The organism is Streptomyces sp. NPDC048275 (assembly GCF_040652275.1).
Taxonomy (GTDB): Bacteria; Actinomycetota; Actinomycetes; order Streptomycetales; family Streptomycetaceae; genus Streptomyces.
This window is the reverse complement of the sequence record NZ_JBEZLR010000077.1, coordinates 1-46,092: the sequence shown is the minus strand read 5'-3', so window position 1 is coordinate 46,092 and position 46,092 is coordinate 1. Positions and strand designations below refer to the sequence as shown.

Genomic DNA, 46,092 nt, shown 5'->3' with positions numbered 1-46,092 from the left:
GGCGTGGTCGGCACCGTCGGCCGCATCTTCGGCGAGGCGGGCATCAACATCGCCGGCATGCAGGTCGCCCGCGCGGCCGTGGGCGGCGAAGCCCTAGCGGTCCTCACCGTCGACGACACCGTCCCGCAGGGCGTCCTCACCGAGGTGTCCGAGGAGATCGGCGCGACCTCGGCGCGCTCGGTGAACCTCGTCTGACGTTCACTGTCCTACCTTCACGGCTGAGGGCCGGGTCACCTTCGGGTGGTCCGGCCCTCAGCCGTAGGGCGACGCGGTCGTCTCCGGCTCGATCAGGCCCTCGCGATAGGCGATGGCCACGGCTTCCGTGCGGCCGGCCGCGCCCAGCTTGGCGAGGATGTTGGACACGTGGACACTCGCCGTCTTGCCGCTGATGAACAGCTCCTCGCCGATCTGCCGGTTGGTGCGGCCCCGGGCCAGCAGCCGCAGGACGTCGCTCTCGCGGGCGGTCAGGGCCGCGATGCGGTCCGAGGTGGAGGGTGAGTCGGCGAGACGGCCGCGGCGGACGACCGCGTCCACCGCCTCGCGCAGCGGTACGGCACCCAGCCGGTCGGCGGTGTCGCGGGCAGCGCGGGCCTGCTCGGCGGCCTCCTCGCGGCGGCCCGCCGCCAACAGGGCCTCGGCGAGCCGCCGTCGGCAGCGCGCCAGTTCGTACGGATCGCCGTAGTCGAACGCGGCGGCGGCCTTTTCCCACGAGGCGACACACGTGGTGGCGTCGGGCCCGGGGTGGGCGCGCAGCCACTCCGCCTCGGCGCGGGCCAGCCAGGCCAGGCTCTCCGGTCCCGGGCGGGCACCGGCCTCGCCCGATGCGGCTGTGTCCCGGGCCAGCCGCACCAGCTCGGTGGCGGTGTCCGTCCAGCGGCCGGCCCCCGGTTCGTCGCCGGTCAGGCGGAGCTCCACAGCGGCGTCCGCGACCGCCGGCAGTGCGAGCGCGGCGAGCCGCACCCCGATGTCCGGCTGCTCGGTACCCGCGCCCTCCTTGAGCGCCGCGAGGATCGTGTGCACGAAACCGACGGCGGCGTCGGGGTCACCGCGCAGCGCCGCGGCGTCGGTCAGCACGATGCCCGCGACGAGTGTGGCCATCCAGTCGAACGGCCCGTCGAGCAGGGCGCGGGCACGCTCGGCGGCCGTCCGCTCGCCGCGGGCCAGGGCGACATACAGCGCGGGAGCGGTCGCGAAACCGCCCGCCGACGGCAGCCGCTCGGCGTCCTCGGCGGCCGCCCGCGCGCACTCGTCCCAGCGGCCCAGGGTGTAGAGGACCAGCGACTGGATGTAGCGCAGCTCCAGGGCGTACGGCGAGGAGAACAGCCCGGACCGGTTCGCGCGCTCCAGGCCCTCGGAGAGCCAGGTGAGGCACTCGTCCAGGTCGCCGGATTCGTAGCAGCCGATGGCGAGGCTGAAGAGCGCGCGCATTTCGACGGAGAAGTTGCCCGCGCGCCGGGCCAGGTCGCGGGCCTGCCGCAGCCGCTCCCGGCCCTGTGGCGTACGCCGGTTGTGGCTTTCCAGTCCGACGAGGGAAATTATCAAGTCGGCCTGGGCGTCGGGAAGTTCAAGCTCCTCGGCGGTGCGCAATGCCCGTCGGGCGACGCGCTGGGCGTCTTCGTCGTGGCCCATGAACCGTGCGGCCATGACATGGGTGGCCGCGGCCCACACCCAGGTGTGCGACGGGGGCTCGGCCGGGATCATGGCCAGCGCCTCGCTGCTGTAGGTGTAGGCGGCCTCCAGATTGTCGACGCGCATCAGATTGCCCGCGAGGGTGTAGCGGACCCGGGCGGCGAGCTCGGAGTCGGCGCCCGAGCCGGCCCTGGCGAGCGCGGAGCGGCTGAGGGAGACCGCCCGGTGGCTCTCGCCGGCGTGCGCGGCGGCAGCGGAGGCGCGCAGGGTGAGCGTCACCGGGTCGCCGTCCTGGGGATGGGCGGTGGGTTCCACCGTGGGCCACAACTCGAGCGCGGTCTCCAGGTGACGCAGCTCTTCGGCGGGCGCGCCGACCCGCTGGGCGTGGTCGGCCGCTTCGAGGGAGGCCGCGAGCGCGTCCGGCAGGTCGTGGCTCTCGCGTGAGTGGTGGGCGCGCTCGGCCGCGCTCTTGGCCGGGTGGCCGTGCCCCGCGAGGAGTTTGGCGAACGTGCGGTGCAGCCGGACCCGCTCCCCGGGCAGCAGATCGGCGTAGACGGCTTCGCGGGTGAGGGCGTGTCGGAAGGAATAGGTGGCGTCCGCGCCGGGGACGAGCAACTGCCGTCCGACGGCCTCGCGCAGCGCCGACTCCAGCTCGTCCTGAGGCAGCTGTACGGCGTCCCGCAGCAGGTCGTGCTCGACGCGGCGTCCGGCGACCGCGGCCGTGCGCAGCATCTGCTGGGCGGTGTCGGACAACTGCTCGATCCGGATGAGGAGTACGTCGGCCAGACCGCTCGGCAGCGCGGGCGCCGCCGCGGCGATGTCACCGGGCAGGGCGGCGAGCAACTCCTCCGCGTAGAAGGCGTTGCCCTCGGCGCGGTCGACGATGCGGCGGACCGTGGTGTCGGAGAGGGCGGCGGAGAGGGCGTCGGCCCGCAGGGCGCGCACCAGGAGTGCGACCTCGGCGTCCGCCATGGGGCGCAGCTCGAGACGGTCCACCGAGGGCAGCCGGACCAGCTCGGCCAGCAACGGGCGCAGGGGGTGGCGGCGGTGCAGGTCGTCCGTGCGGTACGAGGCGAAGATCGCCAGGCGGTGCGCGGGGGCGCCGCCGGCGGGACTTTGCAGGACGCCACGGCTGAGGAGGAAGCGCAGGAGGTCGCGGGAGGACTGGTCCGCCCAGTGGAGGTCTTCGAGGACCAGGAGGAGCGGGGTGATGGCGGCGACGTCGGTCAGCAGGCCGGCCACGCCCTCGAAGAGCCGCAGACGGCTGCCCGTGTCCGCCGTGCCGGTGCCGGTGCCGGTGCCGAGCAGTCGGTCGACCGCCGGGTGCGCCGCGAGCGCGGCCGTGAACCGCTCGTCAGCGGCGAGCGCGCCGAGGATCTCCGTGAACGGCAGGTAGGGCAGGCCCACGTCGCCGAGGTCCACGCAGTGGCCCGCGAGCACCGTCATGCCGGTGCGGGTGGCGTGGGCCGCGGCCTCCGACAGGACGCGGGTCTTGCCGACCCCGGCGTCTCCTGAGATCACCACGGCGCGGGGGGCGCCCTCGCGGGCGCGGTTCAACACGCCGGTGAGCCGGGAGAGTTCGTCGTCCCGGCCGATGAACGGCGTACCGAAGGTCTGTGACACGGAACCATCCTGGCACGCGGCAGTGACAGCGTGCCGTGGCGTTGTGCGTACCGCGGGATGGCCGCCCATCCCCAGGGGGCTCCGCCCCAGCCCCCGTTCGGACTGAACGGCCTCGTCCTCAATCGCCGGACGGGCTGAGATGCCCAGGGGTGCGGGGCTGTGACATTGTGCGGCTCCGCCGCGTGGGCGCGCCCGGCCCCCACCGTCCCGCAGCCAAAGAACCACCTGCCGGGGGTCCGGGGGCGGAGCCCCCGGGGACGATGGGGGTCCCCCTGCTCGAGCGAAGTCGAGAGCTTGGGGGAGGGTAGGGGCGGCGGCGGCGAGAAACCCCACCCCGAGTTCAGGACCCACCCTCGAGCTCACGCCCCGCAGGGATCCGCGTCGCCCAAGCCAGCACCGCCGCCCCCAGCAACAGCACCGCCCCCGCGATCGCCGCCGCGTGCATCCCGCTGGTGAAGGCCTCACGAGCCGCCCGCACCAGCGCCGCGCCCGCGTCGCCCGGCAGTTGGTGAGCCACCGCAAGCGCACCCCCCAGGGTCTCGTGGGCCGCGGCCGGGGCACCGGACGGAATCTCGTGGCGGTAGACCGCGGTGCCGATGGAGCCGAGGACCGCCATACCGAGGGCGCCGCCGAACTCCGCGCCGGTCTCCAACAGCGAGGAGGCGGCGCCCGCGTTGCCCACGGGGACGGTGCTCAGCGCCAGATCCATCATCAGGGACATCACGGTGACGATTCCGGCGGCCAGGACACCGGCACCGGCGAGCGACAGCCACAGCGAGTCCGTGCCGGTGAGGGTGAGCAGACCGTAGCCGCAGGCGGCGAGGACGAAACCGCCGGAGACGACGTGGGAACGGTGCACGCCCTTCTGCACCAACTGCGCGGCGACCGGCGCGGCGACGCCGACCAGGACCGTCGGGAGCAGCGCCCACAGTGCGGCCTGCATGGAGCTCTTGCCGAGCACCGACTGCAGGTACTGGGTGGTGAAGTACGCCGAACCCATCATCCCGAACGAGGAGATGAGGTTGAGCGCGACGGCGGGCGCGAAGCCGCGGCCCTGGAACAACCTGGGGGAGATCAAGGGTGACTCGGCGGTGCGCTGGCGGTGGATGAAGAGGGCGGTGAAGACGAGGCCGACGACGACCGAGGCGACGTACTCGAACTTCCAGCCCTCGGACGGGATCTCCTTCACGCCGTAGATGAGGGGCAGCACGGCGGCCATGGACAGCGGCACGCTCAGCAGGTCGAAACGGCCCGGCTCCGGGTTCTTGGACTCGGGGAGCAGGATCGGGCCGAGGGCCAGGAGCAGCACCATCGCGGGCAGGTTGACCAGGAAGACCGAGCCCCACCAGAAGTACTCGACCAGGACACCGCTCATCACCGAGCCGAGTGCGATGCCGCCGGTCATGACGCCCGACCACATGCCGATCGCCTTCGCGCGCTGTCCGGGGTCCGTGAACATCGTGCGGATGATCGCCATCGTCGACGGCATCAGCGTCGCGCCGCCGACGCCGAGGAGCGCGCGGGCCGCGATCAGGGTTTCGGCGCTGTCGGCGTACGCGGCGATGAGGGACGCCGCGCCGAAGGCGGCGGCGCCGGACAGGAGGAGCTTGCGGCGGCCGATGCGGTCGCCGAGCGAGCCCATCGTCATCAGCAGGCCGGCGAGCACGAACGCGTAGATGTCGAAGATCCACAGTTGCTGGGTGCCGCTCGGCTCCAGGTCCGCGCTGATCGAGGGGATCGCGAAGTAGAGGACCGAGACGTCCATCGAGACCAGGAGCAGCGGAAGCATCAGGACGCCAAGGGCGGTCCATTCCCGGCGGCCGGCGAGGGCGCCGGGTGCGGGAGTGGTGCTCGGCGTGTTCGTCGAGTTCGTCATGCCGGGGACTGTACACACGTATTAAACGAGCGTCTAGAACGCTTGTATAGAACGCACGTATGTGACGCTCGTATGGGACGGTTGTCTGCCCCGGAGGTACGCTGGCCCGCATGGGACACCGTGAGGATCTGCTCGAAGGCGCCAAGCGTTGCCTGCTGGAAAAGGGGTTCGTGCGCACGACCGCGCGCGACATCGTGAAGGAGTCCGGGACGAACCTGGCGTCCATCGGCTACCACTACGGATCGAAGGACGCGCTGCTCACGCAGGCCTTCGTGGCGCTGATGCAGGAGTGGGGGGAGAAGTTCGACTCCCAGGCGGCGTACGAGGACACGCCCGGCGGTTCCGTGGAGCGGTTCCACAGCGTGTGGGCGCGGATGCTGGAGTCCTTCGAGGACTTCCGGCCCGTGTGGGCGGCCAGCATGGAGGTCGTCACGCAGGGGGACCGGGTGCCCGAGCTGCGGGAGCTGATGGCGAAGGCGCAGATCGAGGGGCGGTCCGGGCTTGTCGCGATGCTCACGGGCCTGGACGAGGAGACGCTCGACGAGCGGACCGTCCAGTCGCTCGGCGGCTTCTATCAGGCGTTGTTGAACGGTCTGATGGTGCAGTGGCTCTTCGACCCGGCGAGCGCGTCCACGGCGGACGACCTCACGGAGGGGCTGCGACGGGTGATCGACGCGGCCGCGAAGACGAAGGCGACGACGAAAGCGAAGGCGACGACGAAGACCAAGCCGAAGGACTGAGGCGTCACGCGGGTACGAGTACGCCGTCCCGCATCTCCATCGCGCGAACGGCGAAACGCCGTACCACCGCGCGCTCGTGACAGATGAACAGACTGGGCGAGCCCAAGTTTCTCCTGGAGGCCGACCGGCTGGCCGACCGTACGCGGGGGGCCGCCGCTTCACGAAGTGCTTGTCCGTCCAGAGCGGACGGGAGAGGGAAAGAGGAGTACCCACTCCTTTCCACTCTTAACTTATAGCGCACTGGGGGGCTTGCGGCAAGGCCCGGGTCGTACCGCAGAATCGCCGACCGAAGCCAGAATCTGCGGGAGTGGGAGTCGCGAAATGCGGGTGTTGTTGTCGACGTACGGGTCGCGCGGGGATGTCCAACCGATGGCGGGACTCGCGGTGCAATTGCGGGCGCTCGGCGCGGAGGTGCGAGTGTGCGCGCCGGCGGACGAGGAGTTCGCGAAGCTGCTGGCCGGTGTCGGCGTGGAGCTGGTGCCGGCCGCCGAGCCGGTGCGCACGCTGGTGACCGGGTCGGCTCCGAAGACGCCGGAGGGACTGCCCCAGCGTGCTGCCGCGCTGGTCGTCGCGCAGTACGAGGCGGTCGCCGCCGCGGCCGAGGGATGTGACGCGGTGGTGGCGACCGGCCTGGTCCCGGCGGTGGCCGGGGCGCAGTCGGTGGCCGAGGAACTGGGCATCCCCTTCGTGTACGTGGCCTACTTCCCGACCATGCTGCCGTCGCCGCACCACGCGCCGCACGCGCTGCCGGGCCGGCCGTTCCCGCCGGACATGACGGACAACCGGGAGCGGTGGGACTGGAACGCCGAGAGCTTCAACGTGCTGTACGGCCCGGGGCTCAACGCTCACCGGGCGTCGATCGGCCGGCCACCGGTGGACGACGTCCGCAGCCATGTCTTCACCGACCGGCCGTGGCTGGCGGCGGACCCGATCCTGGGGCCGTGGCAGGAGCCGGCGGATCTCGACGTCGTACAGACCGGCGCGTGGCTCCTGCCGGACGAACGCCCGCTGTCGGCCGAGTTGGAGGCGTTCCTGGAGGGCGGCGCACCGCCGGTGTACGTGGGCTTCGGCAGCATGCCCATGAGCGGCTCGAAGGATGTCGCCCAGGTGGCCATCGAGGCGGTGCGCGCGCAGGGCCGTCGCGCAGTTGTCGGGCGTGGCTGGGCCGATCTGGGCCTGATCGACGACCGGGGCGACTGCTTCGTCGTCGACGAGGTCAACCAGCAGGCGCTGTTCGGCCGGGTGGCCGCCGTCGTGCACCACGGCGGCGCGGGCACGACGACGACGGCCGCCCGGGCCGGCGCGCCTCAGGTGGTGGTACCCCAGATCGTGGATCAGCCGTACTGGGCCGACCGGGTGGCCGAGTTGGGTATCGGCGCCGCACACGACGGTCCGACTCCGACCTTCGAGTCCCTGTCGGCCGCGCTCAAAACGGCCCTGACCCCCGAGACCCGCGCACGCGCGAGGGCCGTGGCCGACGCGATCCGCACCGACGGGGCGGCGGTGGCCGCGAAGCTGCTGCTCGACGCGGTCAGCCGGAAAAGGCCGCCCGTGCCCGCGTGAACCACGCGGGATCGTCGAGCCAGGAACCCAGAACACGAGAACCTGCACACGCCGGTCCAGACGCCTTGCCGCGCGCAATGGCCGCGAGCGACCTCAGATCGGAGCCAGTGACGTGAATCCCCTGACCACCAGGGCGTTTGACCTTCCCGACCACCTTTCCCCCAAGGCCGACCCGACGCTGATCGCCGGCGATGAACAGCACTTCGCGGCCATCGCGGAGTGCCTCGAGCAGTCGATCGCCGAGGTGTCCGACCGACTCGATGCCGAGCGCAGGGCGCCCGGCGGCATGGGCCGGCAGGCGATGGACCGGGACACGGAGGTCCACCGGCTGACCGCTCGCCTGCGCGCACTGCGTCGCTTCGGTCTGGACCTGTGCCTCGGACACATGGTCGGCGCGGACAACCCAGAACCCGTGTACGTCGGACGACTTGGCCTGACGGACAGCACGGGTCGTCGGCTGCTGCTCGACTGGCGCTCCCCAGCGGCCGAGCCCTTCTTCGGAGCCACCCACGCCAACCCGATGGGTCTGGCAAGCCGCCGCAGGTACCGCTGGACCCGCGGCCGGATCAGCGACTACTGGGACGAGGTGTTCACCTCGGACGGATTCGCCGGGCACGCCGCGCTCGACGACCAGTCCGCCTTCATCGCCAGCCTGGGCAGCAACCGGTCGCCCCGGATGCGAGACGTGCTCGGCACCATCCAGGCCGACCAGGACGCCATCATCCGCGCGGGATCCCGTGGCGCTCTCGTCGTCGACGGCGGTCCGGGTACGGGCAAGACCGTCGTCGCTCTGCACCGCTCCGCCTACCTCCTCTACTCCGACCCTCGCCTCGGTCACCGCCGGGGCGGCGTGCTGTTCGTCGGTCCGCACCGGCCCTACCTGGCCTATGTCGCCGACGTCCTCCCCAGCCTCGGAGAGGAGGGCGTGCAGACCTGCACGCTGCGGGACCTCGTCGCCGAGGGAGCCGCGGCAGCGATCGAGGCCGACCCGGACGTGGCCCTCCTGAAATCGTCCGCGAACCTGGTGAAGGCCATCGAGAAGGCCGTCAGGTTCTACGAGGAGCCGCCCAGCAAGGGGATGACGGTCACGACCCACTGGTCCGACATCTGGCTGAGCGCCGACGACTGGGCCGTGGCGTTCGAAGCGGCACCCGGAGTTCCGCACAACGAGGCGCGCGACCAGATCTGGGAGGAACTGCTCACCATCCTGGTCGACAAGCACGACGGCGACGTCTCGCCCGACCTGCTCCGGAGGTCGCTGTCGCAGGACAGGGAGCTGCTCACGGCCTTCAACCGCGCGTGGCCGCTGCTCGAAGCGGCCGACCTCGTCTCAGACCTGTGGTCGGTGCCCGCCTACCTGCGGATGTCCGCTCCTTGGCTCAGCCCCGACGACGTACGAAAGCTGCAGCGCGCGGACACCCAGGCCTGGACGGTGTCCGACCTGCCGCTCCTGGACGCGGCACGGCAGCGGCTCGGCGACCCGGAGGCGGCCCGGCGCGAGCGTCGGAACAAGGCCATCATCGCCACCCAGCGCGAGCACATGGCGCAGGTCGTGGACAACCTGATCGAGGCCACAGCCAACTCCGGCGCCGACGGTGACGACGGCGAAGGCCTCGTGACGATGCTGCGCGGTGAGGACGCCCAGGTCAGCCTGGTCAACGAGTCCGAACTGCCGACCGTCGAACCGGACCTGCTCGCCGGCCCGTTCGCGCACATCGTCGTGGACGAGGCTCAGGAACTGACCGACGCGGAGTGGCAGATGCTGCTGCTCCGGTGCCCGTCCCGGAGCTTCACCATCGTCGGGGATCGCGCCCAGGCCCGGCACGGGTTCACGGAGTCGTGGCAGGAACGGCTCGAGCGGGTCGGGCTCGACCGGATCAATCTGGCCTCCCTGAGCGTCAACTACCGGACGCCGGGAGAAATCATGGCGGAAGCCGAGCCGGTCATCCGGGCCGTGCTCCCGGACGCCAACGTGCCGACCTCCATCCGCAGCACCGACGTCCCCGTCGTCCACGGAACCGCTTCGGATCTGAACTCGGTCCTCGACACCTGGCTCGCCGCACATGCCGACGGGATCGCCTGTGTCATCGGAGATCCCACCTTCCGGACGACGTCCCGCGTCCGGTCGCTGACCCCGGAGCTGTCGAAGGGGCTCGAGTTCGACCTGGTCGTCCTCATCGACCCGGAGGCGTTCGGCGAGGGCATCGAAGGAGCGGTCGACCGCTATGTCGCGATGACCCGAGCGACCCAGCAACTCGTCATCCTCACGAGCTCCTGACGTCGGCCGAACGAACGCCCTCTCCCGGCCGAGCGGTGCCGTTCGTGCTGACCAACCGCCTTCGCTGCCAACGGAGTCGCGGTAGTTGCGGTCCCCGCAGCCGGCTACAGCCGCGCCCCCTTCAACGCCATGTGCAGCAGCAGTCGATCCTCGCCGTCGTCCAGGTCGAGGCCGGTCAGCTGCTCGACGCGGGACAGGCGGTAGTAGAGGGTCTGCCGGTGGATGCCCAACTCGGCTGCCGCGCGGCCTGCTTGGCCCGCGCAGTCGAGGAACACCTCGGCCGTGCGGGCGAGTTCGTGGTGGGCGGGGGCGAGGAGGGTGCGGACGGCGGGGTCGTGGGCGGCCTCCGGGGGGAGGGCGGTGAGGAGGCGGTACGGGCCGATCGACGACCACTGGGCGACCGGGCCGTGGCGGGGCTCGGCCAGGACCGCGCGGGCGGAGGCGGACGCCTCCTGCCATGCGGCACCCAGTTCGGAGAGCCCCACGCGGGCCTCGGCGACCCCGGCGGCCGTCTTTCCCCTTCGCGAACCCTCCTCGGCCCGTACCCCCGGGCGCCCGCCCCCGCCACCGCGCTGTCCCTCCGCCTCCCGCACGAACCGCAGAGCAGCTGTCAGTGCCGGAGTCGGCACCTCCGTCGAACGCAGCCGCACGAGGAGGGCCAGGCTCTGACCGGTGGCCCCCCACGGCACCGTGCACAGGGCGGTGGCGCCCGGCACCGTACGGACGGATGGGGCGTCGTCGGGGTCGGCAGAGGGCCAGGGGGCGACGCACACCAGTGCGTGCAGGCCGTCCCCACGCGGACCGAGAGCCGTACGCAGTTCGGCGACCGCCATGTCGCGCTGCCAGCCGCGCTCCGCGATGAGGACGGCGCGCAGCTCGCGGGTGAGGTCCGCGCCGGCCTGGGCCTCGTCGGCGAGCAGGGCGCCGATGCGGGCGGTGACCTCCATGGCGGCGGTCAGCTGAGCCTCGGAAGGGCCGGGATCGTCGTCGAGGAGCCAGATGTAGCCGAGGACGACACCCCGATGGCGTACGGGGAGACAGATCCGTCCCCGGTACACCCCCGCCTCCGGGGTCGGCGGGATGCGGACCGGGCCGGTGGCGCGGGTGATGCCGAAGCCCTCGAACCAGGTGCGGACCGCCGTGGTGGAGCGGCGCGTGAGGATCGAGCGGGTGCGCACGGGGTCGAGGGCGGACGGGTCGAGCTCGCCCTCGCTGTCGTACGCGCCGAAGGCGATCAGCTCGAAGTCGCGGTTCTCCAGCGTCGCGGGCATACCGAGGAGCGCCGAGATCTCGTCGACCAGCTCTTGGTAGCCACCCCTGTACTCGCCTCTGTATTCGCCCGTCACTCGGGCATTCTCCCGCATTTCCGCCACGCCTTCATACAAATGTCTGAGATCTGGGGCACGAATGCGTGACAGCTGTAGATGGCCGACGATCGGAGGGATCCTTAGGTTTCACGGTGGTTCTCCGTGCCGTACCCGAATCGTCGGGACGGCCTTCTGTTCGCCTTGTTGTGGAGGTGCCCCGTGCTGGGTCCCGTGATTCTCGCCGCGTCGCGCAGCGACCGGATGCGCCGCTTCGTGTCGGCGGCTCCCGGCACCAAGCAGGTGGTCGCCCGATTCATCGCCGGTGAAAGCGTCGACCAGGTCATTCCGATCGTCCAGGAGGCCGCCGCCAAGGGGCTCGAAGTCACTCTCGACGTCGTCGGCGAGGACATCACCACCCGCGAGCAGGCCTTCGCCGCCCGCGACGCCTACCTGGAGCTCATCGAGCACCTGAAGGCGCTGGACCTCGGCACGAAGGCCGAGGTGTCCATCAAGCTGTCGATGTTCGGGCAGGCGCTGGAGGGAGGGCACGAGCTGGCCCTCGCCAACGTCCGCCCGGTCGTCGAGGCCGCCGCCGCGATCGGTACGACGGTCACGCTGGACGCCGAGGACCACACCACCCTCGATTCGATGTTCGCCATCCACGAGGAGCTGCGGAAGGACTTCCCGGGGACCGGCTGCGTGATCCAGGCCTACCTGTTCCGCACCGAGGCCGACGCCCGCCGTCTCGCCGCGAACGGCAGCCGCGTACGCCTCGTGAAGGGCGCCTACAAGGAGCCCGCCGAGGTCGCCTACCAGGACAAGGCCGAGATCGACAAGGCGTACGTCCGTGTCCTGCGCGTGCTGATGGAGGGCGAGGGGTACCCGATGATCGGGTCCCACGATCCGCGGCTCATCTCCATCGCGCAGGAGCTGGCCCGGCGCGCCGGGCGCAAGCTGGACGAGTACGAGTTCCAGATGCTGTACGGCATCCGAAGCGAGGAGCACCTGCGCCTCGCCGCCGAGGGCCACCGCATGCGCGTCTACACCGCCTACGGCACCGATTGGTACGGCTACTTCATGCGCCGCCTCGCGGAGAAGCCGGCCAACCTCCTCTTCTTCGCCCGCTCGATCCTCACCAAGGGCTGAGCGGCAGCTGTCGTGACCCACGATGCATCCTGGATTACGACAGCTGCCGCCCACTGGTCGGCTGAGCCGACCGGGTTTCCGAAAGAAGTTACAGACACCGTGACTCCGCCCCCGCAAGGGCTTCTCACTCGCTCGACGTGGCGAACTCATGATGGTCAAGCCCTGACCGCCGCCCAACATACGCACACTGCTTCGGCTCTCTCGGGCTGAAGTCAGGGATTCACCCGGAAGAGGTAGCTCATGGACGCTGTGACCCAGGTCCCCACCCCCGTCAACGAGCCGGTGCACGGCTACGCCCCCGGCTCGCCCGAGCGCGCCCGCCTGGAGGTCAAGCTCAAGGAGCTGGCCGAGAACCCGATCGACCTGTCGATGACCATCGGCGGCGAGAAGCGGATGGGCGGCGGCGAGCCGTTCCAGGTCGTGCAGCCGCACAACCACAAGGCCGTGCTCGGCACCTATCGCAACGCGACCCGGCAGGACGCCCAGGACGCGATCGACGCCGCTCTCGCCGCCGCGCCCGCCTGGCGCGCGATGTCCTTCGACGACCGCGCCGCGATCATCCTGCGCGCGGCCGAGCTGCTGGCCGGCCCCTGGCGCGAGACCCTCGCGGCCTCCACCATGCTCGGCCAGTCGAAGACCGCCCAGCAGGCCGAGATCGACTGTCCCTGCGAGCTGGTCGACTTCTGGCGCTTCAATGTCGCCTACGCCCGGCAGATCCTCGCCGAGCAGCCCCCGGCCAACTCCCCGGGCGTCTGGAACCGTCTCGACCACCGCCCGCTCGAGGGCTTCGTCTACGCGATCACGCCGTTCAACTTCACGGCCATCGCCGGCAACCTGCCCACCGCCCCCGCCCTCATGGGCAACGTGGTGGTCTGGAAGCCGTCCCCGACGCAGACCCACGCCGCCGTGCTGCTGATGCAGCTCCTGGAGGAGGCCGGTCTCCCCAAGGGCGTCATCAACCTCGTCACCGGTGACGGCATCGAGGTCTCCGAGGTCGCCCTGGAGCACCGGGACCTCGCGGGCATCCACTTCACCGGCTCGACGAAGACCTTCCAGTACCTGTGGAAGACGGTCGGCAACAACATCGAGAAGTACCGTTCGTACCCGCGCCTGGTCGGCGAGACGGGCGGCAAGGACTTCCTGGTCGCCCACCCGTCGGCGGACCCCGCGATCCTCAAGACCGCCCTCACCCGGGGCGCCTTCGAGTACCAGGGCCAGAAGTGCTCCGCGACCTCGCGCGCGTACATCCCCGCCTCCATCTGGAACTCCGGCTTCAAGGAGGAGTTCGCGGCCGAGGTCGACTACCTGACCATGGGTGACGTCACCGACCTGTCGAACTTCGTCGGCGCGGTCATCGACGAGCGCGCGTTCGCCAAGAACAAGGCGGCCATCGACCGCGCCCAGGCGGACCCGACCTGCACGATCGTCGCGGGTGGCTCGTACGACAACTCGGTCGGCTACTTCGTGCGCCCGACCGTCGTCGAGTGCTCCGACCCGGAGAACGAGGTCTTCAAGACGGAGTACTTCGGTCCGTTCCTCGCCGTGCACGTCTACGAGGACGAGACGTACGACGAGATGCTGACCCAGATGGAGTCGGCCTCCGACTACGCGCTGACGGGCTCGGTCATCGCGGGCGACCGCGCGGCGGCGGCGTACACGATGGACAAGCTCCGCTACGCGGCGGGCAACTTCTACATCAACGACAAGTCGACCGGCGCCGTCGTCGGCCAGCAGCCCTTCGGCGGCGGCCGGGCGTCGGGCACCAACGACAAGGCTGGCGCCCCGCAGAACCTGATGCGCTGGACCCTGACCCGCGCCATCAAGGAGACCCTGGTCCCGCCCACCGACTACACGTACCCGCACATGGGCTGACACCCCCGCGGTACCCCAAAACGCCGCCCCCGCTCCGGAACCCCCCTCCGGAACGGGGGCGGTATCCATGTGCGGCCCGGGCAGACTTACGTCCATGACCTGGACGCGGAGCGGAACGGTGGCCGTGACGACCGACGACGGGGTGCGGCTGTGGGCGAGCCGGTCGGGACGGGGTGCGCCGCTGGTGCTGTGCCACGGCGGGCCCGGACTGTGGGACATGTTCGAGGACGTGGCGGGGCTGTTCACCGACACGGCCACGGTGGTCCGCTGGGACCAGCGCGGCTGCGGACGCTCCGAGCGGTGCGCCGGGCCGTGGACGAGTCAGCGGTTCGTGGCCGATCTGGACGCCGTGCGGCGGCACTTCGGCCTGGAGCGGATGGTACTGCTCGGCCACTCCTGGGGCGCGCAACTGGCTTTGAGCTACGCGTTGGCCCATCCGGAGCGGGTGAGCTCGCTGGTCTATGTGAGCGGCACGGGGATCGGGCCGGAGGCCGACTGGCACGGCGCCTAGGACCTGTCCGGCCGATCAAGTCGCAGGAGAGCGGCAGTGTCTGCGAAGTGCCGGTGAGCGGGGTGTGGTGCGTGTAGCTGCAAGGCGGAGGAGGGAGTCGACGCGGAGCGTCGGCGAGTGACGACAACGCGGCAGATGCGCGTGCCACACCCCGCGTCTGCGGCATGATCGGCCGGACAGGTCCTACGAGGAGAACCTGCTCGCACGGCTCGGGGAGGAACCCGAACGGCTGGCGCGCTGGCGGGAGTTGGGCCGTCAGCGGCGGACCGCGGCGGAGGAACGGGAGTGGGCGGTGCTGCAGTGGTCCATCGAGTTCACGGACCGCGACCGGGCGCTGGAGCACGCTCGGGACATGGCCGACCCCTGGTTCGGGGTCAACACCGAGTGCAACAAGGCCCTCAACGCCGAGGGGAAGGCCATCTGGGGCACCCCCGAGCTGTACGCCGCCTGCCAGGCGCTCGATCTGCCCGTGGTCGTCGTCGACGGCGCCCGGGACATCCGGCCGCGCTCGGCGGTGGACTCCCTGGTGCGGGCCCTGCCGCGCGTGCGCCGGACGATTCTGCCGGAAGCCGGCCATTGCCCCTGGGTGGAGGATCCGGCCGGCTTCCGGCAGACGGTCGCCGAGGCGCTGTGACCGGTCACGGCGTCGCGGCACTGTGACCGGCCCCGGCGCCGACGGGCGTCAGTCGTCGCGGCGCGTCAGCCGTCGCGGCTCGTCAGCGGTCGCAGCTCGTGCGGCCCGGAGACCAGCGGCAGGCCAGGGCCGCGAAGCCGCCGTCCGCCACGACGGGCACGGTGAGGGTGGCGCCGCCGCGGACGACGTGCGGTTCCCGGACCAGGCCCGACGGGCCGTCGGTCACGGTCTCCACGAGCCACTTGCCCGACCCGAGACGCATGGGTACGTCGACGTTCTGGGCCGCGCCCGCGAACGTACCGCCGATGAACCAGCGGCCGTCGGCCGCACGACGGGCCAGGACGGCTGAGCGGCCGGGGTCGCCGGTGAGGAGGCGGGTCTCCTCCCACCCGCTCGGCAGCTGCTCCAGATAGCGGCGGGCCTGCGGACGGGCCTCGTACGACTCGGGGGTGCCGGCGAGGTTCTGGATGCCGGACTCGTACAGGACCGTGAGGCCCAGCTCGCCCGCGTCGGAGTTCACGTTGGGCCGGTACGGGCGGTGGAAGGCGCCCGGCGTGAAGTCCATGGAGCCGATGACGTTACGGGTGAAGGGGAGCGAGGCCAGCTGCGCGGCGGTGTTGTTGCGCTTCTCCTCACCGCCGACGCCCTCCAGCGTCATCACGTGCGGCCAGGTGCGCTGGATGCCCTTGGGGATCGTGGAGCCGTGGAAGTTGACCAACAGGTGGTGCTTCGCGGTGGCCGCGAGGACGTCGTCGTACCAGCGCATCCGCTCCTGGGACTCCGAGTCCATGAAGTCGATCTTCACGCCCTTGACGCCCCAACGCTCCAGCGTGGACAGCCACTTCTCCCGCTCGACGGGGTCGGTGAGGAGCGAGTAGTGGAGCCAGACCTGGATCTCTACGCCGCGTTCCTTGCCGTAGCGCACCAGCTCGGGCATCCAGTTCTCGGTCTGCCAGTTCGGGTCGATGACCTCCCACTCGTCGGGCTTGAAGTACCAGCCCGCGTCCACGACCTCGTACGGCCAGTTCCGCTCGGCCGCGTAGTCGACGTACTTCTTCTGCGCCTCCAGGCTCTGCCCGGCTTCCTTGCCGCCCGCGAGCCAGGTCCACAGTGCCGGACCCGGTTTGATCCAGGAGGTGTCACGGACACGGGACTTGGGAGCGAGGTCGTCGGTGAACGTCGACTCGCTGACGGTCGCCAGATCACCGGTGATCACCGCGCGCCAGGGGGTGGTGAGCGAACCGGACACCTGGATCGGCTCGTCGTTCCACGGACTCACGCCGAACGTGGGCGAGCCGGCGGTATGCGTGAGGTGGGAGCCGGCGTAGCTGCCGTTCAGGTCCGACTCGGCGACCAGGGCGTAGCCGCCGTCCGTCTTGAACAGGGCCTGCATCGAGTACGTGCCCGCCGGTACCGCGGCCGCCGACTGGTAGCGGACGAAGGGGAGTTCGTTGTCCCGGCGGTAGGCGCTGATGACGGGTTCGGTGGTGGTGGGGAAGGTGAAGGCGGAGGCCTCGCGTACGACGTCGCCGTGATCGTCCGGCAGCACGTAGCGATACGCGACGCCGTCCGCGGCGACCCGGGTCAGCAGGTCGATTCGGGCTCCGTCCGCCGTGCGGAAGCGGAAGCGCGACTCGGTCATCCGGACGTCCCGCTTGTGGGACTTGCCCGTCGGGACGGTGTAGTGCTCGACGACCGTGCGATCGGAGCGGCCGGTGAGGGTCAACCCCTCGGAGAAGTCCGACTGTTCGGTCACCAGGCCGACGGGGGACGGTTCGAGGACGGTGCGGCCCGCGCGTCTGACCGCGAGGGTCGGGCTGCCGTCGGCCGGGTCGAGGGCGACCACGGCCGTGGGGGAGCCGTGCGGACCGCGGACCTCCCAGGACTTCGCGGCCGCGGGGGCTTCGGCACGGGCCGGAAGCGTCGCCGCGGTGGTCGCGAGGAGTGCGGAACAGAGCGTCAACACGATGGTGCGGGCCCGGGGTTGGACCGCCATGTGGAACCCCTCCTGTCGCAGTCATCCGATGACTGACTGATGAACGTGAGAGTGGAGGGGGTATTGGGGCATGTCAAGGCATCTGACAGCAACAGACATCGGATTGCTGATGAGCGGTTCAGTACCGAGGGAGCGTAGCCTCACTCCGGGACCGCCGAGATCACCGATCTCGGTCCCGAACGCCCGACCCGGTCCGTGGGCCGTGTCACCACGCCCGGACTCGCCTCGACGGCCGCGGGCCGCGCGCTCATCCGGGAGCTGGGGCGCTGACGCCACGGACGGCGAAAGCGCAGGTCACCGGAGTGTGACTCAATCCACCGTCTCAGATAGTAGGAAGTCCGAGTAATTGTGGAGACAGATGCTCCGTCCTCGCTTAGCTTTGTAGGAGCCGAACGTCTCGCTCGACCAAGCGAATGGCGGTCGTGAGCCGGAGCCCTTGGCAGGCAACCCCTGCGGCACCGCGCTTCCCGCCCCTCCGGCGTCTCGTAAAAGCCCTCACCGCACTTCCGGCCGCCCTTCTGGGGCCTCCCGGAGGCAAGGAGTCGATTCACCATGGCCGAGACGACCGTCCGCCGAGTCCGCCGCGTTTCCCGTACGAGCGAGTCCGACCGCAAGAACGCCGCCGCCGCGCTCCAGCGCGCCCTCGACCGCAGGGACAACGGCGGCGAGACGGGTCACTGAGGATCACCGGCCCGTCAGTGCGTCACCACATACCGGGAGCCGCACCCGCACGAGGTGCGACGCGGGGTTCACACCCCGCGTCGCACCTCGAGGTGCTCAGCCATCGCGCCGCACCTTCGAGTGCTCAGGCACTTCGCCGCACCTCGAAGTAGTCGATGCGCCTGCCGTTCTGCGCGAGCGCCGACACCTTGAGCCGGGGAGCAGTGCCCGCCTCCGCCTCCACCGAGAGGAAGGAGTAGCCGGTGTACCGCACCCGCGACCACTCCACGGTGTCCTTCTTCTGCTGCTGTGACTTCGTCCAGTGGAAGGTGTCCACGGACTCGCGGTCGGCGACCTTCCCCTCGTAGCTGTCCTTGACCCCGGCGGGAAAGCTGTACAGGCTCTTGCCCGCCCCGCCCGCCGTGACGTACACGATCCCGTCCCGCGTCGGATCGGTCGACGCGCCGATCGGCACCCGCCTGCCCACCTTGCCGCCCTTGATGGCGTCGGTCCGTTCGTACACGTGGTTGTGCCCGTTGATCACCAGGTCCACCTGGTGCTTGGTGAACAGCGGCAGCCAGGCGTCCCGTACGCCCCCGTCGGAGGCGTGGGTCGACGTCGAGTACGTGCAGTGGTGGAAGAAGACCACGACGAAGTCGACCGACTTGCGCAGTTCCCCGAGCCGCCTGTCGAGCCAGGCCGTCTGCAGCCCGCCCGTGTAGCCCTTGTTGGCGGGGATCTCGTTCGACACGTCGTTCGCGTCCAGCGCCACGATCCCGACATTGCCGTACGTGAAGGAGTAGACGCCCGGCGCGTTGCGTGCGTCGAAGCCGTTGCCGGGGAGGGTCCAGCGGGCCGACTGGCCCCCGTACCCGTTCGGCGAGTACCACGCCTCCATGTCGTGGTTGCCGGTCGTCACCATCCACGGCACCGACTTCGCCACCGACTCGGTCTGCTTGAGGAACCGGTCCCAGTCGGAGGGGTCGTAGCCGTCCGACTTCTTGCCCTGGCCGTTGACGTCCGCGTAGCAGATGTCACCCGCGTGCAGATGGAACGACGGGTGCCGGCCGAGGATCGTACGGTCGTTGGCGAGCGCGTCGGCGGTGACGCCTTGGTCGCCGAAGGCGGTGAACACGAACTTCTTGGGCGGCCGGGCGGGCGCCGTGCGGAAGGAGCCGATGGTGGAGTGCCGCTCCCGGGACGCGGGGTCGAAGCCCTCGTGGCCGACGCCGTAGTAGTACGTCGTTCCGGGGCGCAGGCCGTCCAGCGCCGCGTGCAGGTAGTACTGGTCGAGGGCGAGTCGTACGCCCTTCAACCCCGGCGTGTGCAGGGCGCGGACCTCGGCCGTGATCTTCCGGCTCAGTCCCCAGGGTGTCAGGCCCACGCGCACGTAGGGCTTCTTGACCGCGAAGGGGACCTGCCAGGAGATGCGCATCTGGGTCTTCGGGTCGGCGCCGAAGGCGAGATGGCGGCCGAAGGGCGCGACGACCGAGCCGTGCACCTGCCCGGTGGCGGGGCGCGCCGATGCCGATGTCGAGAGCGCGGCGGAGGTGCGTTTCGCCGTACCCGATGCCGATGCCGATGAGCAGCCGGCCAGGAGCCCGCCGCCCGCGAACACGCCCGCCGTCACCAGCGCGCGGCGGCGCGTGAGTTTCGTCCGCAGATACTCGTGCTGCTCCGCCATGCTCATCCGGCGTGCGAGCTGCTCGGGAATACCGACATCAGGGGTGTCCATGGCTGGGAACTTCCCAGCAAGTCCCAACGTCCGCCATACATACGGGTGAACGCAGGCCGACGATCCCCCCCGCGACACTCGACGGCGTCCGTATGGCGGACACCTCGTGTCATTCCATGGGACTGGGAGTACGGTGCCTTCATGTCTCGCAGCATCAATCTCGCAGTGATCCCCGGTGACGGCATCGGCCAGGAGGTCGTGGCCCAGGGTCTGAAGGTCCTCTCCGCCGTCCTCCCGCAGGATGTGAAGCTGGAGACCAAGGAGTTCGACTTCGGCGCCAAGCGCTACCACGCCACCGGTGAGACCCTCACCGACGCGGACGCCCAAGCCCTCAAGCAGCACGACGCGATCCTGCTCGGCGCGATCGGTGACCCGTCGGTCCCCTCCGGCGTCCTGGAGCGCGGCTTTCTGCTGAAGCTCCGCTTCCTCTTCGACCACCACGTCAACCTGCGTCCGTCGAAGCTCCTTCCGGGTGTCGCCACCCCGCTCGCCGGCCAGCCGGAGATCGACTTCGTCGTGGTCCGTGAGGGCACCGAGGGCCCGTACACCGGCAACGGCGGCACCATCCGCAAGGGCACCCCGCACGAGGTCGCCACCGAGGTCTCCGTGAACACGGCCTTCGGTGTCGAGCGCGTCGTCCGGGACGCCTTCGCCCGCGCCCAGGCCCGCCCGCGCAAGAAGCTGACGCTGGTCCACAAGAACAACGTGCTGACCTTCGCCGGTCACCTGTGGACGAACATCTTCAACAAGGTGGCCGTGGACTTCCCCGAGGTCACCACCGACTACATCCACGTCGACGCCGCGACGATCTACCTCGTCACGGACCCCGGGCGCTTCGACGTGATCGTCACCGACAACCTCTTCGGCGACATCATCACCGACCTCGCCGCGGCCGTCTCCGGCGGCATCGGCGTCGCCGCCTCCGGCAACATCAACCCGAGCGGCGAGTTCCCCTCGATGTTCGAGCCCGTGCACGGCTCGGCGCCCGACATCGCGGGCCAGGGCAAGGCCGACCCCAGCGCCACCGTCCTGTCCGTCGCCCTCCTGCTGCGCCACCTCGGCTACGAGGCCGAGGCGGTCCGTATCGAGGACGCCGTCTCCGCCGACCTCGCCGAGCGCGTCGGGAAGCCCGCCCGAAGCACCGACGAAATCGGCGACGCGCTCGCCGTACGAGTAGCCGGCTGACCCCGCGCCACTCACGTTTCGTAGGAGCCGCCGGGTCGCATCCGCACCCGGCGGCTTTTCCTATGCCCTCGCCGGGTGCCACCATCAAACCCTGGGCAATCCCAAGGGCCGCATTCGCACTGTTTTCGTCCACGGTTCTCCACGCGCGATAATCGAACGCGGAGCCGCGGAATGAGGGAATGCTCGGGCGTCCTGGCACTGGCCACTGGCAGTACGGACGTGAGCGCGGCCCGTCACACACAACCGGTGAAGGACAACCACTCATGACGACGCCCACGATCGAGCTCAAGCCCTCTTCGCAGCCCCGTTCGACTGCGGAGCGCGAGGCCATCCTCGCCAACCCCGGGTTCGGCCGCTACTTCACCGACCACATGGTGACGATCAAGTGGACCGAGGGCCGGGGCTGGCACGACGGCCAGCTCGTTCCGTACGGCCCGCTCTCCCTCGACCCGGCGAACATGACCCTGCACTACGCGCAGGAGATCTTCGAGGGCCTCAAGGCGTACCGCCAGCCCGACGGCTCCGTCGCCACCTTCCGCCCGGACAAGAACGCCAAGCGCTTCCAGGCCTCCGCGCGGCGGCTGGGAATGCCGGAGCTGCCGGTGGAGACGTTCATCGAGGCCTGTGACGTCCTGGTGCGGCAGGACCAGGCCTGGGTCCCGGCCCACGGCGGCGAGGAGTCCCTCTACCTCCGCCCGTTCATGATCGCGACCGAGGTCGGCCTGGGCGTGAAGCCCGCCAACGAGTACCTGTTCCTGGTCATCGCGTCCCCCGCCGGCGCGTACTTCCCGGGCGGCGTGAAGCCGGTGTCGATCTGGCTCTCCGAGGACCACGTCCGCGCCGTCCCCGGCGGCATGGGCGACGCCAAGACGGGCGGCAACTACGCGGCCTCCCTCCTCGCCCAGGCCGAGGCCGCCGAGAAGGGCTGCGCCCAGGTCTGCTACCTCGACGCGGTCGAGCACAAGTGGGTCGAGGAACTGGGCGGCATGAACCTGTACTTCGTGTACGGCGCCGAAGCCAACGAAAAGCCGGTGATCATCACCCCCTCCCTCACCGGCTCCATCCTCGAAGGTGTCACCCGCGACTCCCTCCTCACCGTCGCCCGCGACCTCGGCTACGCGTCCGAGGAGGGCCGCGTCTCCATCGACCAGTGGCAGCGAGACGCGCAGAACGGCACCCTGACCGAGGTCTTCGCCTGCGGCACGGCCGCGGTCATCACCCCGGTAGGCACGGTCAAGCGCACCAGCACGCAATGGCAGCAGAGCGGCGGCGAACCCGGCCCGGTCACGCTGAAGCTGCGCGAGGCGCTCCTCGACATCCAGCGAGGCGTCGGCGAGGACAAGCACGGCTGGATGCATCCGCTGGGCTGACGTGAACGAGACGGGGTCCGCGCCGGGCGAACCGGGGCGGGCCCCGTCGTTTCTCCCGGTCCGGGGCCATGCGAGTCGGCCCCCGCCGTTTCCCTGCTCAGGCCCACGGCCGGGAGTGGGCTCGACATCATCCTCGGCCCCCACCTCGACGAGACCGTGTACCAAAAGCTCCTGGAGCTGGACCTTTCTGGCTGGGGCTCCTTCCTCGCCATGCTGGCCTACAAGGCGGCCCGGTACGGGCGCACCCTGGTGAAGATCGGCAGGTTCGAGCCGACCAGCCAGGTCTGCTCCACCTGTGGGGCTAAGGACGGACCGAAACCCCTGCACGTACGGGAGTGGACCTGTACCACCTGCGGCGCGGTCCACGACCGGGACGTCAACGCTGCACGCAACGTCAAGACGGCCGCCGGACTGGCGGCATCGGCCTGCGGAGCGCCGGTAAGACCGGGAGCGATCCCGGCACAGCGCGAAGAAACAGGAAGCCACGGAATCCCCACCGGACACCGTGCCGCGTAGCGGCACCACAACCGGCAGGGACGGCCAGAATCCCCGGGCTCCAGCCCGGGGAGCATGTCAAGTCGCCTACCAGGACAACGGCAGCACAACGGCACGGGCAGCGTCTGGGGCCGACCGCACGACCGGCGCGCGGACCGAGGCCGACGACGGGCATGGTCCAGCTCAGCGTCAGGCGACCGGCCGGTCTCCGCTGCGTCGGATCTGGTGCCCGGGGACCCGAACGGCGTCGCCGACGTCTTCCTGCGCCATCTGCCGTGAACGCAATGAACGAAACTCGAGGCACCCTTGTGGTGACCGTGCGCAACGGGCACGTTACGGCTCATGGGACGAGAGCAGTGGAAGAAGATCTGGGTCGGCTCGGCCGGCAACATGGTGGAGTGGTTCGACTGGTTCGTGTACGCGAGCTTCGCGACGTACTTCGCCGGGGCGTTCTTCCCGGACGGGAACCCCACCGCACAGCTCATGAACACCGCGGGCATCTTCGCGGTCGGCTTCTTCATGCGCCCGGTCGGCGGCTGGCTGCTCGGCCGGGTCGCCGACCGTAGAGGCCGCAAGACCGCGCTGACGCTGACCGTCACCCTGATGTCGCTGTCGGCCGTCCTCATCGCCTTCGCGCCGACCTACGCGGTGGCGGGCTACGGCGGCGCGGTCGTCCTCCTTATCGCCCGCCTGCTGCAAGGGCTGTCGGTGGGCGGCGAGTACGCGGCCAGCGCGACCTACCTCACCGAGGCCTCCGACCCGAAGCGGCGCGGCCTCGCGTCCAGCTTCCAGTACGTGTCGATGACAGCGGGTCAGATCCTCGGCCTCGGTCTGCTGATCATCCTCCAGCGCACCCTGTCGGACGGCGCCCTGCACAGCTGGGGCTGGCGCATCCCCTTCGTGGTGGGCGCGCTCGGCGCCGCGGTCGTCTTCTACCTGCGGCGCACGATGCTGGAGACGGAGGTGTACGAGGAGGCCGCGTCCGGCGGGCAGGCGGCGTCCGGCGCGGAGCGGGGCACGGTGCGCGCGCTGTGGCAGTACCGGCGGGAGGCCTTCCTGGTCATCGCGCTCACGATGGGCGGCACGGTCGCGTACTACACGTACACCACGTATCTGACGAAGTACCTGTCGAACTCGGCGGGCCTGCCGAAGGAGACCGCGACCCTCGTCTCCTTCTCCGCGCTGATCGTCTTCGCCTGTCTGCAGCCGCTCGCCGGCCACCTCTCCGACCGTATCGGCCGCCGCCCGCTGCTGATCACCTTCGCGGTCGGCTCGACCTTCCTGACGGTCCCGATCATGACGATGCTGAAGCACGTGGGCGGCTTCTGGCCCGCGTTGGGCCTGGCTCTCCTGGCCCTGGTCGTGGTCACGGGCTACACCTCGATCAACGCCTGCGTGAAGGCCGAGCTCTTCCCGACCGGCGTCCGCGCCCTCGGCGTCGCCCTCCCGTACGCCATCGCCAACGCCCTCTTCGGCGGCACGGCCGAATACGTCGCCCTGTGGTTCAAGGACGCGGGCGTCGAGTCCGGCTTCTACTGGTACGTGGCGGGCTGCGCGGCGGTGTCGCTGGTGGTGTACGTCGGCATGCGCGAGACCCGCGATCTGGACCTGAACCGGGTCGGGCAGGGCGGCCACAAGCCGACCTCGGAGTCCGAGGCGCGGCTCGCATCCTGAGACGATATGGGCCCGGGGGTGGAGCTTGTGCCAGACTGCCCCCGTGCTCTCGTTCGCCACGATTATTGGCAGCAGGCGCGCCGGTCCGCAGTGACCGCCACGTACCACCACGTACGGGCGGGCACCGTCATCCTCGACCCGCGCGCAGACCTCTCGCACCCGCGAGAGGTTTTTCGTTTTCCTGGCCCACCGCAAGCCGGGAAGGGAGCGCGAGGGATCATTGGGGGATGGTGGAGCCGGTCATTCCGGTACAGACCGAGATCCAACACAGGAGCCAGAGACCATGACCGAAACCAGCGAGCTCGACGATTCGTTCCACGTCTTCGACACGACCCTGCGCGACGGCGCGCAGCGTGAGGGCATCAACCTCACCGTGGCGGACAAGCTGGCCATCGCACGGCACCTGGACGACTTCGGGGTGGGCTTCATCGAGGGCGGCTGGCCCGGCGCCAACCCGCGCGACACCGAGTTCTTCGCCCGCGCCCAGCAGGAGATCGACTTCAAGCACGCCCAGTTGGTGGCGTTCGGCGCCACCCGCCGGGCCGGGGGCAAGGCGAGCGAGGACCCGCAGGTCAAGGCGCTGCTGGACTCCGGCGCCCAGGTGATCACCCTGGTGGCCAAGTCCCATGACCGCCATGTCGAGCTGGCCCTGCGCACCACCCTCGACGAGAACCTCGAGATGGTCCGCGACACCGTCTCGTACCTGCGTTCGCAGGGCCGCCGCGTGTTCGTCGACTGCGAGCACTTCTTCGACGGCTACCGGGCGAACCCGGAGTACGCGAAAGCCGTCGTACGGGCCGCCTCCGACGCGGGGGCCGACGTCGTCATCCTGTGCGACACCAACGGCGGCATGCTCCCGGCCCAGGTCCAGGCGGTCGTCGGCACGGTCCTCGCGGACACCGGTGCCCGGCTCGGTATGCACGCCCAGGACGACACGGGCTGCGCGGTCGCGAACACCCTGGCGGCGGTGGACGCGGGCGCGACCCACGTCCAGTGCACGGCGAACGGCTACGGCGAGCGGGTCGGCAACTCGAACCTCTTCCCGGTCGTGGCGGCACTGGAACTGAAGTACGGCAAGAAGGTCCTGCCCGACGGCGCCCTGCGCGAGATGACGAGGATCTCGCACGCGATCGCCGAGGTGGTGAACCTGACCCCCTCCACCCACCAGCCGTACGTCGGTGTCTCGGCCTTCGCGCACAAGGCCGGCCTGCACGCCTCCGCGATCAAGGTCGACCCGGACCTCTACCAGCACATCGACCCCGAGCGGGTCGGCAACACCATGCGGATGCTGGTCTCCGACATGGCGGGCCGCGCGTCGATCGAGCTCAAGGGCAAGGAACTCGGCATCGACCTCGGCGACGACCGCGAGCTGGTGGGCCGGGTCGTGGGGCGCGTCAAGGAACGCGAGCTGAAGGGCTACACGTACGAGGCGGCGGACGCCAGCTTCGAGCTGCTGCTCCGCGAGGAGGCCGAGGGCCGGGCCCGCACGTACTTCCAGGTGGAGTCCTGGCGCGCGATCGTCGAGGACCGCCCCGACGGCACCCACGCCAACGAGGCCACGGTCAAGCTCTACGCCAAGGGCGAGCGCATCGTCGCGACGGCGGAGGGCAACGGCCCGGTGAACGCCCTCGACCGTGCCCTGCGCGTCGCTCTGGAGAAGATCTACCCGCAGCTCGCCCAGCTGGAGCTGGTGGACTACAAGGTCCGCATCCTGGAGGGCAAGCACGGCACCCAGTCCACGACGCGCGTGCTGATCTCCACCTCGGACGGCGCCGGTGAATGGTCCACGGTCGGCGTCGCGGAGAACGTGATCGCCGCGTCCTGGCAGGCCCTGGAGGACGCGTACACGTACGGTCTGCTGCGGGCCGGGGTGGAGCCGGCGGAGTAAGGGCCTGGGAATCAGCCCCTCCGGCGTTTGAGGAGCGGGGTCAGGAACAAGGGACGGGCGGGGGCGAAGAAATCCCCCCCCCCCCGCCCGCCCCGCACCCCCTACTGCAAATGCCACTTCTGGTTGGCAGCCCCCGTGCAGCTCCAGATCTGCGCCCGAGCCCCGTTCGTCGACGAATTCCCGGTCACATCAAGGCACTTGTTCGCCGCGGTATTGACGACATCCCCGGTGGCGGAGTTGTACGACCACCGCTGAGCCCCCGTCCCGTTGCAGTCGTAGAGCTGAAGCTGCGCCCCATCAGCGGTGGACGCCGAGGTGACGTCAAGGCACTTCCCGAGGGCCTGAACCGACCCGTCGGCCTTGACCGTCCAGTTCTGCGCGGTCGAGCCGTTGCAGTCGTAGAGCTGCACGGCGGTTCCGTTGGCCGACGAACCACCCGCCACGTCAAGGCACTTGCCTGCCAGCCCCACAAAGGCCCCGCTCTGGTCGCCGCCACCGGCCTGCGTCCCGGACCAGGTAAAGGTTGCCGAGGTCTTGCCGGGAAGCGAGTAGGTCGCGTGCTGCGAACCCCAGTTGATCGTCACCGTCTTCGCGGTGGCCGCGTCGTTGTACGCGATCAGCGCCTTCGACCCGTCCGGGTTCCGCCACGCGACATTCGGCACGGATGTGCTCGCCGTGGAGGCGATGCGCTGAGCGCCCGGCTTCACGAACTTCGTGAGGTGCCCCATCGTGTAGTACTCGATGGTGTAGTCGACCTGCCCGCTCTGCGCGTCACCGTTGTGGACGGTGACGAGACCGGTGCAGGTGCCGCAGCCACCGTTGTGCGGCCCCATGTTCTGGTCCACGGCCAGTGACCACTTCGTCACCGACTTCGCCCAGTTCCGGGTGTAGTCGACGATGTTGAGCATGTCCTCGCGCTGCTGGTTGGCGATCCAGGTGCCTCCGGAGTGCTCGGTTCCGAAGGCGTCGAGCGTGGGGTACTGGTTGTGGACGGTGGTCTGCTTGGTGACGTCACCGCCGTAGCCGTGCCACGCGACCCCGCCGAAGTTCGGGTGCGTGCGGACCGCCGCGTCGCCGACCGTCGAGGCGGCGTACGAGTCGTACACGTCCCAGTTCCAGTCATGGGCGAGGACCTTGGTCGACAGACCCGCCGCCTGGAGCTTCGGCAGTAGCTCGCTCTTGGTGAAGTAGGCGAGCCCGGAGGCGTTCCAGCTCATCGAGGGGTACCCGGAGCAGCACGTCGGCTCGTTCTGCACCGTGACATACGAGACGGGCACGCCCTGAGCCTGGTACGCCTGCAGGTATTTCACGAAGTACGAGGCATAGGCCCCGTAGTTCTCCGCCTTCAGCCAGCCGCCGTTGAGCGACCCGCTGTCCTTCATCCAGGCCGGTGCCGTCCACGGCGAGGCCATCACGGTCAGTGCGGGATTGAGCTGGCGCGCCTGCTTGGTCAGCGGTACGACGTCGGCCAGGTCGTGTGAGATGGAGAACTGGGCGAGGGTCGGGTCCGTCTGGCCGGCCGGCACGTCGTCGTACGAGTACCCGTACCGCGCGAGGTCCGACGCGCCCATCGGATTGCGTACGAACGACAGCCCGATCCCTTCCGTCGGCGAGAACAGCTTCGTCATCGCGGCGTTGCGTGCGGTCGGTGTCAGCGCCCCGCTGCTGTTCATCAGCCAGGCGGCGGTGTCGGTGAAGGAGGCGCCGCCGCCGGTGAACGTCTGGTACCGGGTGTTCTCGTCCACGGTGATGTTGTCGCCGGTTCCGCCACTGCCGGCCTGGAAGGCGAAGGGGGTTTGCGGCTGCAATCCGCGTAGGACATGGCGGCCGCCGGTGTCGTCCGTCGTGGTCAGGTAGGCGGTGACCTGTTCGCCCGCCGCGTGCGCGGGAGCGCTGCCGACGGCGCCGAGTCCGGCCGTCGTCAACAGCCCGGCGACGAGCAGCCGGGCCGCTCGGCCCGTTCTCTTCAGGGATCTTGCCGTGCTCGTGGGGCTCATGGGTGCGCGGCCCTTCTGGAGGTGGGGGATGGGGCGTGCGAGGCGTGAGTAAATGACGGCCGCGGACGCGCGTCAAGGGGGTGCGCGTTCAGAGACTGAAGGAACAATGGCCCTGATCCAGCCGTCAATTGCCCGTGTACCGGTTCTGACGTGAGGTCTTGACGGTTTGCCGGGACGCCAGTTAACTCACGGCGTGATCTAAGTCGTAAGAGTACTGAAGTGCGCTTGACGAGATCTCAAGAACGTTGAAGAGGATTTACAACAGGAACGAACAGGAACCAAGAGGAACCAAGAGGATCAACGAGAGTCGAGGGAAGGTCCATGCGAAGAACCGCCCTGCTCGTGTCCGCCGCCTTGCTCACTGGGTTGCTGCCCCTGGCCTCCGCGTCGGCCGCCGCCGGAGCCGACGACCCGCCTCCTGTTCCCGTCGACGCCTTCGAGGGCGAGGTCCCGTTCGCGAATCCGCCCGCCGAAGGCATCTTCACGTGGGGCGGCGACACCGACGATCCGCCCCAACTGGCCCTGACCGCCCGCGCCGACGCCCCCGAAGGCGCCAAGGTCCTCACCGGCGCCTACGACATCAGCGGCTACGGCGGCTTCAGTCACGACTTCGCCTCCGGTCAGCCGGCCCACGACTGGTCCGCGCACAAGGGCATCCGCTTCTGGTGGGACGGCCAGAACAACGGTAAGAAGATCCCCTTCGAGATCAAGGACGGCGGCGCGAACGGCGGTGCCTCCGAGCTGTGGACGACGTCCTTCACGGACGACTTCACCGGCTGGAAACAGATCGAGATTCCCTTCACCGACTTCGCCTATCGCACGGACTACCAGCCCGTGGGCGGCATCGACCAGATCCTCGGCCTCACGGAGATGTGGGGCTACTCCGTCACGCTTCCCGTCGGCCTCAAGAGCCAGTTCGCCATCGACGACGTCGAGCTGTACGGCACCGCCGACCCGGCGCTGCGCGCGAGCGTCGTCACCGACTCCGCGGTCTACCCGGTCAAGGAGGGCGGCAAGGCCGACGTCAAGGTCTCCGTCGCCACCACCGGCGCCGTTCCGCTCGACGAGCCGGTGACCGTCGCGTACGAGACGGCCGGCGGCACCGCAGACTCCGGCAAGGACTACAAACCCGTCAAGGGCTCGATCACCTTCCCGGCGGGCACGGCCTCCGGCACCTCGCGCACCGTCTCCGTGACCACCCTCAAGGACAGGTCCGGGGAGTCCGCCGAGACGATCCCCCTGAAGCTGACGGTCACCGGAGCCAAGGCCCCGGCCGAGACCCCGCAGGTCGTCGTCGACGCACACGGGCTCCCGTACCTGGACCCGAAGCTGTCGGTGAAGAAGCGCGTCGCCGACCTCGTCTCCCGGCTGTCCCTGGAGGAGAAGGCCGGTCAGATGACCCAGGCCGAGCGGGGCGCGATCACCTCGCAGGGCGACATCGCGACGTACGCCCTCGGTTCGCTCCTCTCCGGCGGCGGCTCGACCCCCACGCCCAACACCCCCGAGGCGTGGGCGAAGATGATCGACTCCTTCCAGCTTCGGGCGCAGGCGACGCGGTTCCAGATCCCGCTGATCTACGGCGTGGACGCGGTGCACGGTCACAACAACCTCGTCGGCGCGACGGTCATGCCGCACAACATCGGCATCGGCGCCACCCGTGATCCCCAGCTCGCCCAGGAGACCGGCGCGGTGACCGCCGCCGAGGTCCGCGCCACCGGCATCCCGTGGGACTTCGCGCCCTGCCTGTGCGTGACCCGCGACGAACGCTGGGGCCGCAGTTACGAGTCCTTCGGCGAGGACCCGGCCCTCGTCGAGTCCATGGAAACAATCATCCAGGGCCTCCAAGGCCGCGCGAACGGCAAGGACCTGAGCGACGGCGACAAGGTGCTCGCCACCGCCAAGCACTTCGTCGGCGACGGCGGCACCGAGTACGGCTCGTCCACCTCGGGCACGTACACCATTGATCAGGGCATCACCAAGGTCACCCAGCAGGAGCTGGAGGCCGTGCACCTCGCGCCGTACCAGGACGCCGTGGACCGCGGCGTAGGCTCGGTCATGCCTTCGTACTCATCGCTCGACATCCTCGGCGACGACGCCGGCCCGGTGAAGATGCACGCCAACGCGGCGCTCATCAACGGGGTGTTGAAGGACGAGATGGACTTCGACGGCTTCGTCATCAGCGACTGGGCGGGCATCGACCAGATCCCCGGCGACTACGCCTCCGACGTCCGTACATCCATCAACGCGGGCCTCGACATGATCATGGTCCCGTATGCGTACAAGGACTTCCGTACGACGTTGATCGACGAGGTTCAGGCCGGCCGGATCAGCGAGGAGCGCGTGGACGACGCCGTATCGCGCATCCTCACGCAGAAGTTCAAGCTCGGCCTCTTCGAGAAGCCGTACGCCGACACGAGCGGGGCGGCGGACATCGGCTCGCCCGAACACCGGGCCGTGGCCCGCGAGGCGGCGGCCGAGTCGCAGGTCCTCCTCAAGAACGCGGGCGGCGTCCTGCCTCTCAAGAAGTCCCAGCAGGTGTACGTCGCCGGTTCCAACGCCGACGACCTCGGCAACCAGAGCGGCGGCTGGACCATCACCTGGCAGGGCTCGTCCGGAAAGATCACCGACGGCACGACGATCCTGGAGGGGATGCGGCGCGCGGGCGGTGACGTCACCTACTCGAAGGACGCCTCGGCGCCCACCGGCGGCTACGACGTGGGTGTGGTCGTCGTCGGCGAGACCCCGTACGCCGAGGGTGTCGGCGATGTCGGCAACGGCAACGACCTGGTGCTGACCGCCGCCGACAAGGCCGCCGTGGACAAGGTGTGCGGCGCCATGAAGTGCGCGGTGCTGATCGTGTCCGGGCGCCCGCAGCTCATCGGGGACCGGCTCGGCGACATCGACGCGCTCGTCGCCTCCTGGCTGCCGGGCAGCGAGGGCGACGGCGTGGCGGACGTGCTGTACGGCAAGCGGGCCTTCACCGGCCGGCTTCCCGTCACCTGGCCCAAGTCGGAGGCTCAGCTGCCGATCAACGTCGGCGACGCCTCGTACGATCCGCAGTTCCCGTACGGCTGGGGACTGACGACGCTGACGAAGGTGCCGGAGGGCGGGAGCGCCACCCTCAAGGCGCTCGGGATCGCGGTCGCCGTGGCCGAGAGGGCCGGCGCGGAGGAGGAAGGCCGCGCGCTCGTCGGCAAGGCGCGGCTGATCGTGCAGCAGAAGGTGGGCCAGAACATCACGGCGGCGGTGGCGAAGCCCTTCGCCGACGCGGACCATCTGCTGCTGACGGGCCGGTACGGAGCGGCGGTGGAGAAGCTCACAGCGGCTTATCGGGCGGCTTATCGGGCGGCCTGAGGCAGTGGATCCGGTGGGTGTGCGTGCGCGGCATGCACACCCACCGGTGTATATGCACACCGACCGGCTTAAATGACTGCTTTATGGGATTTTCGGGTAGTTTCGAGTTATGAAGGTTGCCGGACGGAACCGATGGCTGTCGTGGCTGCTGGCCGCGTTGCTGCTCGCCGCCCTGGCCGCTGCGGCCGTGCTGTCGGCCGGCGCCCCGCGCGCCTCGGCTGCCACGAACCTCCCCACGGCCACGAATCTCCCTGCGGCCACGAGCGTCTCCGCGGCCACCAGCATCTCCGCGATCGCCGACGCACTCCGCGAGAGCCCCGTCTACGTCGACCCGGCCGCGTCCGCGCAGCTGTCCAAGGCCGATGCCGACGACCTCGCGAAGAAGATCGAGGACGCGGACAAGCCGCTCTTCGTGGCGGTGCTGCCCGCGGACTTCCCGACGCAGAACCTCTTCACCGAGCTGCGCACCGCCACCGGCATCACGGGCCTGTACGCGGTCCGCCTCGGCGACCGCTTCGACGCGAAGGCCGACGCCTCCGTCCTGCCGCGCACCGCCGTGCAGAACCTCGTCACCAGCGTGCAGGGCGAGGCGGCGGCCACCCAGCTCGACGACTTCACCGAGCGCGCCCTCACCAACATGGGCGGCTCGGCGCCCACCGGCTGGGACACCGGCGACAGCGGGAGCGGGGTCTCCTCCACCGGGCTGATCACCGTCGGCGCGCTGCTCGTGGCCGGTGGCGCCGGCGCGTACACGCTCGTACGCCGCACCCGGCGCCGTAAGGACGAGGAGCAGCGGGCGGCGCTGGAGAAGCTGCGGGTCGTGGTCGACGAGGACATCACCGCCTTCGGCGAGGAGCTGGACCGTCTCGACTTCCAGCCGGGAGAGCCGGGCGCGGACGACGCGATGCGCACGGACTACGAGCACGCGCTGGACGGGTACGAGAAGGCGAAGAGGTACATGGCTCAGGCGCAGAAACCGGAGGATGTGCGCGCCGTCACCGAGGCCCTGGAGGACGGCCGCTTCTCGCTCGCCAAGCTCGCCGCCCGCCGGGAGGCCAGGCCGCTGCCCGAGCGCCGGGCGCCCTGCTTCTTCGACCCCCGGCACGGCCCGTCGGTCGCCGACGCGACGTGGACGCCGTCGGGCGGTGCGCCCCGTCAGGTCCCGGTCTGCGCGGCCGACCAGGCCCGGCTGGCCGACGGCCACGACCCCATGATCCGCGAGGTGGACACCGACTCCGGCCGCCGCCCGTACTGGGACGCGGGCCCGGCCTACGGCCCCTGGGCGGGCGGCTACTTCGGCGGCGGCATCCTGCCCGGCCTGCTGATCGGCACGATGCTCGGCGGCATGATGGCCACCCCGACGTACGCGTCCGACTACGGCTCCGGATACGGCGACTTCGGCGCCGGCGGATACGAGGGCGGCGACGTCTCCGGCGCGGACTTCGACCCCGGCGACTACAGCGGTGGCTTCGGCGGCGGAGGGGACTTCGGGGGCGGCGGGGACTTCGGCGGAGGTTTCTAGCGGTGGTCTGCTGGAGGGCGTTCCTCAGGTGCGCAGACCGCTGAAGGTATGCGATCACCACGATCAGCGGGGTAGCCCCAGCTCGCCCGCACGCAGGCCGGCCTGGAAGCGGGAGTCGGCCTCGAGCTTGGCCATCAGCTCGGCCACGCGGCGTCGGTAGGTGCGGAGCGAGACACCGAGCCGTTTGGCCGCGGATGCGTCGGTGAGTCCCGAACCGAGGGCTTTGAGGATCATGCGGGCGTCGGCGTCGAGGTGGGGGACGTCGCGGTGCAGATAGGTGTCGAGATCAACGGAATTGTCCCAGATCGCCTGGAGCAGCGAGAGCACGCCGTCGACCAGGTTCTGCGATGTCGTCACGGTGTACTCACGGCCGGTGGGGGTCTCCCGGCCGGCAAGGATCATCACCCGCCGGTCGATGACGATGGTCTCGTGCGGCAGCGGCGAGCTGCTGATCCGGACGAGAGCCCCCTTGCTCTGCACCAGCCGCAGATGCGCGCGGGCCTCCTCCTCGGCGAGCGCCACCGGGCTGAGCAGCTTGCGCGTGGTGAAGCCCGGGGAATCCGCGGCGCGCACCCGGTTCTGGACCGCTGCCCTGGCCTCCGGCTGCGACCAGGTTCTGAGGTCCCGGGCGGCGCACAGGAACTCGGTGTACGCGGACTCGAAGAGATGACCGGCACGCGCCATCAACTCCGTGTCCCCTTGGACTGAGAACACCTTTTCATTCCGCACTCCGCCAGTCTGGCAGCAAGCTGCCACGAGCTCGCCGGGCATCGTGGCGGCGGACACCATGAGCCTCATGACGATCAAGACGTTCTCCCTCGGCGGAGACCTGACCATCAACCGGCTCGGCTTCGGTGCGATGCGCCTGGCGATGGGCACCTTCGACGGTCCGGCGCGAGCCCCGGAGACGGGCATCGCGGTGCTCAGGCGCGCCGTGGAACTGGGCGTGAACCACATCGACACGGCCGGCTTCTACGGCAGAGGGACGGTGTGGGCCAACGAGCTGATCCGTACGGCACTGACCCCCTACCGTGACGACCTGGTGATCGCGACGAAGGTCGGGCCGCTGCTCGGACCGAATGGTGTGCCGAGCCGGCAGGCAACGCCTGACCAGCTGCGCGGCCTGGTCGAGGCGGATCTGCGCGCCCTCGGCCTTGACCGGCTCGACCTGGTCTATCTGCGGGTGGGCGGGATTACCGGGCCCGGTGGCGAGTCGATCGCCGAACGGTTCGCGGTACTGGCCGAGCTCCGGGCGCAGGGGCTGATCCGGCACCTGGGCGTCAGCAATGTCGACGCCGCCCAGTTCGCCGAGGCCCGGGCGATCGGGCCCGTCGCGGCGGTCCAGAACGAGTACGCCGATGACACGGGGCTGCTCGCGCAATGCGAGGAAGCGGGTATCGCGTACGTGCCGTTCTTCCCGCTCGGCGGTGGCGGCACCCCACTCGACACCGAACGGCTGGGCAAGGTCGCGGCACGTCTGGGCGCGACCGTCGCGCGCGTGCGGATCGCCTCGCTCCTTGCGATGTCGCCGTCGATGCTGGCGATTCCGGGCACCGGTTCCCTCGACCACCTGGAGGAGAACCTCGCGGCGAACGATCTCCGTCTCAGTGACGAGGACCTGTCCGACCTGCGAGGCTGACGGGGCGGCTCCGGAAGTCGGCTTGACTGCCATTCCTGTTGCCGCCGCGCGGCGCGGGCACGGGCCCGGCGCTTGGCAGCACCGGGCCCGTGGACGTCGTACGGCGTCTCACGCTGCGTCGTACGAGGTGGTACGAGGTCATGCGAGGTCTCTACGAGGGGAAGTCAGAGAGAGGCCGCCGCCGAGGCGATCGCGGAGGCGAAGGTGGAGACCTCCGAGTACACGCCGGGGGCGTTGGGCCGGGCGCAGCCGATGCCCCAGCTGACTATGCCGACCTGGATCCAGGCGTTGGCGGAGTCCCTGCGGAACATGGGGCCGCCTGAGTCGCCCTGGCAGGTGTCGACGCCGCCCGCCGCGTAGCCGGCGCAGATCTCGTCGCTCGCGACGAGGCCGCTGTAGCCGCTGTAGGTGCGGCAGGTCGCGTCGCTGACGAACGGCACGGTGGCCTTGAGCAGGTAGCGCTGCTGGGCGCCGCCCTCGGAGGCCGAACCCCAGCCGGCGACGGTGAAGGTGCCGGTGTTGTACTGCGTGGTGGTGGCGATCTTCAGCGTCGGCAGGTTGATCGGCGAGGCGAGCTTGATGAGCGCCCAGTCCTTGCCGTTGCCGTTGTAGCCGGGGGCCCGGTAGACGTACGTGGAACGGACCTGGACCCGGCCGGTGGTGGACTGCAGGTCCACGACACCGGCGGTGGCGGTGATGCTGGTGTTGGCGCCGGTGCCGCTCACACAGTGCGCGGCGGTGAGCACGATCTGCTGGGTGTAGAGCGCGCCGCCACAGCCCATGGAGAGCCGGACCATGAACGGGAACTCGCCCTGCGCGGCACGGGTTCCGCCGACGACCGGCGACGGGGCGGCCTGCGCGGCGGAAACGGGCTGAAGGCTGACGATCGCGAGAGCGGCCGCACCGAGGACCGCGAATCTCTTGAACGCCTTGAGGAGAGACTTCAACGTGATGCCTTCCGTGGGGGGTTTGACATACAGGTCGGGGAACCACGGGCGCTGAAATGTCGGGAACATGCCAAGCGGACGCAAAGAATCGCCCTTTGCTGGCATGGACTGGTCAAATTCTGTTGCTGGATTATGAGAACGCTGTGACGCCTCACACAAGGGGGGAAATCTGGCCAGGCGGTTCACGACATCCGCGGCACGACCAGCCCCGACTCGTACGCCGTGATCACGGCCTGCGTACGGTCCCGCAGCCCGAGCTTCGACAGGATGCGGCTGACGTGCGTCTTCACCGTCTCCTCGCCGACATGCAGACGCTCGGCGATCTCCGGGTTGGAAAACCCCTCCGCAAGCAGCCGCAGCACTTCCGTCTCGCGCGGAGTGAGCACCGCGAGCGCGTTCTGCGGAGGTGCTGCCCTGGGGCGCATCCGGGCGAACTCGGCGATCAGCCGCCGGGTGATGACCGGCGCGAGCAGTGCCTCCCCGGCGGCGACGATCCGCACGGCGTCGAAGAGCCGCTCGGCGGTCACGTCCTTGAGCAGGAACCCGCTCGCCCCGGCCGCCAGCGCGTCGTACACATGCTCGTCGAGGTCGAAGGTGGTGAGCACGAGCACCCGCGGCGCCTCCGGCCCCTGAAGCCGCGCGGTCGCCTGAATACCGTCCATGACCGGCATCCGTACGTCCATGAGGACGATGTCGGGCACCTGCTCACGACAGACCCGCACCGCCTCGGCCCCGTCGCACGCCGTGCCCACGACGGCGAAGTCGGACTGGGTGGCCAGGAGTCCGGCGTACCCGGCGCGCACGAGCTCGTGGTCGTCGGCGACGACGATACGGATGGGAGGGGCCGGTTCGGTGTCGACGGAATGCGCCGCTTCGGTGCCGGCCGGGGGGAGTGGCTCGGTGCCGGCCGGGGGGAGTGGCTTGGTGCCGGGCGGCGAGGCCAGGTTGGCGCTGGCCGGTGGGGCCGCCGGTTCGATGTTGGCCGGAGAGGCCGGGTTGGCGTCGGCCGGAGGGGCCGGTGCGGTGTCGGCCGTCATACGAGAACCTCCGCCCGCACCGGCAACCGAGCCTCGACCAGGAAGCCGCCGCCGGGCGCCGGCCCGGTGCGCAGCGTGCCGCCGACCATCGTGGCGCGCTCTCGCATGCCGAGGAGGCCGTGGCCGGCGGTCGGGGACGCGGGACCCGGCCCATTGTCACGCACGCGGATCGCCAAGTCGTCCTCCGTGTACCGCAGTTCGACGTCCACGGCAGCACCGGGAGCGTGCCGGCGGGCGTTGGTGAGGGCTTCCTGGACGATGCGATACGCGGTGACCTCGATGCCCGGGTCGAGGGGGGTGACCGGCCCGCTGACGATCAGCCGGGTACGGGAGCCGGAGGCGTCCCGGGACTCGTCGATGAGCTCCATGAGCTGGCGCAGCCCCGGCTGCGGGCGCCGCGTGACCCCGACGTCGGCGTCCTCCCGCAGCACCCCCAGCAGCCGCCGCATCTCCGTCAGCGCGGACCGCGCGGTGTCCCCGATGGCGAGCAGCCGGGTGGCGCCGTCCGGGGGCAGTCCGGCCGTGGTCAGCCGGGCAGTCTCTGCCTGCACGGCGATCATCGAGATGTGATGGGCCACGACGTCATGCAACTCCCTTGCGATCCGGGCTCTTTCGCCGCGCGCGGCATGGGCGAGGAGCGTGTCCGCGAAAGCCCGCTCGGTCGCGCTGTGCACCAGCGCGGCGTTGCGGACGTGGTGCGTGATGCCCGTCGCGGCCGTCGCCGAGGCGAGCGTGGCGACCAACACCGCCGTCACCCGGGTGGTGACATCGTCCTGGCTGACCAGGGCCAGCACGACATACGGCAGCACGAGCGCGCCGCTGAGCCGGGGCGCCCCCGCCCGTCCGAGCCAGTACACCGACGCCAACTGGCCCACGACCCCCGCCAGGGTGAGGGCCCGGAACGGCGCCAGCGCCAGCACGCCCGCCGAGGTCAGGGCCACGGCGGCCCCGGCCCGCACCGACGGGGCACGGTCGGCCCCGAGCACGAACGTGAGCGGCAGGGTGGTGCAGACCCCGAGCAGCAGCGCGAGCGCCAGATTCTCGCGCAGGCTCCCGACCCGGATCAGCACCTCGGCGCAGGCCAGGAGAGCGAGGGCAACCGGGTAGGCCACGGGGGCCGGGAAGCCTCGCACCAGCTCCCACACCCCCGCGATTCCCCCGCCGCGCCGCGCCGTGTCCTCGCCCATGTCCGCCATTGTGCCGTCGGCGCCGCCGCAGCGCGTCACCCTGCGGGTTCTCCCTCGCATGGGGGACACGGCAGGCGATCCGTCCCTCGCGGCAGGGGCGTTGAAGACGGCTCTGTCGCGGGACGACGTCGAGACCCGCCGATCCCTAATCTCGCTGGCATGAGTGACGCAACGATCGAAGTGCAGGACCTGCGCAAGCGGTTCGGGAGGACCGTCGCGGTCGACGGCCTCTCCTTCACGGTCGAACCGGGACAGGTCACCGGTTTCGTCGGCCCGAACGGAGCGGGCAAGTCCACCACGATGCGGGCCGTGCTCGGCCTGGACACCCCCGATGAGGGGCGTGCCCTCATCGGCGGCCGCCCCTACCACGCCCTGCGCTCTCCCCTGTTGGAGGTCGGCGCGCTGCTCGACGCCGCCGCGCTGCACCCCAGCCGGCGTGGCCGCGACCATCTGCGCTGGCTGGCGCACTCGCACGGCCTGCCCCTGCGCCGCGTGGACGAGGTTCTCGACCAGGTGGGGATGGCCCAGGCCGCACGTCGCCGCGCGGGTGGTTACTCACTGGGCATGCGTCAACGCCTCGGCATAGCGGCCGCACTGCTCGGCGACCCCCCGGTCCTCCTCCTCGACGAGCCGGTCAACGGCCTCGACCCCGAAGGCATCCGGTGGATCCGCGGCCTGCTGCGCCGGCTCGCCGCGGAGGGCCGGGCCGTCCTGGTCTCCAGCCACCTCATGAGCGAGTTGGAGGACACCGCCGACCACCTGCTCGTCATCGGCCGCGGCCGTCTCATCGCCGATACCGCCGTCGCCACCCTGCTCGCCGCCGCGTCCGGCGACCGCGTCGCGCTGCGCACGGGCGCGCGTACAGAGGCGATGGAGCTGCTCGCTCGTGAGGGCGGCACGGTCGCGGTCACCGGCGCCGACACGCTCACGGTCACCGGCCTGCCCGCGGAGCGCATCGTGGAGCTCCTCGCGGCGGGCGGCGTGCCGTTCGCGGAAGTCGGCGCCCACCGGGCCACTTTGGAAGAGGCGTACATGGAACTGACACGGGACGCCGCCCAGTTCACATCCGCCCCCGACCACGAGGTGACCCGATGACCTCGACGATCACTCCGTACCGCTCCTCGCTCCAGCCCGACCGCGACGGCTTCGCACGGCTGCTGCGCGCGGAATGGGCCAAGCTCTGGACCGTACGCGCCTGGGTGCTGGTGCTCGTCGTGGCCGCGGCGGTCACGGTCGTCATCTCCCAGCTCTCCGCCGGCGGCACCTCCGACGGTTCCAACGAGAACGGCGTCACGGTCGCCCCCGACGGAACCCGCGTCAACGACACCTTCCACTTCGTCCACCAACCCCTGTCGGAGGACGGCAGCGTGACGGTCCGGGTGTCCGACCTGAAGGGCGGCGGCGGCCGGGATCCGGAGCCCTGGGCGAAGGCCGGCGTGATGGTCAAGGGGAGCACGAAGAACGGCAGCCCGTACGCGGCCCTGATGGTCACCCCCGACCACGGCGTCCGCCTGCAGTGGAACTTCACGCAGGACAAAGCGGGCAGCGACGCGTCCGGCACCGCCCCGCACTGGCTGCGCCTGACCCGTGCGGGCGCGCAGCTGACGGGTTACGAGTCCTCCGACGGCTCCCGCTGGACGAAGGTCGGCTCGATCACGGTGCCGGAGCTGCCGAAGACGGCCCAGGCCGGCCTGTTCGTCGCCTCCCCGCTGCACAACAACCTGCGCCGCTCGTTCGGCGGCACGTCGGAGACGGCGGGCGGCACGAGCGCCGCGGCGACCTTCGACCACGTCGCCCTGAGCGGCGGCATCGAGGCCGACGCGGCCGCCTGGACGAGCACGGATGTGGGCGCCCCCGCCCCGGACGACCCCGACACCCCGCAATCCGGCCCGGCCCGCCCCGTAGCCGGCACCACCACGGTCTCCGCCACCGGCGTCTACACCCTCACCGGCCAGGGCGACATCGCCCCCGACGAGACCGGCAGCGACATCGTCCAGATGAGCTTCCAGGGTGTCTTCGTCGCCGTCCTCTTCATGGTCGCCCTCGGCGCACTCTTCATCACGGCCGAGTACAAGCGTGGCCTGATCCGTACGACCTTCACGGCCACCCCGCGCCGCGCGCGGGTCCTGGCGGCCAAGGCCCTGGTGATAGGAGGCGTCACCTTCGCGGTAAGCCTGCCGGCGACGGCCATCGCCTTCTCCCTGGCACAGAGCACCCTGCGCACCAACGGCTTCGCCCCACCGGCCTACCCGGACCTGTCACTCCTGGACTCCCCGGCTCTGCGGGCGGTCGTGGGCAGCGCGGCCCTCCTGGCCCTGGTGGCCGTCCTGGCCCTCGCCGCGGGCGCGATACTCCGCAACAGCGCGGGCGCGATCACGGTCGTCGTGGTCCTGGTGATCCTCCCGCAGATCCTCGCCTTCGCCCTCCCGCTCCCGGTGGCGCACTGGCTGCTCAAGGTGACCCCGGCCGCGGCCTTCGCGATCCAGCAGGGAGTGACGTACTACCCCCAGGTGCAGCACAACTGCCTCCCGGAAAGGGGCTGCTACCCCCTCGACCCGTGGAACGGCTTCGCGGTCCTTGGCGCATACGTGGTGGTGGCACTGGCCCTCGCGGCATGGCGACTGCGCAGGAGGGACGCATGAGGCCCCGGCCCGCACTGCACGCCGAGTGGACCAAACTCCGTACGCTACCCAGCAGTTGGCTGCTCCTCGGCGCGACCGTCGTCATGACGATCGCGGTGAGCACGGCCGCCGTGTCCTCGGTCAGCACCCGGGAGTGCGTGACCGCGGCCGCATGCCACGAGGACACGGTGAAGCTGGCACTGACGGGCGTGTGGCTGGGCCAGGCGACCGCACTCATCCTGGGCGCCCTCTCCATGGGGGCGGAGTACGGCACGGGCACGGTACGCACGACGCTGACGGCGATCCCGCGCCGCACGACGGTACTGGCGTCGAAGGCGGCGGTCCTGGCCGTGTCGACAGGCATCGCGGCCGCCGTGGCGATCACCGTCTCCCTCTACGCAGCCCGCTGGATCCTCCCGGGCAACGGCTTCACCCCCGAAGAGGGCTACCCCCTCCTCTCCCTCACCGACACCACGACCCTCCGCGCCGCCCTCGGCTCCACCCTCTGCCTGATCCTCATAGCCCTCCTGGGCCTGGGCCTGGCAGTCTTGCTGCGAGACAGCGCCGCGGCGATCACCACAGGCCTGGGCCTGCTCTACGTCGTCCCACTCCTCGCCAACCTCCTGAGCTCGCCCACCTGGAAGGACCGCATAGAAAGCTGGGCCCCGATGCCGGCGGGCCTCGCCATCCAGGCGACGCGAGACCTGGCCCGCCTGCCCATCGGCCCATGGCCGGGACTGGGGGTACTGGCGGCGTACGCGCTAGGGGTGCTGTTGCTCGGCGGCGCGATGTTCAGGCGTCGGGATGCGTAGGTCACTCACCGGCGTCGGCGTCCGCGAGCCCCAGCCACTCCCGCCACGAGAGATCACGTCCGATGAACCGAGGCCGCTCGAAGGGCCACGCCTCTCCAATCCACCGGGGCACGAACGAGTCCAGATCACGCTCCAGTTCGGATCCCACTCGCTCGTCCACCACCCACCAGGAGATCTCGGCGTCGGCGCCGGCCTTCTCCGGAGGATCGATGTACACGCACCCGAACTCGCCGGTGCCCGACTCATCGAGCAAGACGTAGTTGAAAGACTCGTGAGTGGCGATCTCGGCCTCGTGCCGCTCCAGATCCTTCTGGTTCGCCTCGTACGTCATGGTCTCGGCGGGCCACCCCCAGGCCTCACCGAAAATGGACCACAACCGCTCGCGCGACCCCATGACGACGGGATAGTCCATGGCCGCATCGGCCCCGGCGATCGGCCGCAAGTGATATCCACCCGGCAGCTCAACACGCAGCGGGTGAACGAAGTCGGCAGGCAACCAGGTCATGCGCGGAGCCTAGTGACAGGGTGGGTGCGCCGCATCGGGTTATTCCCTGAGGTCGGCCGTGGGCCACCTCCCAAGGGCATAACGCTCGCCGGCGGCATGCCACCAGCCGGGAGGAGAGGACCGGTTGGCTCCGCCGGTCGCCTGATCGGGATGCAGCCCGAGCCGCCACAACGCGTCCGCCGCCACGGACACGGTGATCCAACCCCACCAGTGCCCGTCGGGCCCACGCCCACAGGCGAGATCCCACCGAAGCTCGTCCAACACGAACGGCATCCAGTCGATGCCTCGCTCACGCAGTCAAGCGCGAACGGCCACCAGGGGGAGGGGGCGCCCCGGCGCGTTCTCGTACGAGGCGATGCTGATCCAGTCGATCTGCCGGGACTGCCTAGTCTGCGACGCGCTCAAGGAACACGCTCCAGGTCGCGGGGGAGAGGGTGAGGACGGGGCCGGAGGGGTTCTTGGAGTCGCGGACGTGGACGGCGGAGGCGTGGGCGGCTACTTCGAGGCAGTTGCCGCCTTCGTTGCTGCTGTAGCTGGACTTGCGCCAGTCGTAGGCGACTTCGAGGCAGTCGCCGCCCTCGTTGCTGCTGTAGCTGGACTTGAACCACGCCAGGTCATCCATGGGGAGGTGCTGTCGTGCTGCGGTGTTCATGACTCTCCAAGCAGTCTGTCCAGGAGGCACGCGCTCTCCTCGGGGGAGAGGGCCTGTGACCGCAGCATTCCATATTTCAGCTGATAGACACTCACTTCGTCAGGTTCGTCAACCAGGAAGCTGGCGCGCTGCACTTCCAGGTAGACCATGTGGTCGTGGTCCGGTGTCTCCAACAGCAGCATGGGGCCCGCGAGACCAGCGTGGGGCACACGACCCATGGGCATGATCTGCAAGCCCATGTGGACAAGGTCGCTGTACTCGCGTAGCGCGCGAATCTGCTCTCGCATGACGGCCGCTCCACCAAGGGCCGTACGCAGGATCCCTTCTTCCAGGATGAAGTGGCCGAACGGAGGCTGCTTGCGCTGCCAGATCTGCTGTCGCTCCATGCGGGAGGTCACCCACTGCTCCGCCGCCTCGTCCTCGAAACGCGGGAAGCGGCAGTCGAAGGAAGCGCGGCAGTAGTCCTTGGTCTGGAGGAGTCCCGGAACCATCTGCGTCTCGTACGAGAGGATGCTGACCGCCTCCTGCTCGATATCGACGAGCCCCTGTGCGAACTGCGGCATCCTCTCGCGCACCGGCATCTTCTCGACGAGAACGGCCAACACCCCACCCGTCCCCAGCAGTTCATCGAACTGCTCCGCCCGGTCCGGCTGGAGCGCAAGCCGTCCCTGCTCGATGGACCCCACCGTGTCGACGTGCAGGTTGGCGCGCTCCGCGAACTGTTCCTGAGTGAGACGGGCCCGCTTCCTGAAGTGGGCAACCCCCGCACCGATGGCCTGCCATGAACTGCCCCTCTTGGGCTTCTTCGCCGTGTGCATGCGCGTCCCTTTCCCCCGTCGGCGGCCGAAAGCCTCGTAGCGAGGCCGTAGTAATCACCACTACGACCTCACCCACTGCTCCACTCTAGTGACACCCTGTGACAGTGGCCCCGTGAACGCGCAACCCCAACTCCCCCACGCCCGCGAGGCCTTCTACCGCCGAGACCGCAGGTCGGTGCGCCTGGCCCGCGAGTTCACCCGCGCGGCCCTGGCCGACTGGGCCGCGGCAGAGCGCAGCGACGACGTACTGCTCTGCGTGAGCGAACTCGCCACGAACGCGTTGCTCCACGGCGTCCCGCCGGGCCGTGGCTTCCGCCTTCAACTGGCCCTGGATGTCGACCGGGTGCTGCGAATCGAGGTCCACGACAGCGGCGGGGGCGAGATCCGAAGCCCGGACGCCCAGCCGGAGGCGGAAGACGGCCGGGGCCTGTTCCTCGTCGCCGCGCTCGCGGACAAGTGGGGCGTGGGGGAGCGGGACCCCGGGAAGGTGGTGTGGTGCGAGTTCGAAACCGCTGCGGCCGATCAGTGCCTGTACGAGGGTGAGTGAGCCGAGCCATTTAGGACGGAACCTGACCTAGTACGGGAATACCGTGCCCCCATGAAGACTCTCGCCGGTGTGGACGACGCTGAATTCAGGGCCTTCGAAGACACCGCCCAGTTGGACGCCTGGTTGGCGGCGCACCCCGGACTGCGCTCCGGGGTGTGGGTCGAGATCGCCAAGAAGGGGTCTGGCCGGACCTCGGTCACGGCGGGGGAAGTCAATGACGTGGCGCTCTGCCACGGTTGGATCACCGGTCATCGCCGGGGCCTCGACGCGTCGTACTTCCTGCAACGGATCACCCCGCGCAGGCCGGGCAGCCTCTGGTCAAGGTGAACGTGCGCAGGGTCGAGGAGCTGGCCGCGGCCGGGCGGATGCGGCCCGCCGGACTCGCGGAGGTGAACGCCGCGAAGGTGGACGGGCGGTGGGCGGCGGCGTACGCATCGCAGAAGAACGCCACCGTGCCGGACGATCTGGCAGCCGCACTCGAACGAAGCCCCCGCGCGAAGCGCTTCTTCGAGCAGCTCGGCAGGACGGATCGATACCTGGCCATGGTGGGCCTGTTGAGGGCGAGGAGCGCCGAGACCAGGGCGGCGCGACTGCGGAACGTGGTCGCCCGGCTGGAGCAGGGCAGCGCCTGACGTGATCGTGAGCCAGGTCGGGGCTTACCTGTGTATTTCGGCCGACGGGCGCCGATGGGCGGGGCGAAGGTCGTCGGGCCGGGGCGGTTGCGAGTACGGCGGAGCGCCCGCCCTCCCGGTGGGGGAGTTAGAGGGCGGGCGCGCTCGCGGTGCCGGTCGGCGGGCCGACCGGCGTGAGTCGGGGGCTCACGCGTTCTTGATCGCCGAGATGTCGAAGGTCAGCTTGATCTTGTCGGAGACGAGGAAGCCGCCGGTCTCCAGGGCCGCGTTCCAGGTGAGGCCCCAGTCGGAGCGCAGGATTTCCGCCTTGCCCTCGAAGCCGACGCGCTCGTTGCCGAAGGGGTCCGTCGCCGAGCCGTTGAACTCCAGGTCGATGCTGAGCGGCTTGGTGACGCCGAGGATCGACAGGTCGCCGGTGATCCGGTAGTCGTCGCCGCCCAGCGCTTCCACCTTGGTGGAGCGGAAGGTCATCGTCGGGAACTCGTCGATCCTGAAGAAGTCGGAGCTCTTGAGGTGGTTGTCGCGGTCCTCGGAACGCGTGTCGACGCTGTCCATCTTGACGTCGATCATGGCGGTGGACTTGGACGGGTCCGCACCGTCCAGGTGGAGGGTGCCCTCGAACTCCTTGAAGGTGCCCTTGACGTTCGTCACCATGGCGTGACGGGCAACGAAACCGATCGCCGAGTGCGACGGGTCGATCGTGTAGTCACCGGTGAGCGCCGCGAGATCGGGGTTCACGGCAGCGGCGGGGGTCGTGGCGGCGGTGGTGGTGTCGGTGGTCTTGCGGCCGAAGATACCCATGACGTGCTCCTAAGGGGACGGGTCGCGGTTTCGTCCAGGGAAGCCGCGACGCGGAGTTTGTTGAATCTTCAACGAGGTCAACGAGAGCGACTCTAGCTCTATTCCGTTCAAGTTTCAACCAACGTCTGCCGTGCGTGTAACGACGTTACGTCGCGGCTCGGCACCCCGCTTCTCGGCGCTCGTCGCCGTCGCGGGCGCCCTGGCGGCTTGTGGCAGACCGCCGATCGAGGCGGTTTGTCACTCAAGGGATGGCATGTGAGACTCGCGAATGTGAGGCGGCTCTCAGCCGGCGGCTTTGTGGGACCTCTACAAGCCACATGCCCTCTGAGCAGTCAGATTGCTTGCATGCGGTCACGGTTCTGTTCAGGGGTACCAGGAAAACAGGCCGGAGACTGTACGGAGTCGACGGCCCGGTTTTCTTGGTTGACTTCGTATGGTCGCTACATGACCGTTTTGGAAGAGGCCGAGCCCTCAGGCGAACCCACGGACGCGCGCGGGCGCGTGGCCGAGCTGCACGCGATCCGTGTGGAGGCACTGCGCGGCCCCAGCGAGAAGGCGACCGAGGCCCAGCATGCCAAGGGCAAGCTGACCGCCAGGGAGCGTATCGAGCTGCTGGTGGACCCGGGCTCCTTCCGGGAGGTCGAGCAGTTGCGGCGGCACCGGGCGACCGGGTTCGGGCTGGAGACCAAGAAGCCGTTCACGGACGGTGTGGTCACCGGCTGGGGCACGGTGGAGGGCCGGACGGTCTTCGTCTACGCGCACGACTTCCGGATCTTCGGCGGTGCCCTCGGAGAGGCGCACGCCACGAAGATCCACAAGATCATGGACATGGCCATCGC

The 46,092-nt window shown here is 70.0% G+C and carries 34 protein-coding genes and 4 pseudogenes; 24 read left to right on the top strand and 14 right to left on the bottom strand.

What is annotated here, in order from left to right; genetic code table 11:
* Positions 1 to 195, top strand: a 195-nt coding sequence (locus tag AB0D57_RS34125; protein ID WP_362082073.1) for an ACT domain-containing protein, incomplete at its 5' end; no start/stop codon positions are given.
* 57 nt (positions 196 to 252) lie between these two features.
* Here AB0D57_RS34125 and AB0D57_RS34120 read toward each other — a convergent pair.
* Both AB0D57_RS34120 and AB0D57_RS34115 read right to left on the bottom strand, forming a co-directional pair.
* Positions 253 to 3,252 (bottom strand): AAA family ATPase, encoded by a 3,000-nt coding sequence (locus AB0D57_RS34120; RefSeq protein WP_362082070.1) that lies wholly within the window; start codon positions 3,250 to 3,252, stop codon positions 253 to 255.
* Positions 3,253 to 3,592: 340 nt separating this feature from the next.
* Complete coding sequence (locus AB0D57_RS34115) at positions 3,593 to 5,128, bottom strand: MFS transporter (protein WP_362082067.1); 1,536 nt, start codon at positions 5,126 to 5,128, stop codon at positions 3,593 to 3,595.
* Between the two features lie 110 nt (positions 5,129 to 5,238).
* Between AB0D57_RS34115 and AB0D57_RS34110 the strand changes: the two genes are divergently transcribed.
* The 3 genes from AB0D57_RS34110 to helR all read left to right on the top strand — a co-directional run bounded on the left by AB0D57_RS34110 (position 5,239) and on the right by helR (position 9,709).
* Complete coding sequence (locus tag AB0D57_RS34110) at positions 5,239 to 5,868, top strand: TetR/AcrR family transcriptional regulator (RefSeq protein ID WP_362082064.1); 630 nt, start codon at positions 5,239 to 5,241, stop codon at positions 5,866 to 5,868.
* Between the two features lie 321 nt (positions 5,869 to 6,189).
* Positions 6,190 to 7,431, top strand: coding sequence for a glycosyltransferase (locus AB0D57_RS34105; protein ID WP_362082061.1), 1,242 nt, complete (start codon positions 6,190 to 6,192; stop codon positions 7,429 to 7,431).
* A 112-nt stretch (positions 7,432 to 7,543) separates the two neighbouring features.
* On the top strand, positions 7,544 to 9,709 hold the full coding sequence (gene helR / locus AB0D57_RS34100; RefSeq protein ID WP_362082053.1) for an RNA polymerase recycling motor ATPase HelR: 2,166 nt from the start codon (positions 7,544 to 7,546) through the stop codon (positions 9,707 to 9,709).
* Between the two features lie 104 nt (positions 9,710 to 9,813).
* Here the strand turns inward: helR and AB0D57_RS34095 are convergent, their stop codons facing one another.
* Positions 9,814 to 11,073 (bottom strand): helix-turn-helix domain-containing protein, encoded by a 1,260-nt coding sequence (locus AB0D57_RS34095; protein ID WP_362082050.1) that lies wholly within the window; start codon positions 11,071 to 11,073, stop codon positions 9,814 to 9,816.
* 162 nt (positions 11,074 to 11,235) lie between these two features.
* Here AB0D57_RS34095 and AB0D57_RS34090 point away from each other — a divergent pair, with 162 nt between their 5' ends.
* The 4 genes and pseudogenes from AB0D57_RS34090 (at position 11,236) to AB0D57_RS34075 (ending at position 15,179) form a co-directional block, all read left to right on the top strand.
* On the top strand, positions 11,236 to 12,162 hold the full coding sequence (locus tag AB0D57_RS34090; protein ID WP_362082047.1) for a proline dehydrogenase family protein: 927 nt from the start codon (positions 11,236 to 11,238) through the stop codon (positions 12,160 to 12,162).
* Positions 12,163 to 12,402: 240 nt separating this feature from the next.
* Positions 12,403 to 14,034, top strand: a complete 1,632-nt coding sequence (pruA, locus tag AB0D57_RS34085) for an L-glutamate gamma-semialdehyde dehydrogenase (protein ID WP_362082044.1) — start codon at positions 12,403 to 12,405, stop codon at positions 14,032 to 14,034.
* Between the two features lie 94 nt (positions 14,035 to 14,128).
* Positions 14,129 to 14,536: pseudogene (locus AB0D57_RS34080) on the top strand (alpha/beta fold hydrolase); the annotation flags it as partial.
* A gap of 301 nt (positions 14,537 to 14,837) precedes the next feature.
* Entirely contained in the window at positions 14,838 to 15,179 is a 342-nt protein-coding gene (locus AB0D57_RS34075; RefSeq protein ID WP_362082040.1) for an alpha/beta hydrolase, read from the top strand.
* An 82-nt stretch (positions 15,180 to 15,261) separates the two neighbouring features.
* On the opposite strand, the gene AB0D57_RS34070 is transcribed toward AB0D57_RS34075, so the two are convergent.
* Positions 15,262 to 17,175 carry a glycoside hydrolase family 97 catalytic domain-containing protein gene (locus AB0D57_RS34070; RefSeq protein WP_362082037.1) on the bottom strand — a complete coding sequence of 638 codons (1,914 nt, stop codon included), beginning with the start codon at positions 17,173 to 17,175 and terminating at the stop codon, positions 15,262 to 15,264.
* Positions 17,176 to 17,325: 150 nt separating this feature from the next.
* On the opposite strand from AB0D57_RS34070, the pseudogene AB0D57_RS34065 reads away from it, so the two are divergent.
* Positions 17,326 to 17,445, top strand: a pseudogene (locus AB0D57_RS34065) (LysR family transcriptional regulator); the annotation flags it as partial.
* A gap of 282 nt (positions 17,446 to 17,727) precedes the next feature.
* Positions 17,728 to 17,856, top strand: a complete 129-nt coding sequence (locus AB0D57_RS34060; RefSeq protein ID WP_362082034.1) for a hypothetical protein — start codon at positions 17,728 to 17,730, stop codon at positions 17,854 to 17,856.
* A 124-nt stretch (positions 17,857 to 17,980) separates the two neighbouring features.
* On the opposite strand, the gene AB0D57_RS34055 is transcribed toward AB0D57_RS34060, so the two are convergent.
* A complete protein-coding gene (locus AB0D57_RS34055) occupies positions 17,981 to 19,570 on the bottom strand; it encodes a metallophosphoesterase family protein (RefSeq protein WP_362082031.1) in 1,590 nt (529 codons plus the stop codon).
* 141 nt (positions 19,571 to 19,711) lie between these two features.
* On the opposite strand from AB0D57_RS34055, the gene AB0D57_RS34050 reads away from it, so the two are divergent.
* From AB0D57_RS34050 to cimA, 5 genes and pseudogenes are all read left to right on the top strand, one after another.
* A complete protein-coding gene (locus tag AB0D57_RS34050; RefSeq protein WP_362082028.1) occupies positions 19,712 to 20,755 on the top strand; it encodes a 3-isopropylmalate dehydrogenase in 1,044 nt (347 codons plus the stop codon).
* Positions 20,756 to 21,018: 263 nt separating this feature from the next.
* Entirely contained in the window at positions 21,019 to 22,125 is a 1,107-nt protein-coding gene (locus AB0D57_RS34045) for a branched-chain amino acid aminotransferase (protein ID WP_362082025.1), read from the top strand.
* Positions 22,126 to 22,311: 186 nt separating this feature from the next.
* Positions 22,312 to 22,641: pseudogene (locus AB0D57_RS34040) on the top strand (zinc ribbon domain-containing protein); the annotation flags it as partial.
* 321 nt (positions 22,642 to 22,962) lie between these two features.
* Positions 22,963 to 24,294 carry an MFS transporter gene (locus tag AB0D57_RS34035; protein ID WP_362082022.1) on the top strand — a complete coding sequence of 444 codons (1,332 nt, stop codon included), beginning with the start codon at positions 22,963 to 22,965 and terminating at the stop codon, positions 24,292 to 24,294.
* Positions 24,295 to 24,577: 283 nt separating this feature from the next.
* Positions 24,578 to 26,182: a citramalate synthase gene (gene cimA, locus AB0D57_RS34030; protein WP_362082019.1), complete on the top strand. Its 1,605-nt coding sequence runs from the start codon at positions 24,578 to 24,580 to the stop codon at positions 26,180 to 26,182.
* Positions 26,183 to 26,283: 101 nt separating this feature from the next.
* On the opposite strand, the gene AB0D57_RS34025 is transcribed toward cimA, so the two are convergent.
* On the bottom strand, positions 26,284 to 28,179 hold the full coding sequence (locus AB0D57_RS34025; protein WP_362082016.1) for a ricin-type beta-trefoil lectin domain protein: 1,896 nt from the start codon (positions 28,177 to 28,179) through the stop codon (positions 26,284 to 26,286).
* Between the two features lie 321 nt (positions 28,180 to 28,500).
* On the opposite strand from AB0D57_RS34025, the gene AB0D57_RS34020 reads away from it, so the two are divergent.
* Together AB0D57_RS34020 and AB0D57_RS34015 are read left to right on the top strand one after the other, a co-directional pair.
* The gene (locus tag AB0D57_RS34020) at positions 28,501 to 31,533 is read left to right on the top strand and encodes a glycoside hydrolase family 3 N-terminal domain-containing protein (RefSeq protein ID WP_362082013.1); all 3,033 of its coding nucleotides are present in this window, start codon (positions 28,501 to 28,503) and stop codon (positions 31,531 to 31,533) included.
* Positions 31,534 to 31,642: 109 nt separating this feature from the next.
* A complete protein-coding gene (locus tag AB0D57_RS34015; protein WP_362082010.1) occupies positions 31,643 to 33,055 on the top strand; it encodes a hypothetical protein in 1,413 nt (470 codons plus the stop codon).
* A 63-nt stretch (positions 33,056 to 33,118) separates the two neighbouring features.
* Here AB0D57_RS34015 and AB0D57_RS34010 read toward each other — a convergent pair whose 3' ends face one another.
* On the bottom strand, positions 33,119 to 33,784 hold the full coding sequence (locus AB0D57_RS34010) for a DNA-binding response regulator (RefSeq protein WP_362082007.1): 666 nt from the start codon (positions 33,782 to 33,784) through the stop codon (positions 33,119 to 33,121).
* A 67-nt stretch (positions 33,785 to 33,851) separates the two neighbouring features.
* On the opposite strand from AB0D57_RS34010, the gene AB0D57_RS34005 reads away from it, so the two are divergent.
* A complete protein-coding gene (locus tag AB0D57_RS34005; protein WP_362082004.1) occupies positions 33,852 to 34,694 on the top strand; it encodes an oxidoreductase in 843 nt (280 codons plus the stop codon).
* A gap of 164 nt (positions 34,695 to 34,858) precedes the next feature.
* Here the strand turns inward: AB0D57_RS34005 and AB0D57_RS34000 are convergent, their stop codons facing one another.
* From AB0D57_RS34000 to AB0D57_RS33990, 3 genes are all read right to left on the bottom strand, one after another.
* Positions 34,859 to 35,641 carry a serine protease gene (locus AB0D57_RS34000; protein ID WP_362082001.1) on the bottom strand — a complete coding sequence of 261 codons (783 nt, stop codon included), beginning with the start codon at positions 35,639 to 35,641 and terminating at the stop codon, positions 34,859 to 34,861.
* A gap of 182 nt (positions 35,642 to 35,823) precedes the next feature.
* A complete protein-coding gene (locus tag AB0D57_RS33995; RefSeq protein WP_362082076.1) occupies positions 35,824 to 36,477 on the bottom strand; it encodes a response regulator transcription factor in 654 nt (217 codons plus the stop codon).
* 197 nt (positions 36,478 to 36,674) lie between these two features.
* Entirely contained in the window at positions 36,675 to 37,865 is a 1,191-nt protein-coding gene (locus AB0D57_RS33990; RefSeq protein ID WP_362081998.1) for a sensor histidine kinase, read from the bottom strand.
* A 159-nt stretch (positions 37,866 to 38,024) separates the two neighbouring features.
* Between AB0D57_RS33990 and AB0D57_RS33985 the strand changes: the two genes are divergently transcribed.
* Genes AB0D57_RS33985 through AB0D57_RS33975 form a run of 3 tightly spaced genes read left to right on the top strand, consistent with a single transcriptional unit; the run spans position 38,025 to position 41,298 of the window.
* Positions 38,025 to 38,960, top strand: a complete 936-nt coding sequence (locus AB0D57_RS33985; RefSeq protein WP_362081995.1) for an ATP-binding cassette domain-containing protein — start codon at positions 38,025 to 38,027, stop codon at positions 38,958 to 38,960.
* Positions 38,957 to 40,507 (top strand): ABC transporter permease subunit, encoded by a 1,551-nt coding sequence (locus AB0D57_RS33980; RefSeq protein WP_362081992.1) that lies wholly within the window; start codon positions 38,957 to 38,959, stop codon positions 40,505 to 40,507. The genes AB0D57_RS33985 and AB0D57_RS33980 overlap by 4 nt, the downstream gene beginning before the upstream one ends.
* Positions 40,504 to 41,298, top strand: a complete 795-nt coding sequence (locus AB0D57_RS33975; protein WP_362081989.1) for an ABC transporter permease — start codon at positions 40,504 to 40,506, stop codon at positions 41,296 to 41,298. Before AB0D57_RS33980 ends, AB0D57_RS33975 begins: the two co-directional genes overlap by 4 nt.
* A 1-nt stretch (position 41,299) precedes the next feature.
* On the opposite strand, the gene AB0D57_RS33970 is transcribed toward AB0D57_RS33975, so the two are convergent.
* The 3 genes from AB0D57_RS33970 to AB0D57_RS33960 form a co-directional block, all read right to left on the bottom strand.
* Positions 41,300 to 41,803: an N-acetyltransferase gene (locus AB0D57_RS33970; RefSeq protein WP_362081986.1), complete on the bottom strand. Its 504-nt coding sequence runs from the start codon at positions 41,801 to 41,803 to the stop codon at positions 41,300 to 41,302.
* A gap of 385 nt (positions 41,804 to 42,188) precedes the next feature.
* Positions 42,189 to 42,455 (bottom strand): DUF397 domain-containing protein, encoded by a 267-nt coding sequence (locus AB0D57_RS33965; protein ID WP_362081983.1) that lies wholly within the window; start codon positions 42,453 to 42,455, stop codon positions 42,189 to 42,191.
* Positions 42,452 to 43,273 carry a helix-turn-helix transcriptional regulator gene (locus AB0D57_RS33960; protein WP_362081980.1) on the bottom strand — a complete coding sequence of 274 codons (822 nt, stop codon included), beginning with the start codon at positions 43,271 to 43,273 and terminating at the stop codon, positions 42,452 to 42,454. The genes AB0D57_RS33965 and AB0D57_RS33960 overlap by 4 nt, the downstream gene beginning before the upstream one ends.
* Positions 43,274 to 43,385: 112 nt before the next feature.
* Here AB0D57_RS33960 and AB0D57_RS33955 point away from each other — a divergent pair, with 112 nt between their 5' ends.
* Both AB0D57_RS33955 and AB0D57_RS33950 read left to right on the top strand, forming a co-directional pair.
* Positions 43,386 to 43,820: an ATP-binding protein gene (locus AB0D57_RS33955; RefSeq protein WP_362081977.1), complete on the top strand. Its 435-nt coding sequence runs from the start codon at positions 43,386 to 43,388 to the stop codon at positions 43,818 to 43,820.
* Positions 43,821 to 43,871: 51 nt separating this feature from the next.
* Positions 43,872 to 44,452, top strand: a pseudogene (locus AB0D57_RS33950) (YdeI/OmpD-associated family protein).
* A gap of 186 nt (positions 44,453 to 44,638) precedes the next feature.
* Here the strand turns inward: AB0D57_RS33950 and AB0D57_RS33945 are convergent.
* Entirely contained in the window at positions 44,639 to 45,253 is a 615-nt protein-coding gene (locus AB0D57_RS33945; RefSeq protein ID WP_362081973.1) for a YceI family protein, read from the bottom strand.
* A gap of 444 nt (positions 45,254 to 45,697) precedes the next feature.
* Between AB0D57_RS33945 and AB0D57_RS33940 the strand changes: the two genes are divergently transcribed.
* On the top strand, positions 45,698 to 46,092 hold a 395-nt coding region (locus AB0D57_RS33940), incomplete at its 3' end, for a carboxyl transferase domain-containing protein (RefSeq protein ID WP_362081971.1).

Bases quoted from the DNA above. Each gene is read 5' to 3' on its own strand.
- AB0D57_RS34055 (WP_362082031.1), bottom strand. From the start codon at position 19,570: ATGGACACCCCTGATGTCGGTATTCCCGAGCAGCTCGCACGCCGGATG.
- AB0D57_RS34105 (WP_362082061.1), top strand. From the start codon at position 6,190: ATGCGGGTGTTGTTGTCGACGTACGGGTCGCGCGGGGATGTCCAACCG.
- AB0D57_RS33980 (WP_362081992.1), top strand. From the start codon at position 38,957: ATGACCTCGACGATCACTCCGTACCGCTCCTCGCTCCAGCCCGACCGC.
- pruA (WP_362082044.1), top strand. From the start codon at position 12,403: ATGGACGCTGTGACCCAGGTCCCCACCCCCGTCAACGAGCCGGTGCAC.
- AB0D57_RS34045 (WP_362082025.1), top strand. From the start codon at position 21,019: ATGACGACGCCCACGATCGAGCTCAAGCCCTCTTCGCAGCCCCGTTCG.
- AB0D57_RS34070 (WP_362082037.1), bottom strand. From the start codon at position 17,175: ATGGCGGTCCAACCCCGGGCCCGCACCATCGTGTTGACGCTCTGTTCC.
- AB0D57_RS34035 (WP_362082022.1), top strand. From the start codon at position 22,963: ATGGGACGAGAGCAGTGGAAGAAGATCTGGGTCGGCTCGGCCGGCAAC.
- AB0D57_RS33945 (WP_362081973.1), bottom strand. From the start codon at position 45,253: ATGGGTATCTTCGGCCGCAAGACCACCGACACCACCACCGCCGCCACG.
- AB0D57_RS34025 (WP_362082016.1), bottom strand. From the start codon at position 28,179: ATGAGCCCCACGAGCACGGCAAGATCCCTGAAGAGAACGGGCCGAGCG.
- AB0D57_RS34110 (WP_362082064.1), top strand. From the start codon at position 5,239: ATGGGACACCGTGAGGATCTGCTCGAAGGCGCCAAGCGTTGCCTGCTG.
- AB0D57_RS34020 (WP_362082013.1), top strand. From the start codon at position 28,501: ATGCGAAGAACCGCCCTGCTCGTGTCCGCCGCCTTGCTCACTGGGTTG.
- AB0D57_RS33965 (WP_362081983.1), bottom strand. From the start codon at position 42,455: ATGAACACCGCAGCACGACAGCACCTCCCCATGGATGACCTGGCGTGG.
- AB0D57_RS33960 (WP_362081980.1), bottom strand. From the start codon at position 43,273: ATGCACACGGCGAAGAAGCCCAAGAGGGGCAGTTCATGGCAGGCCATC.
- AB0D57_RS33970 (WP_362081986.1), bottom strand. From the start codon at position 41,803: ATGACCTGGTTGCCTGCCGACTTCGTTCACCCGCTGCGTGTTGAGCTG.
- AB0D57_RS33990 (WP_362081998.1), bottom strand. From the start codon at position 37,865: ATGGGCGAGGACACGGCGCGGCGCGGCGGGGGAATCGCGGGGGTGTGG.
- AB0D57_RS34015 (WP_362082010.1), top strand. From the start codon at position 31,643: ATGAAGGTTGCCGGACGGAACCGATGGCTGTCGTGGCTGCTGGCCGCG.
- AB0D57_RS34005 (WP_362082004.1), top strand. From the start codon at position 33,852: ATGACGATCAAGACGTTCTCCCTCGGCGGAGACCTGACCATCAACCGG.
- AB0D57_RS34115 (WP_362082067.1), bottom strand. From the start codon at position 5,128: ATGACGAACTCGACGAACACGCCGAGCACCACTCCCGCACCCGGCGCC.
- AB0D57_RS34050 (WP_362082028.1), top strand. From the start codon at position 19,712: ATGTCTCGCAGCATCAATCTCGCAGTGATCCCCGGTGACGGCATCGGC.
- AB0D57_RS33985 (WP_362081995.1), top strand. From the start codon at position 38,025: ATGAGTGACGCAACGATCGAAGTGCAGGACCTGCGCAAGCGGTTCGGG.
- AB0D57_RS34095 (WP_362082050.1), bottom strand. From the start codon at position 11,073: ATGCGGGAGAATGCCCGAGTGACGGGCGAATACAGAGGCGAGTACAGG.
- cimA (WP_362082019.1), top strand. From the start codon at position 24,578: ATGACCGAAACCAGCGAGCTCGACGATTCGTTCCACGTCTTCGACACG.
- AB0D57_RS34060 (WP_362082034.1), top strand. From the start codon at position 17,728: ATGGCCGAGACGACCGTCCGCCGAGTCCGCCGCGTTTCCCGTACGAGC.
- AB0D57_RS33975 (WP_362081989.1), top strand. From the start codon at position 40,504: ATGAGGCCCCGGCCCGCACTGCACGCCGAGTGGACCAAACTCCGTACG.